The sequence below is a fragment of the Corallococcus sp. AB018 genome (genome assembly GCF_003986945.1).
GTDB lineage: Bacteria > Myxococcota > Myxococcia > Myxococcales > Myxococcaceae > Corallococcus > Corallococcus exiguus.
Genome location: NZ_RAWR01000004.1, coordinates 1 through 55,687, shown reverse-complemented (window position 1 = coordinate 55,687; position 55,687 = coordinate 1). Strand labels below are relative to the sequence as shown.

Below are 55,687 nucleotides of genomic sequence, written 5' to 3'. Positions count from 1 at the left end.
CACCGCGACGTCGAGGGCTGGGCGGAGGGGCGCTGGAAGTTCCACGAGGAGTACTGGGAGAACAAGCTGGCCACGTGCGACCTGGTCCGCACCGCGGGCTTCAAGCACTGGACCCTCCTCCTGCCCGCCACCTTCATGGACCACGCGATGTTGGATCCCTCCGGCTTCGTCGACGGGCGCCGGTTGCTCACGGTGGTCAGGGCCGACAAGCCCATCGGGCTCATCGCCCCCGAGGACATCGGGAAGGCGGCCGCGGCGGCGATCAACAATCCCGTGAAGTTCCATGGCGTGACGCTGGAGCTCGCGGGTGACGTGCTCACGCTCCCTCAAATCACCGAGGTCCTCTCGCGCGTCGACGGCAAGGAGTACGTGGTCCAGTCCTCCACGATCGAAGAGGCCGTCGCGGCCGGCCTGCATCCCGGCGTGGCTCAAGGCATGACGTACATGAACGTCGCCCCGGTGCTGGCTCGGCCTGAAATCGCGCGCTCCTACGGCCTTTCACCCATGAGCTTCGAGGCCTGGGCGCGGCTGCGTCGTGAAATGACATGACGCGTCCATGTGTCACGCTCGTGCTCAAGCCAGACACTGTCGCATGTGTGTCTTTAATTACCCATCTTCCGCGCGCCCGTTTCTCGTGGTCTTGCAAGAGTGCCGTGACGTCAGATTTCCCTCCCTGACGCCGCGGTGCTGTTCCCCCCACTGAGAAATGGAGTTCGTGATGAAACACCTTCTCTTGAGCATGTTTGGGTTCGCGGGCGTCGTCGGCGCCGCGGGCGTCCCCTCCGTCGCCGCGGCCCAGGTTCCGTCCCCCTCCTGGGTGGCCCAGCTCGGCGCCAACCTGGATGAGCAGGCCAACGCCGTGGCCGTGTCAGGCTCGAGCGTCTACGTGGTGGGTCAGACGACCAGCCAGCTCGGCTCCGACCCGAAGGCCGGCGGTCAGGACGCGTTCATTGCCCGGTACGACACCGCCGGCAACCTCCAGTGGGTCCACCAGCTCGGCACCACCGGGTCGGACCGCGCCACCGCCGTGGCCACCGACGCGGACGGCAACGCGTATGTGGCTGGAACCACCTTCGGTGGCTTCGACTTCTACACCAACGCGGGCGGCATCGACTTCTTCATCGCCAAGTATGACTCAGCCGGCAACCGCCTGTGGTTGCGCCAGAACGGCACGCAGATGGATGACTTCGCCACGGGCATCGCCATTGGCGCGGACGACACCCTCTACTTCACCGGTTACACCGGCGGCAGCTTCGCCAACGGCGGCAACCCCAACAACTACGACATCATCGCCGGGCTCTATGACACGGCGGGCAACCCGTACTGGCTCCAGCAGTTCGGCAGCTCCGCGAGCGACATGGCGCGCGGCATCGCCGTCACGCCCACCCACGAGGTCTACATCGTCGGGAACACCTACGGCAGCCTCGACGGCACCACCTCGCCGGTGAACAGCGACATCTTCCTGCTCAAGCTCAACATCCTGGGCGCCCAGCAGTGGGTCCGGCAGATTGACGCGGGCGACCTGGATGACGGCAAGAGCGTCGCCGTGGGCCCCGATGGCGGCGTCTACATTGTTGGTGAAACGTTTGGCAGCCTGGACGGCAACACCAACAACGGCACCATCGACGTGCTGCTCGCCCGCTACGACAGCGCTGGCAACCGCGACTGGAGCCGCATGCTCGGAGGCGGGCAGCCCGACTACGCGTTCGGCGTCGCCGTCTCCTCGAACAACGTCGTGCAGGTGGTCGGCTACACGGGCGGGCTCGTCGGCATCCCGTATGCGGGCGCCTCCGATGCCTTCCTCACCCGCTACGACGCGCTCGGCACGAAGCTGGGCACCCAGACCCTGGGCACCTCGCGCCAGGACGTCGCCCGCGGCGTGGCCGTGGACGCTTCCGGCAACGCCTACGTCGCGGGACAGACGGGCGGAAGCCTTGGCGGCAACACCAGCGCCGGTAGCAACGACGCCTTCCTCGCCCGCTTCTGAGCAAGGCCTCTGACGAAAGCCCGGCAGGGCCCAACGCGTTCTGGGCCCTGCCGCGGTTCGCGCGTGGCTAGCGCCGGTGCTTCGCGATGAGCGCGTTCGCCGCTTCCGGATGGCCCTGGCACTCCAGCAGCGCGCGGAGCATCAGCGGGACGACGATGGTGGCGTCCGACTCGATGACGTACATCGGCGTCGTCTCCGTCAGCTTGTCCCAGGTGATCTTCTCGTTGGGCGTCGCGCCCGAGTACGAGCCGTAGGACGTCGTCGAGTCGCTGATCTGGCAGAAGTAGGCCCACGGCTTCACGGGCTTCTGCATGTCGTACTTCGTCGACGGCACGACGCAGATGGGGAAGTCACCGGCGATGCCGCCGCCAATCTGGAAGAAGCCCACGCCCTTGCCCGCGGACAGCTCCTCGTAGCGGTCGTAGAAGTCGGCCATGTACTCGATGCCGGACTTGGCGATGCTCGGGTTGCAGTCGCCCGTCTTCACGTAGGACGCGAAGATGTTCCCGAACGTCGAGTCCTCGTAGCCCGGGACGACGATGGGCAGCTTGCGCTTCGCCGCCTCCATCAGCCAGCAGGCCTCCGGGTCTCCCTCGTATGCCGCGGGCTCCAGCACCTGGATGAGCTCGTAGAAGTACTCGTGCCAGAAGCGGCGCTCGCCCTTCGCGGAGGCGTTCTTCCACATGGGGACGACAATCTTCTCCACCGCCCGGAACGCCTCGTCCTCGGGGATGCTCGTGTCGGTGACCCGGCGCATCCGCTGCTCGAGGATTTTCGTGTCGTCCTGCTTGGTGAAGTAGCGGTACTCGGGGAAGTCCTTGTACGCCGTGTGCGCGACGAGCCGGAAGAGCGACTCCTCCAGGTTGGCGCCCGTCACCGACAGGCCGTGAATCAGGCCCGAGCGGATGGCGGGCGCGAGCGTGATGCCGAGCTGCGCGGACGACATCGCGCCCGCGACGCTCCAGAACATCCGGCCACCGCTCGACACATGCTCCCAGTAGGACAGGAGCGCGTCGCGCGTCGCGCGGGCGTTGAAGTTCTTGTAGTTCGTGAGGATGAACTCGAGGACGGGCAGTTCGGACGTGGACATGGGGGCCTCCAGAAACAACGGGGTCATGACCCGGGAGGCGCCAGCCGACGGAATGCCACCCGAGGACACCCTACGGTCGCGACAGAACGTCGCACCGCCATCGGAGCGTCAAGTGGCTGCCGGCTGGGTACCACGGAAGGGGGCTTGCGGCTATCGCTTCCCCACCGGCGCGGCCAGGCGGTTCGCCATGTACCGCGCGGGCGACGTCCCGAGCGCCTTGCGGAACATGGTCACGAAGCTGCTCGCGTTCTCGTAGCCCAGGTCCAGCGCCACGTTCTGCACGGTCGCGTCCCGGGAGAGCTTCTGGATGGCCAGGATGATGTGGAGCTGCTGGCGCCAGCGGCCGAAGCTCAAGCCCGTCTCCTCGACGAGGACGCGGTTCAAGGTGCGCTCGCTGACGCCGATCCGCTTCGCCCACGTCTTCGTCGTCACGCCAATCGCCGGCTCGGCGGCCATCGCGTCCACCAGACGCCGGAGCCGGGGGTCGCTCGGCATCGGCAGGCGGTGCTTCTCGATGGAGACCGTCGCCAGTTCGTCGAGGAGCACGGCCACCAGGCGCGCGTCCGGCCCCTTGAGGTCGTAGAGCGCGGGACGCGTCGCCAGGCGCAGCAAGAGCTCACGGAAGAGCGGCGTCACCGACACCGCGCAGCAATCCTTCGGAAGGTTCGGCGCCGAGCGCGGATTGAGGAAGACACTGTAGCCTTCGAGCGGCGCGCGACCCCGGATCCGGTGCGTCACGCCCCCGGGGATCCACAGCGCGGATTGCGGCGGGACGATCCAGAGGGCGTTCGACGCTTCGCAGATCATCTCTCCGCGCACCAGGTACATGAGCTGTGATTCGCGGTGCGCGTGGGGTTCGCTCTCGATCCCCCCGCTCGCCATGCGGATCCCGATCGCGTTCGCCGGCCGCTCGACCGCGGTCTTCAACCGTCCACGCGCATCGAGCGTGAACCGGCTCCCGAGCGCCTCGAGCGAAGCCACCGCGCCAGGAGGCCCGTTCGCCACCTGGACGTCTCCGCTGAACGTCCAGCTCGTCGGATCCACGGGCCGTGTCGCCTTCGATTTCCGCCGCTTCGCCGCCATGACCGTTTTGATAAACAAATTGTCCTGACTGCGCAATGCGGCCAGGGGCGCGACTCCCTATCGTCTCCCGCATGCCGTCGCCATCCACCGCGCCTTCGGGCGTCGTCGAGTCCATGTTCCATCGCCTCGTCTCGCGCCGCGCCAGGGTTCGCGAAGTCGAGTCCGTGGGAGATGCGTTCCGCCTCGTCACGATTGAGGGAGAAGACCTTGAAGGCCGCCGCTGGACACCCGGCGACATAATCCAGATCGGCTTCGCCGGCCTGGCCGGGCGAGCGTACACACCGCTCTCCTTCGAGCCTCGAACCGGCACCGCCACGTTTCTCGGGTTCGTTCACGGCCAGGGCATCGCGTCGAACTGGCTCGCGTCGGCGACCATGGGAGAGCCGCTCTTCCTCGTGGGCCCGCGTTCGGCGCTGGACCTCGCCTCCGTCGGGCGGCCGTTGTTCTTCTTCGGCGACGAAACCTCGTTCAGCACCGCGGCCGCGCTTCGAGCGACACCCGAGGGAATCCGGGAGGTGGCGTTCTCGTTCGAGGTGGAATCCACCGAAGCCTCGCGCATCGCACTCGAACGGATTGGCGTCACCACCGGTGTGACGCTGACCGCGCGCGAGCCGGAGGCTGTTCACCTCGATCGCATCGAGAACGAACTCATGCTTGCGCTGCTCGCCGAAGCGCGGACGCGGTGTGTCTTCACCGGGAAGGCTCCGTCAATCCAGCGCCTCTACAAGGCGGTGCGGCGAGCAGGCATCTCCGCGAAGCAGGTCACCAACGTCGCCTATTGGGCGCCAGGCCGAAAGGGATTCTCCGGTGTTCAGCGCTAACGACAATGCCAGGGGTCCCCTGGCCGTCCTGCCCGACGAACGGGTGCGCGCCGTGCTGCGGCGGCTCCACGGCGAGGCCGACCGCCAGATGCCGGGCGTCCTCCTCCACCTCCTGCCACAGCTGCCGCGAATGATCCTCGGTCGCTCCATCGACAAGCCGGGCACCGAGCACGCCTTCGCGGACAAGTACCTTGCGATCGAGCGCGCCCAGGGCGCCTTCTGCTACCTGACGGCGCGGGCGCTCCGCGCCAGGACCGTCGTCGAGTTCGGCACGTCCTTTGGCGTCTCGACGCTGTGGCTGGCGGCGGCGGTGCGCGACAACGGCGGCGGCCGTGTCATTGGCACCGAACTCCTGCCGGAGAAGGCGCGGCGCGCGCAGGCGAACCTGGAGGAGGCGGGGCTCGCGTCCTTCGCGGAGATTCGCGTGGGTGACGCGACGGAGACGCTGCGAGCGGACCTCGGCGAGGTGGACTTCATGCTCAATGATGGGTTCCCCGTGCGGGCGCTCGACGTGCTCAAGCTCGTCGCCCCGGCCCTGCGTCCGGGCGCCGTGGTGGTGACCGACAACGTCGGTGTCTTCAAGGCCGACTACCGCGACTACGTCACCTGGGTGCGCGACCCACGCCACGGCTTCGCGTCCATGACCATCCCCTTCCGCTCGGGCACCGAGTACTCGGTCCGGCAGTAGGCGCGGCCGGGCCTGTGCGGATCCAGCCACACCTGTGGCTGCTCACCCGCGGGCAAGTGCACTGCTGCGCGCACGCCGGATTGAATTCGACGAGGCCCTCCGCCGCTACGGCAAGACCTGACTTCGCAGCGTGTCATTTGCACTCACCCACCAAAGTACATCCACACTCAACACCCTGAACGCAAAACAAAGCCAGACTTCGGAGTCTTGGATTGCGGGACACGCTGGGAGTACCATCCCGGACGCCTCTCAACCCAAGGAGCATCAGATGCTGCGGACGCTTGTTTCCGGAGTTGCCCTGAGTTTTGCCTTCGTGGTGGGAATGGCTGTTTCCTCCTCTCAGCTCGCCCCGAGCGAGGTCGTGCCGAACGAGGCCGTGCTCGTTTCGACCAGCCCCAGCAGCGCGGTTCCGGACGAGACCACGGACGAGTCCTCGCGTTTGCTCGGGTGCTGCACGGGTGATGGCTTGTTCTGCATCAACACGGCGGCATGTCAGGCCCGTGGGGCGGGCACCTGCGGCGCGCCCTGTAACTAGCCCTCGCCTCGGTTGATGTCGCTGGACCGGACTGGAAGCAGGCGCTGGACGCGAGATACGTCCAGCGCCTGTTCTGCGTCGCGTGGCGGAGTGGCGTGCCCGTCACCGCATGAAGCCTCACAGACATTGGTGTCTGGGATTGCTCGCGGTGCGGTCCCAGGAGCTCTCGTCGTAGTACCCGTGGTCGCGCTGCGCCCAGGTGCCCGCGCGCCTGACTCCAGAGATTGGTGTCGCTCGGCAGGTGCCCAATCCGAAAGCATCGGCATAAAGGTTCCGGCGGCTTTCGAGCAGGTCGAAGCCGCCGGAGACCGCGCCACCCATGCCTGGGCATGGGAGGACTGTCACTCCTTGCCGAAGGCCTTGGCGAAGAGCTTCTCGATGCCCGACTTCTCGGGCTCGATGGCGATCGCGGGCGCGGGCACGCCCATCGCGGTGCCGAGGGCGGGGCGCAGGCCCGACGCGATCCCCGGCTTGATGTGGTGACGCAGGTCGACCGCCACGTCCGACTTCACGTGGGTGCCCACGCCCAGAGCGGTGTTCACGTCCGCGGACTGCTTGAGGAAGCCATTCTCCAGGCCGAACTTGCCGCCCGCCTGGGCCGACGCGCCCGCCACCGCGCCGGCGGTGACCGAGCCGTGCACCCGGCCCACGTGCCCGCCCGCCGTGGCGTACGCGCCCGCCGTGGCACCCGCGCCCACCTGCCCGGAGACCATCGCCGTGGCCGTCTTCGGGTCCAGGGTGGCCACGCCTTCCGCGAAGGCGGAGGCGCCGGCCTTCGCCTCACCCTTCACGTAGCCGCCCACGTGCCGGTTGAAGTCGTGGCTCGCGCTCGCCGTGACGCCCACGCCCGTCTCCGCCTTGGCCGTCAGCGCGGCGGTGTAGGCGTGCGAACCCGTGTCGGCCGACACGCCGGCCTGGGCCTGCGCCTTGAAGCTGTTGGCCTCGCCAGTGAGCTGCGCGCTCGACACGCCCAGCCGGCCCGCGTGCGTCTTCTGCATCCCGAAGGAGGCGTTGGGACCCTGGACCTCGGCCTGGGCCGAGTAGTGGTGCACGCCACCGCCGCTGTGGCTGGTGGTGGAGGCCTGCATCGAACCCATGTTGGCGCTCAGCTTGCCGCCGCCGAAGGTGTCCTTCTGGTAGGGCGTGGCCGGCTTGTCGATGAACATGGTCTGCTTCGCGGCCGCGGGCGCCGTGAGCTTGTTGTCACCGCCGCTCACCGCCACGTCCGAGGCGCCCGAGGTCATCTCCCAGGGGCTGTAGGTGGGCCCGCCCTCGGGAGCACCCGCGTGCTTCGGCGGCGTCGCCGTATTCGCCGTGTTCGCCGTGGCCGTCGTCGCCGTGGGCCTGGTGGCCGTCGCCGTGTTCGCCGTGGCCGTCGTCGCCGTGGGCTTGGTGGCCGTGGGCTTCGCGGCCGTCGTCGAGGCGGGGAGCGTCGACGCGCGCGCCGGGGGCTTCGGCTGAGACACCGTGGAGGTCGGGAGGCTGGAGGTGCGGGGCAGGGACGAACCGATGCGACGGGCCATGGCAGGAACCTCAGGAGTGCGTCGAAGGGGGAGCAGTACAGCGATGCCCTGCCCTACTGCACCCGGCATGCCGGGCCCATGTCGACCGGTGTGGCCTCATGCCCGCCTGTGGTTTCAACGAGTTGGCGGAAGGGGCTTCACGGGAGGAGCCCGCAGGCTGGTGACCGCGGTCACCAGGAGGATGGCGCCAGTCACCAGGGGCCCGCGCTTGCCGCCCGGGGACCCCGCTTCCCGCCGGCACCTCGTTCGAGCTCGCGAACGGAGTTCTCTACCGCACCCGCCCGCCGGCGACGTGACGCCAGCGGGCGGAGCTCCTGCTCAAGCGGCCTGCGAGTCCGAGCGGTGCGCCTTCATGAACCGGTGTCGTCCCAGGTAGCGCTCGAAGGCCTCCAGCACCGCGTCCTGCTCCTTCAGCTTGCTCAAGCAGATGGCGCGCCCGCCCTTGAAGCGGCCCTCGCCGGTGACCTTCAGGTCCAGGTACTTCTTGAACATGCGGTCGGCGGTGGAGGCGGAGGCGATCCGCTCGAACTCGACGGGCTCTTCCCACTCCGAGCAGCTCACCTGCGCGTAGTCCATCCGCACCTCGTAGCCGGCCTCCTTGCCCTCGAAGACGAGCGCCGGGAAGAACTTCTCCACGTGCTGCCGCTCCTCGTCCGTGGACGGCTCGTAACGGCAGGCGAGCGCCAGGTCATGGGCCTGGGAGAAGCGCGCCTCGTAGGCGCCCCACAGCCGCGCCTCGATGGCCTCCGCGTCCTCGAAGGCCTCCGCCCACGAGGACTCCACGGGCTCCAGGAGCACCTGCGCCATGTCCGCGGGCTTGAGGTGGACGCCCACGTTCTCCATGCGCGCGCCCAGCGGCGGGTGTGAGTCGAACGGATGGGGCGTCACGGCGCCCTGCAGGTCGTCGTGCACCGCCTCCGACTGGGCGTATTCGGAGAAGCCGTGCGCGACCCGCTGGGAGATGCCCACCGACTGGTGCTGCTCGTCCTGGGCGAAGAGCTTCGCCTCCACGCGGTCCCGGAAGCTCGAGTACGCGCCCACCTTCACCAGCGAGCGGGCGATGTCCTGCCCCGACGTGACACCCGCCGCCAGCCGGTCCGCCGCGAGCTCGCTGGCGCGACGGCTGCGGCCCAGGGACAGCTCGAACAGCCCGCGGTAGGCCGCCATGAAATAGAAGACAGGGCGCGTCACGCCGCCCTCGTACAGCGTCTCCAGGTAGTGGCCGAAGTGCGAGAGCATGGGCGCCAGCCGCTTGCCGTGCCCCGTGTCGCCGCCCAGCAGGTGCCCCATCTCGTGCGCCAGCACGGCCTCCGCTTCGGAGCGCTCCAGCAGGCGCAGCAGGGACAGGCTCACGAAGAGCGTGCGGCCGGAGAGGATGCGCCCGTCCACGCGCACGTCGTTCTCCGTGACGAAGAAGTTGGTGTCGATGCCCGCGAGGATGTGGTCGGGCGGCGTCGTCTGGAGCCGCTCGCACAGCCGGCGCACGCAGGCCCACAGCTCCGGGGCGCGCGCTTCGGGCACCTCTTCCGCCTCCACGTCGAAGTCCATGGGCGGGCGGCGGAAGATGGCCACCACCACCAGGAAGACGGCGGCCGCCGCCATGAGCGCCATGATGCCGATGAGCTTCGGGTAGTAGCGATCGGCCCAGAGCGCGGTCACCCAGTAGGAGAGCCACACCAGCAGCACACCCTGCCCCAGCACCTGAAGCGCGCTGGCGACCCGCAGCACGAGCCAGCCCACCACGAAGCTGCCGTACTGGAAGGGACGCGAGATGAACGCCGCCAGGCCGCACAGGAGCGCGACCCCCGTGGAGGCAAGCCCGAGCGCCAGCAGGATCCAGGAGGCCAGGTACGCCCACCCGAACTGCTTCGCATCCGAGCACGCTTCGCCCAGGCTGTTGCGGTAGCGCGCCAGTTCCTCGCTGTCGCTCGTGCAGGCCGCCGACGCGGGGACCTCGCGGTAGAAGGCGAGCGCCTCCTGGCGGTCCTCCGCGCTCAACTCCGTGTCGCGTCCAATCTGCTTCTCGATGACTTCGAACACCTGCGCGTCGAAGCGGTCCGAGGCATGGCCGGAGAACCAGAGCCCGAACAGCGGCAGGGCGAAGAGCAGCAGCGCGGGCAATACGAGGCTGCGGACGAAACCAGGGGATTTACGAGAGGAGGCCATGGGAATTGTCGAACCAGCATAGCGCGGCGCACGCCCTGCCCCATCCCCTGCTCCATCTCTATCGCGACATGGCCGACCTCGAAGCCATGGAGCGCCTCATGGCGCGGGCGCATGCACGGGCTGGGCGCCAGGCGCGCCATCGTGCACGCATTCGAAGACACCCCGGCGTCCGCTACCAGTCCCCCGAATTCACCGTGGTGGACCGCGACCTCGGCCACATTCTGGAGTCCCCCTGATTGATCCCCCCTGCGAAATAGCCCCCACTGAGAGTTCGTTCTCCCGATAGGAGAGCAACCGACCCTCAAGCGGGAGCAGAACCCATGAGCAGCCTGGCCTTCCCTTCTCGTCGTACGTGGCGCATGCGGGCACTCTCGCTCGCGGTGATGGGGGCCGCAGCCAGCCTTGGCGCGTGCGCCACGCCGTCCGCGCTCGCGGTGTCTCCGTCCGGGGTGCCGGCGTTCAGCGAAGACATGCTGTCGCCTGAGTTCTGGATCCGCCGCGCACCGTCCCCCGATGCGGTGCTGCTCGATGCCAGCCAGGTGGCGGCGAAGCGCGAACTCGCGTTCGGTCCGAAGGGCGGCTTGTTCGACCTGAGGGGCATCCCGGCCACGCTGACACGGGCACAGGTCGCGGGCTGGGTCAGGGATGCGCAGCAGACGCCCATCAAAGCGGCCATCGATGAACAGGGCCTCCCGGTGACGGAGGCGATGCTCGACGAACTTCGCCAGAACGCCGCGGCCGAGCACATCCCCGAAACCTCCACTGCACGCTACGGCATCAGCGTGCGGCGCACGCCCTTGCGGTCACTGCCGTCCGGTCGACTGTTCTTCGCCTCGCAGGACCTGCGCGACTACGAGAGCCTGCAGGCCGGCATCCTGTTCCCGGGCGAGCCGGTCGTCATCGCGCACCAGAGCGCGAACCAGCAATGGCTGTTCGTCCAGACGACGCAGGGGCCCGCGTGGGTCAAGCGCGGCGACATCGCGGAAGGCACGGCGGACGCGGTGTTCTCCTACGTGGCGAAGGCACCCGGGCGCGTCGTCACGGGCGACCAGGTGCGCACGGTCTTCACTCCGGAAGCGCCGGGAGTATCCGAACTCGAGCTCGACATGGGGGTCGCGCTGCCACGAGCCGACGTGTCGCCCGGCGAGCCCGTCAACGGCGCCAGCAGCTATGCCTCGTGGCCGGTGCAGTTGCCGGTGCGCGAGCAGGACGGCTCACTGGCCTTCCGGAGCGCCCTGCTGCGCCGGACCGCCGACACCGCGCCCGGCTATCTGCCGCTGACCCGCGCCAACATCCTCCGCCAGTCCTTCAAGTTCCTCGGCGAGCGCTACGGCTGGGGGCACCAGTTCAACGCGCGCGACTGCAGCGGCCTGACCAGCGAGGTGTACCGCAGCATGGGGCTGTTCCTCCCGCCCAACTCCGGGATGCAAGGGAAGAGCGCGGCGCTGAACCACCGCCTCTTCACGGCGCACGACTCACACGCCGAACGGGTGCGCGCGCTGGAACAGGCGGAGGTGGGCGACCTCGTCGTCGTCCCCGGCCATGTGCTGATGATCATCGGCCACGTGAACGGCGAGCCCTACGTCATCCAGGATGTCCCGTATGCCGTGTTCAAGGACCCGGCCACGCAGCAGGTCCGCAAGACGAAGCTCAACCAGGTGTCGGTCACCCCGCTGCTGCCGCTGTACGCCGACGACACGACCCTGTACGTGGACGCGATGACGAGCCTCGTGCACGTCACGCGGCCCTAGAGCGCCGAACAGGTCAGGTCACGCTGCGAGTTGGTAACGCGCGGCGACCTCGAGGTTTTGGACGACCGAGAGTCGCCTGAGGTCAAAGAGGTTGCTGCGCGTGCCTCTGTAACGGGCCTTCGGGCCCTGGCGGTTGGCGAGATGAGCCAGGCGATGCTCGACGCCGACACGCTCGCGGAGTCGTGCGAGGCCCGCGCGCGACTGCAGACGTGAGCGAAGGCGCTGATGGAGCCGCGCATCGTGACGCTGCGCCCCTTGCCGGATGCGCCGTGCCGCCATGAAGTCGCGCCATCGTCCACGAACCAGAGTAGGTTCCCCCTCCCTGTTCGTTGGAGTTCCGTCGATGCCACAAGCCACACCGCGCTCGTCACTTCAGGGAGCGCGTCCCAGCGTCTTCCTGCTCGCCGGAGCGTTCGTCACCGGCATGTTCCTCTTCGCCCATGGCGGCTGCGGAGGTGACGAGTGCCAGGACGCCGCCGGCTGCCGTGAAGACAAGGGACCGCCGGCTTCGAACACGGAGTGGGTCTGCGAGGACAAGCGCTGTGAGCAGCATTCCGTCCAGGTGCCGCCCCCGGATTCCGGCACGGACGCGGGGATGCCCGACTCGGGGATGCCCGACTCGGGGATGCCCGACGCGGGGACGCCCGACGCGGGTCCCACCACGGTGAGCGTGCAGGTGCTGGCGTTCAATGACTTCCACGGACAGCTCGAGGCCCCCGCGGGCCAGATTCTGACGGGCGTGGCCCCCGACGGTGGACCGGTGCGGGTGAACGCGGGCGGCGTGACGTACTTCGCCCGGCACATCGCGGCCCTGCGGGCCACCAATCCGAACACGGTGGTGGTAGCGGCGGGAGACCTTATCGGCGCCTCCCCGCTGCTGTCGGGGCTCTTCCACGACGAGCCCACCGTCGAGGCGATGAACCTGATTGGCCTGGACCTGGTCGCGGTGGGCAACCACGAGTTCGACGAGGGCAGCACGGAGCTGTTGCGCATGCAGTCGGGCGGCTGCCACCCGGTGGATGGCTGCCTGGACGGGGATGGCTTCCCGGGCGCGCAGTTCAAGTTCCTGGCGGCCAACGTGGCCACGGGCGTGGACCGCACGCTGTTCCCCCGCTACGACGTGCGCGAGTTCGAGGGCGTGAAGGTGGCCTTCATCGGCATGACGTTGGAGGACACGCCGGAAAGCGTCATACCCACGGGCGTGGCGGGGCTCACCTTCAAGGACGAAGTGCAGACGGTGAACGCGCTGGTGCCGGAGCTGCGGCGGCAGGGCGTCGAAGCCATCATCGTGGTGGTGCACCAGGGCGGAATTCCGACCTCGGGCTCGCTGGTGAACGAATGCAAGGGCGCGGGTGCGGACGGCCTCATCTCAGGTGCCATCGTGGGCCTGGCCAAGGGCCTCAACGACGCGGTGGATGTCATCGTCAGCGGCCACACGCACCAGGCCTACAACTGCGTCATCGATGGCAAGGTCGTCACGAGCGCCTCGTCGATGGGGCAGCTCGTCACGGACATCGACCTGACGTTGAGCAAGGCGACGGGCGACGTCGTGGAGGCGCGAGCGAACAACGTCATCGTCACTCGCGACGTGCAGGAGGTCGGCGCGGTGAAGGAGCTGGTGACGAAGTACCAGGAGCTCGTCACGCCGAGGGCCAACCGGGTCATCGGATGGGTGTCGCAGACGCTCAGGACACAGACGGACTCCGCGGGCCAGTCCACCCTGGGCTTCGTCATCGCGGACTCGCATCTGGAGGCGACGAAGCCCGCGAACCTGGGTGGGGCGCAGGTGGCCTTCATGAACCCGGGCGGCATGCGCGCGAACATCGCCCAGGGCGAGGTCACCTACGGCGAGGCCTTCACCACGCAGCCGTTCGGCAACAGCCTGGTCACCCTGACGCTGACGGGCGCGCAAATCGAGCAACTGCTGGAGCGGCAGTGGCGGCCGTCGGGAGCCACCCTCATGCTGCTTCCGTCGGCGGGCTTCACCTATGCGTTCAGCGCGTCGGCGCCCATCGGAAGCCGCGTCGACCCGGCGTCCATCCGGATCAACGGCGTGCCCGTGAGCCTGACGGCGGAGTACCGCGTCACCGCGAACAACTACCTCGCGAGTGGGGGTGATGGCTTCCCGGTGTTCGCCGAGGGGACGAACCGGCTGGGTGGCGCCGTGGACAGCGACGCGCTGGAGGCATACCTGAAGGCGCACAGCAGTATGGCGAGCCCCTTGCCCGCCCCCGCGCTCAATCGCATCACCCTGCTGCCCTAGGGCTCATCGAGCGGCTACGCCTGGATGCGCCACTCCGGCCTCGTGCTCGCGTATCGCGCTGGAGTCGTTCCGACGATGCGCCGGAAGTGGCGGTTCAGCTGACTCTGGTCGTAGAAGCCGACGCGCGTCGCGACCTCCGACGCCCGGAGGCCGCTTTCGAGCAACACCTTCGCCCATGCGATGCGCAGGTGCGTGAGGTACGCGTGCGGCGGCATCCCGACCTGGGCGCGGAACGCGCGGCAGAGATGGAACTTGTCGTAGCCGGCATGGTCCGCGAGGTCATCCAGCGTGATGGCGTCCCCCACGCGCTCGCGGAGGTACTCCATCGCCCGTCGCACCGGCCGCGTGTGGTCCGGCGTGGCGCCCCTCAAGACCGTGAACGCCTCCACGGCTTCGACCACCGCGACCTCCAGCGTAAGGCGATCCGCGCCCGCGGCGACCGCGTCGTGGAGACGCTGGAAGGCAAGGCCCCGCTCGTCGCCGGGCTTGAAGTGGGGATGCGCGACGACCTTCCCCTCATGGCGGATGCGCTCGATGTCGCGCTCGGGCAGCACGACGGCCTGGTAGGTCATCGTCCCGTCGTGCGCGACGTCTCGGTGCACGTCGCCTGGCTGCTTCAGGTGGATCTCACCGGGCCCGCCAGTCCAGACCCGGCCACGCCCCCACCACTCGCTGCGCCCGCGCTCGATGCGCATGGACGCGTGGAATTCCTTCATGCCGACGCGAAGCAGGTCGGTCGTCATGCGCACGGCCCGCAGGCCAGGGACCGAGACCGGGATCGCGTCGAGAGTGAACATCCCCTCAGTGTAAGGAGCTCCGGCGGCCCTGGCTTGGCGTTTCTTGGCACGAAATCTCCGCCAAGAAGCGCCAAGCGCGCGTGCCACCTGCCCCCGTATCTCCCCGAGCATGAACGACAAACAAGTCGCCCTCGTCACCGGGGCAAACAAGGGCATCGGCCTGCGGATCGCCAAGGACCTCGCCGCGCACGGCTTCACGGTGCTCGTCGGCTCACGTGACCTCGCCCGTGGCGAGGCGGCGGCGAAGACCATCGCCGGTGACGTCCGTGCGCTCGCGCTCGACGTCACGGACGCGAAGTCGATCTCCGCCGCGGAGGAGCGCATCCGACAGGAGCTGGGTCGCCTGGACGTGCTCGTGAACAACGCGGGCATCGCCCGTTCGGGCAGGCAGGCGCCCAAGCCGGGCCAGCCGCTGGCGGAGCGCGCGAAGGCGGGCCGTGCGACCGTCGCGCCGCTCGACGAGTTCCGCGCGGTGTTCGAGACGAACGTGTTCGGAGTGATCGCCGTCACGCAAGCGATGCTCCCGCTCCTTCGGGAAGCGCCGGCGGGGCGCATCGTCAACGTCTCGAGCGGGGTCGGCTCGCTCACGAACAACTCGGACCCGGCGAACCCGTACCGCGCGATGTACGGGGTCTACTCGTCGTCGAAGTCGGCCCTCAACGCCATCACGCTCGCCTTCGCCCTGGACCTGGAGTCGACCCGCATCAAGGTGAACGCGGTGTGCCCGGGCTTCACCGCCACGGACCTCAACAACTTCCAGGGTACCCGCACCGTCGAGCAGGCCGCGCGCGCGCCCGTGCGCATGGCGCTCCTCGGACCGGACGGCCCCACGGGCACCTACTCGGACGACCAGGGCGTCATCCCGTGGTGAAACGGGCTCCCCGCCCCGATACCGCTACAGGGGACGCAGGGAGGCCCGGTCGATATCGACGGAGTCCTCGTCATGGCCGGAAGAGGATTCACTGGCCCGGAAGCGATTGCCTTCGGGCGTGACGAGGAACCAGGAGGTGGCGACCGCCGGGTCGTCCGCGGGAGGAGAGACAAGGAGCTCCTCGCCAAGCAGTGCGGCGACCCGGGTGGCCACCTCCACCGACGTGAGCCCCGAGGACTCTCGAGTGCGGGAGACATCGACGTAGAGGGTCACATCCGTGCGGAAGCCTTTGGACCGGAGCGCGGTCTCGACGAGCACCGCCGCATCCGAGGGGCCGTCCACGTCTAAGCGCGCCACACCTTCGGGAGGGAGACCGAGCGCGCGGCCGATGCTGTCGAAGAGGCGTGCTTCCTCCACGGCGCCCCGCGCGATGAATCCGACAACCTGTCTTTCCGGCTGCATGGCTCTCCCTCTCAACCCGCTTTGTGCGCCTTGAGCGCGGCGTTCCTGTCGCCCTGGGACGTGCCCATCTTGTCCAGGATCTCCTTGGCGCGCGGGGTGTCGTCAAACTTGTTGTAGACCCCCAATGCCTTGAAGGCCGAGCGGTTCAGCTCATGGAACCCGGTGCCACGGATGGGATACAGCGTACCATTGTCGTGGGCCCCATAGGTCCGCCCGCCAAGCGTCCAGGTCACGGTCCCCGAATCGCTGCCCTTCTTGGCCTTGCCGTCGTTGATGTCCTTCACATCCCGGCTGACATCGACCCGCGACTCGATGACGGTGTTCTTGTCCTTGGCGACGGAGGACTGGTCGACCTTGCGGATGTAGTGCCGGTCCGCGGGCCGGGACGTGGGCTTCGCGGGCTTCTCCGCCCAGGCGGGCGGCGCGATGAGCAGGACACCGAGCGCCATCAGCACGGTGGCCAGGGTCAACGGGATGAAAGGCTTCCGGACAGCGGGACGAAGCATCGGAGGCTCTCCTGCGGAGGGGGATGCGGCCGTCCGGTAAGCCTCTCACAGTTACTTCGGAGTTGGCTTGCGCTTCGCGCGCGAGGCCTTCGGCTTGCTCTTGCCTTCGAGGTTGAGCACCACCGCGGCGCGGATGAGCGCCTTGAAGGCTGCTTCGTTGATCTTGTCGCCTTCGTGGATGTCGATGGCGCGCCGGACGTTCCCGTCGAGGCTGGAGTTGAAGAGCCCTGAAGCGTCATTCAACGCGGCCCCCTTGATGAACGTCAGCTTGACGGCGGCCTTGTACGACTCGCCCGTGCAGATGATGCCGTCGTGGGACCAGACAGGGGTCCCCATCCACTTCCACTCCTCGACGACCTCGGGGTCCGCTGCGTGGATGAGCGCGCGCACCTTCGCGAGCGTCTTCCCACGCCAGTCCCCCAGGTCCTGGATCCGCTGGTCAATCAACTTGGACGCGGACTCCGTCGCGACGGCCTTCTTCATGCCCGCCCCGCCTGCAAGCTGCGCCAGGAGCCGTACGAGAGCACCCAGAGCACGCCGGTGACCGCAGCGAAGGCCCACGCCTCCGGGCCATCTCCCACCGCGAAGTGGGCGATGAGCGCCGAGACCAGATTGATGGCGAAGCCGGCGTAGGCCCACTCCTTGAGGCGCGCCGGCACCGGTGCGAGCAGCACCAGGATTCCGAGAAACTTGGCCCACGCCAGCTCCACCCGGAAGTAGCTGGGGAAGCCGAGCCGGGTGAACCCCTCCGCCGCATCCCGCAGGTTCAACTGCGCGTAGGCGGTGAAGCCCATCTCCAGGCAGAAGAGCGCGGTGGCGATCCAGAAGGTGATGGTCACGGCTTTGGGGGACGTCCTGGCGGCGACGAGCGCCGGCTTCGGCAGGGTCGATTCCATGGGGTGTTCCTTCACTCCTTCGAGTTGCTGGCCTTCCAGGTGGGACTCTGGACCCCGAACTGCTCCGCGTACTCGGAGTTCAAGCGCTGCCAGTCGTACTGCATCGCATCGGGCCCCACGATGCGCCCCATGGGGTCGCCTGAGAGGAGCTGCTCGAGCACGTCGAAGCAGATGTGCCAGCCCGCGGCGCCCCACGAGATGAAGCCCCGGTCGATGTTGTGCCAGAGCGTGAGCCGGGTGCCGCCAACGCCCGTCGCCTCCAGCTCCCAGCGGAGGTCCTGCTGCCCCCAGCTGTACTCGAGCAGCTTCGGCTCCTCCGCCCGCCTCACGGTGGTCTCGGCGACCATGGGCGTCGGCGCACCGACCGTGGAGAGCTTCACCGGCCCCACGCTGGCCATGTTCCGGTCCGCGTCGAACGGCGCCCATTCAGCCAGGTGCGCGGGGTCGGTCAGCGCCTTCCACACCTTCGCCGGGGGATGACGCAGGTCCCGGACGAGAACGAGCGTCCACTTGTCGCCTGCCTTCTGGACACTGGCTCCGGCCGCGGGGCCGGGCGTGTACTTCGCACGGTGGCTCATCGTTTCTTTCCCTTCTTGGGTTCGGGTTCCTGGTCCATCCGGTCGAGATGGCGTTCGAGCGCGTCCACGTGGAGCGTCCAGAAGCGCCGGAATGGCGTGAGCCACTCATCGACCTCCATGAGCGGCTCCGGCCGGATGCGATAGACGCGCCGTTGAGCGTCGACGCGCGACTCCACGAAGCCGGCGTCGCGCAGCACGCGGAGGTGTTTGGACACCGACGTCTGAGGCATCCGCAGCTGGTGCTCGATTTCGCCGACGGAGTGCTCCGACGCCGCCAGCAGGCTGAGGATGGCCCGGCGGTTCGGCTCCGCGATGATCGCGAACGTTGAATCCATGGGTCGTATATACCCATCAAGCCATATACCTGTCAATTCATATGACACCTCCTGGGAAGCAGGCGTGCGGTCGTGTCCCCACCGCTCACCGCGCCTCGCCACCGCTCACCAACTGGCTCGCGGTGATGCGCGTCAACGGCCTGGACTTCAACGAGGCGCTCGCGGTCGCGAAGACCTGGTAGCGGATCACCCAGAGACCGCCCTGCGCACCGCGGGGCGTTGAGAGTGGCGCCTGACGTACGCCACCAGTTCCGGATACCCGTCGAGCAGCATCAGCGTGTTCGCGAGGTGGAGGATGGAAGCCATCACCACGTCGGCGGCGGTGAAGGCCTCACCCACGAGGAATTCACGGCCTCCGAGTCCCTCTTGGATGAGGTCGAGAGCGGCCGTGAGCCGGGTCCTGAGCTTCGCGGCCTCCCCTTCCGGGACTTCGCGCGCCACCGGCGACTGCGCGTCCCGGTAGAACTCCATCACCAGGGGGTCGAGGCTCAACTCAGCGAAGACCATCCAGCCGTAATAAGGACCGCGCTCCGCGCTCCCCACCGGCGGCGCCAGGTGCTTCTCCGGGAACCGGTCGGCCAGGTGCAGACAGATGGACAGGGACTCGAGCAGCGTGACGTCCCCATCCACCAGGGCGGGGAGGTCTCCCAGCGGATGCACCGCCAGGTATTCAGGGGTGGTGTTCTCCTGCCGGGCCAGGTCGAGCCTGACCAGCTCATAGGGCACGCCGAGTTCCTCCAGCAGCCAGCGGGGACGGACTGCTCGGGTCCTGAGGGCGAAGTAGAGCTTCATGGGTGGCACTCCTGTGGGTTGCGTGAGGCCACACCATGCGTCCGCCGGAGTGCCCGGACAATGCGGCCCCAGACGAACTCATTGTCAGGTTAATCTTGACGGCCATGATTCCACCGGCCGACATGCTCCTCTTCGCGACAGTCGTCCGCGAGGAGAGCTTCACCCGCGCGGCGCTCAAGCTCGGCATCACCAAGCAGACCGTCAGCGAGCGCATCCGCCACCTGGAGGAGCGGCTGGGCGTACGGCTCCTGGAGCGGACCACGCGGCGACTGCGCGTGACGGGAGCAGGCGTGACGTACTCCGAGCGCTGCGCCGCCATCGCCGCGCTCATCGAAGAAGCGAACAGCGAGGTGCAGCAGGGCAAGGCGGATCCCACCGGCCTGATCCGGGTCTCCTCGCCGGTGCTCTACGGCCGGCGCTACCTCACGCCGGTCATCTCGAAGTTCCTCGGCCGCTATCCCCAGGCGCGGGTGGAGCTGGTGCTGGCGGACCGCCGTGTCCACCTCATCGAAGAGGGGTTCGACGTCGCCATCCACATCGGCCCGCTCAATGATTCGTCGCTCGTGGCGCGAAAGCTGGGAGAGGGCGCGGTCCGCTTCGTGGCGAGCCCCCGCTTCCTGTCGAAGCACGGCATCCCGGCCGCCAGGGAGCTTGGGGCCGCGCGCTGCATTGGATTCAGTGCGTTCGAGACGTGGGAGGCCGAGGGCGTGAAGTCCCGGATCGATCCGGTCCTGATGGTGAACGACAGCGAGCTCGCGTGCGACGCGGCCATCGCCGGGGTCGGCATCGCGCGGGTGCCGGACATCCTCTGCCAGGAGGCCATCCGGGACGGCCGGCTGAAGGTCCTCTTCGGCCCCCGGCCCGCGTCGATGCGGCCCATCCACGTCGTCTATCCCAGCCGGCTGAACCTTCCCCCCAAGGTCCGGCTCTTCGTGGATGCCCTTGCCACCCTGGCCGAGCCGGCGCCGTTGAAGCCCCGTGGCCGGAAGCGGACGTAGGGCTCACCGGGGCGCGGAATTGAAGATCTCCCCCAGCTGCGCGGCCTGCTCCTCCGCGAAGTCCGCGTAGGTGTTGCCCAGCAGGGCCACGACGAGCTGGGAGTCCGGGAAGAGCATCAGCATCGCGCGGCCGCCTTCAATAGCGCCCCGGTGGTGGAGGATGCGCCGTCCCTGCGCGGAGACACCGATGCGCCAGCCGAGGCCCACGCCCGTCTCCTTGCCGGACTTGAGCTTCTGCGAGGTGAAGAGGAGGGCCAGCGTCTCCTTTCGCAGGAAGCCGGGCTGGAGGTGCGCGGAGCCGAAGACGACGAGGTCCTCGGCGGTGGAGAGGAAGCCGCCGCCGGGCCACTTGTAGCTGTTGTCCACGCGGGCGGCATGCTGGTGGCTGCCCTCCGGGCCGTTCGCATAGAAGCGCGTGCGGTGGGGAATCAGCTGGTGGGGATGATCCGCCCCGGTGTGGCGCATGCCCAGCGGCTCGAAGACGGCGCGCTGCATGTAGCGGAGGAACTCCTCGTGCGCGGCGCCCTCCACCACGGCGCCCACCAGGTTGAAGCCATAGCTGGAATACGCATAGGCCGTTCCGGGCTCGGACAGCAGCGCGTCGTCCTGGAAGAGGCCCAGGGACTGGGTGAGGCTGCTGAAGTGCCTTGCCTCCTGGAAGATGGCTTCATCCCGGTCCAGGTAGTGACGGATGCCCGCCAGGTGCCCGGTGAGCTGGCGCGTGGTGATGGGCCATGGCTTCACGGGAAAGGCAGGCACGTACTTCTGGATGGGGGCATCCAGGTTCAAGCTCCCCTCCTCCACCAGACGGGCCACCGCGGCGGCGGTGAGCACCTTGGACACGCTGCCTACGCGGAAACGGGTCAGTGGGGTGACGGGGATGCCCTGCTCCAGGTCCGCGTAGCCAAAGCCTTCGGACCAGATGACCTGTCCGCGATGCGCGACGGCCACGGAGAGGCCCGGCAGCTGGAAGTCCTTGAGCAACTTCTGGGCGAAGGCCCGGGCCTGCTGGACCTGTGCTTCATGGCGCGAGGAGGCAGGCGGGAGCGGATACGACGCGTTCGGCGCGGCGCTCGCGGGTGCCACCGCGAACAGCGTGCCCAGGACGAGGGCGGACAACCTCAGGATGCTCTGGCGCGGGACCAGGGCGGATGACGCGGGCATGGAGTGCCTCCGTGGGGAGTGAGCGGACGGCACCGTGCCCGCGCGAATGGCTCGCGGGGAAAGTGTTCAGCCGGCGGGGACTGCCTCGCGGCGAACCGGTCCGCCCGTGCGGCGAACGGGCAGCGCGACTTTCAGCGCAGGTGCTGGAACTTCTCGCGGTGGCTGCGAGCGACTCGCAGCTCCGCGCCGGAGGTGAGCACCACGACCAGGTCCCTGCGACCTTCGCTGCGCAGCTCGCGGATGCTGCGCGCGTTCACGATGGCCGACCGGTGGATGCGCATGAAGCGCTCCGGCTCCAGGCGCTCCTCCAGGCTCTGCATCGTCTCGCGGTGGAGGTAGGCCTTCCCGCCCGCGTGGATCTGCACGTAGTAGTCAGCGGCCTCGATGTATTCGATTTCGTCCACGTCGAGGAACACCACCCGGCCCGCGTCGCGGATGGCCAGCCGGCGCATCCACGGCTCGGGCGGCGTGGGCGGCGGAGCGGGCGTGCTGTCTCGCTCGCCGTAGGTGGAGAGCACGGACATCAACCGCTGGCTGAGGTCGGACATCCGCGCCATGCGGATCTGCGCCTTGGCGCGGCCAATGGCGTCGTGGAAGCGGTCGTCGCGGAAGGGCTTGAGGAGATAGTCGAGCGCGTGGATGTCGAAGGCGCGCAGCGCGTACTGGTCATACGCGGTGACGAAGATGACGGCGGGCACTTCGCCAGCAGCCAGCCGCGCGAGCACCTCGAAGCCGTTGAGCTCCGGCATCTGCACGTCCAGCAGGACCAGGTCTGGCCGGTGCTCGCGGATGAGGCGCACCGCCTCCGGCCCGTTGCCGGCCTCGCCCACCACGCGGACCTCTGGATCCGCGGCCAGCAGCAGGCGCAGTCCCTCGCGAGCCAGGGGCTCGTCATCCACGACGAGCGTGCGGATGGCGGCGGCCGCGTTCATGCCCCGAGCGCCTCCGGCACGGCGGCCTGGAAGGGCAGCTCCAGGCGGGCGCGCACGCCGCCCCCGGCGCGGTTCTCCAGCGTGAAGACGTGGCGGTCGCCGTAGAGCTGTCGCAGGCGGTCGCGCACGTTGGCCACGCCAATGCGTCCGTCCTGGCGGTCCCAGCCGGGTGCGAGCCCGGGGCCGTCGTCGAGCACCTCCAGCACCAGCCGGGCTCCTTCGCGCGCGGCGCGCAGCTCCACGCGTCCCGGACCGGAGCGGGTGGCGATGCCGTGCTTGATGGCGTTCTCCACCAGGGGCTGGAGGATGAGGCTGGGCACGAGCGCGCCCAGCGTTGCCGGGTCGATGGCGCGCACCACCTGGAGCCGGTCCTGGAAGCGGGTCTGCTCGATGTCGAGGTAGCGCTCCAGGAAGTCCACGTCCTCGTGGAAGGGGACCTGCTGGCGGCCCGTGGTGTGGAGGGCCATGCGCAGGAGCTCACTGACGCCGGTGAGCATGCGGATGGAGCCAGCGGTGTCCTGCTTGCGCACCAGCACGGAGATGGCGTTGAGCGTGTTGAAGAGGAAGTGCGGGTGGAGCTGTGCGCGCAGGGCGTCCAGCTGCGCGTGCACGAGGCGCGTCTCCAGCCAGGCCTGGGCCAGCTCTCCCTCGCGGAAGCGGCGGTGGTAGTCCACGGCGTAACCGATGGCGAGGATGCCGCCGTAGATGAGCAGGGACAGGACGCTGTACTTGGCCATCATCAAGGGCAGCATCCGCGCCCAGGTGCTCTCCAGCAGCCACGTCTCTCCCGTGGACCGAGCGGCGAAGTAGATGATGCTCACGTAGGGGACCATGACCGCGACGAGCGCGGCCAGGAGGACCGCGAGGCTCCGGGGCCAGACGCCGCGCTCCAGTCGGAAGCGCTGTCCGAGCGCGAGGATGAAGGGCGTGGCGAATGCCCAGTACTGCCATTGCGGCACCTGCACCAGCAGCGCCCGGCTGAGCGGGTAGCCCGGCTCCCGGGCCTGGGCATAGACCCAGGTGTGGAGCGCGGTGACGACGCCCGGCACCGCGCAGACGAGCATCAGCAGCGGCACGCGACGCAGCAGTGGCAGCAGCACGGACGGCGCGGCGGGAGAGGTGGATTCCACGGCCGGTGGAGTCTACGCCCGAAGCGGGTCCACTTCCGGACGGGTGCAGCCAAAGGGCTCCGGGTTGCAGCGAACGGGACGACGGCGCCTCGCCAGGGGCCATGTATTCTCGCGGGAGCTCGCTCCGCCATGGCCTCTCCCCGTCCCTCCTCCCTCGCCCGGCTCGCGGCCGTGGCGGTCATGCTCTCCAGCGGTGTGGCGCTCGCGGACAACCCGCCGCTCACCAGCTCGAACTACGCCATCGACGTGTACCAGGGCCCGGTGCTGGCGCCGGTGCGGGTGTCCGGCCTTGCCGGCGCGTATGCCCCCATCGCCGAGGGCGTCGAGGGCATCAGCGTCAACACGGCGGCTCCGGCCGTGCGCTCGCTCTATTCGTCCAAGCACGTCGACTACGACCTGTCGCTGGCCTTCACGTTTCCCAGCTCGCTGCGCGCCAGCGACTTCGACAACAACGGCTCGGTGGGCTTCGCCAATGACGACTTCATCTTCACCCAGATTGGCGGACTGATTCAGTGGGGCCCCTGGGGACTGGGCGGCGCCGCGTCACTGCAGACCTATGCCTTGGGACAGGACGCGAATGGACGGCTCCTCAACCTGAGCATGACCCGCTTCCAGTTCCAGCTCGCTCGCGGCTTCCTGGATGGCGAACTGACGGTGGGCCTGGGGCTGCGCGCGGTCACCCTGGAGATCAACACCGCCGAGGACGCGAACAACAAGCTCGCCAGCATGTTCGGCGGCAACGTGGAGGCCGGTGCCCTCTGGACGCCCATGGGGCTGCCGATGCGTGCCGCGCTGACCCTCCGGGCTCCCGTCCAGGGAGGGCTCACCCCTGGCGGCCCGACCACCGCCGACGAGGCTGGCAACGTGAAGGTCGCCGGCCTCTACCTGCCCGCCTCCGTCCGGCTCCCCTGGGAGATTGAAGCGGGCGTCGCCTGGCAGTTCGGTGACCGCCCGCTCCAGATGCCGTGGGGCCCGGACCGCGCGGAACGCTACAGGGCCCTGCCACGCTCGAAGCTGCTGCTGACCGGATCCGTGCTCATCAGCGGCTCCGTGCCGAATGCCATCGGCTTCGACTCCTTCCTGTCGCAGCAGTTGGAGCGCTCCGGGCGGCACCTCTCGATTTCACCCCGCGTCGGCGCCGAGCTGGAGCCCCTCGAGAACCGGCTGCAGCTGCGCGCGGGCAGCTACCTGGAGCCCAGCCGCTTCGACACTGTCGGGCCTCGTCTTCATGGCACCGCCAGCGCGGAGTTGCGGCTGTTCCAATGGTCCGTCTTCGGCTTGTTCTCGCCCGACACCTCGTGGCGCGTCAGCGGCTTCGCCGACGTGTCCCGCCGCTACTTCGGCTGGGGCTTCGGCGCGGGCACCTGGCACTAGCCCTCCGGCGTGTCGAGCGGCACCGCCGGTCCAATCCAGAGGATGTCCCGGAAGGACAGGAGCCGCTCGCGGTACGAGCCGATGGGAGCGCGCGGGTGGATGAGGATTCCCTCGTCGGAGACCTCGAGCAGGGCCCCGAGCGCGTACCACGTCCCATATTGCGTCTGGCGCAGCATCACCCCCTTGCCGAGATACGGCGTGAGGTTGGCGCGGCTGATGGCGGGACCGTGCGTGAACACCGGGTCGGCCCTGTAATGATCCAGGGGCCGCGTGGGGGCCTCGTATTGCTTCAGGAATCCCCACGTCCCGTGCCGGGCGTCTCTCGCCGCCAGCGTCTCGCCTTCGGGCACGGGGACGCGCCGCTCCTCGAACGCGGCCTCCGCCTGGGGCTCGACGAGCGAAAGTGCCCCGGAATCCCAGCGCGCATGCGGGGTCCCCTCGGCCCAGCGCCAGGGCCAGGCATGGCGTCCCCCCACCGAGAACATCAGCCGGGGCTCGAGCTTCTCCCGCGAACCCGGAGGACACTCCACGGTGCCGTCCGGCTGCGCTCGCGTGAAGTCCCAGCCGCGCTCGGTCGGAATGAACCGTGCGACCTCGTCCGGCCAGGGGTTCCAGTCGCTCGGGGGCGGCACGCGGCCCGGCTCCAACTCCAACGAGGAGCGGGAGCGCTGCTCTCCGGTGTTCACGTCCCAGAAGGCGATGGCATGGGGCCCCGCTCCCACGAGCATGCCGTCCGCGCCCCAGGCCAGTCCGTCGATGCCGTTGGCGCCCTCGAGCCGCCGGAGCATCTTGGGCGAGGACCCCACCTTCCATAGCTCGACCTTGAGTCCTTCACGCTTCCACAGCTCGGCCATGCCTCCCTCGCGCAGCAGGCATGCGCCCATGGAGCCATCCGGCGACCAGGCCCAGCGGCCCAGGTCGCCGCTCTTGAGGGCCAACCCGAACGAACGGCGCTTCAGGTCCATCTGGCACAGGAACTTGCCGTTCTCGAAGATGAGGACCTGCGGGAACTCGTAGCCGTTGAGGAGCACGGCCAGACGCCGGCCGTCGCGGGACCAGACGTATTCCGCGACCGAGAGAATGCGCGCACCGAAGTCCTTGCTCAGGTCGGACACCGTGCGGCCAGTGTGTCCGTTGGCGAGCCGGGACGGCTCCTCACCGTAGGCCAGGCGGGCGCCGTCCGGCGAGAACGCCACCGGCAGCTTCAGTTCATCGAAGCGGTACTGGAGGTCGCCGCTCCCCACGTCGATGACGGAGGCGGACGGATGGGCGTCCTGGCCCGAGTCGGGGTGCGGCTCGGACACGTACTCGTATTTGCAATAGCCATGGATGCGGGAGCCATCCGGGCTCCACCGCACCCAGGCATGCGGCTGCGATTTCGAAGGCCGTCCGTCCAACCGGGCCGGGCACCAGCGAAGCCCTTCACCGTCCTCGTTGACCCTGGCCCCTTCCCGGAACGGGATGATGCAGCCCAGCGCGCCGTCCGGGCCAGGGGTGGAGATGAACAGCTGGGTTTCATCCGGAGACCAGCACCATGCGGGCAGGTGCCCCTTGTTCTCCACGGTCTTGGGATTGATGACAGCCGCCCCCGGCGGCGAGCCCCAGCGCCGGGTGACGTCGGCGGTGAACGAAGGCGGGGTTCCGGCGAAGGCCCTCAGCACGCCCACGACGACATCGTCCAGGTTGACGCCGAGCCACTCCCCTGACGGCGACCACTGGAGGCAGGAGGGATCCCCCGTGGAGCCGACCTGCGTCGTCTCGAACCCGACGGCGTCGACCACGCGCCCCGTCGCCAGCTCCCAGATGCGTACGTCTCCGCCGGGCAATTTGTCGAGGCGGCCGCTCGCGATGGCGAGGTGGCGTCCATCCGGACTGAGCGCGAAGCTGTGTTGCACGCCGATGTATCGCGGGGTCTCCACGAGCCGTGCCCCCGCGGCCAGGACCTTCTCGGAGAAGAGCCGGTGGACCTCCGTGAGGCCGCGCTCGCGCTCCAACCGGAGCAGCCGTTCACGCAGCGGCGGAAGGTCCCGGCCAGGCTCGAAGTTTCCGAAGTCAGCCTGTTCCACCAACGCTTCGAGCTCCGCGTCGGAGCATTGGACCAGCTGGGTGAGGTTCGCGAAGGACTCTGGCATCGGTCTGGATCACTCCTTCCCGCGAGGATACCGCTCATTCAGCCGTCTACGACCCCCGCCGTGAAGCACATCTCAATGCGCTCCCCCAACGGCTTCCGGCGCTGCTGCTCCAGCTTGCACTGGATGTAGGCGCGAACCTGGCCCTCGGGCGTCGAGGCGCGACGGACCCGCGCGTATGAGCTCGGAGAGGGCCTCCGCTCGATTGAGCGCCTACGGCAGCGTCACCGGGATGGGCCGGGGGCTGTTCGCCGCCTCGCCATTGCCGAGCTGGCCCGCGACATTGGCGCCCCAGGCCCAGACCGTCCCGGCGCGCGTGACAGCCAGGGAGTAGGCGCTGCCCGCCGCGATGGCGCGGGCATCGCGAAGCGAGGCGATCTCTCCGCGCGACTGGTTCCCGGTTCCCTCGCCCAGCCCCAACTGCCCGGAGGCATTGCTCCCAAAGGTGACGAGGGGGCCTCCGTTCGTCACGGCCAGCGAGTGGCCGTCACCCGCGGCGATGCGCTGGGCTCCCGCCAGGCCGGGAACCCGCACCGGGGACCACTGGCTGAGAGTCGTCCCGTCGCCGAACTGGCCCTGGCCGTTGTACCCCCACGCCCAGAGGGTGCCGTCCTCGCGCAGGGCCAGGGAGTGGTATTTCCCCGCGGCCACGGCGACGACTCCCGTCAGGCCCGGCACCTGCGCCGGCATGGCGTGTGAGGTGTTCGTTCCATCCCCCAGGGCCCCGAAGTCGTTGTCCCCCCATGCCCAGACGGTGCCGTCCTCACGCAGCGCCAGCGCGTGGATTGCGCCCGTGGCGATGGCGACGACTCCCGTCAGTCCCGCCACCTGCCCCGGCGTGGAGCGTCCGGCGGTCGTCCCGTCGCCGAGCTGGCCCTGGCTGTTGTACCCCCACGACCAGACGGTGCCGTCCTCACGCAGGGCCAGCGCATACCAGCGACCCGCGGACACGGCCGTGACGCCGCTCAGCCCGGTGATGGGTTCGGGGGCAAAACCGTATGACGAGGACTCGACCCCCAGTTGCCCGAAGCTACTGGCCCCCCACGACATGACGGTGCCATCGGAGAGCACCGCCAGTGAGAGGCCCCAGCCCGCGGCAATGCCCCTGGCGCCGGAGAGGTTCGGCACCTGGGCGGGCGTCGTGCTGCCGCCGTGCGCGGCGCCAATCCCCAGGCTGCCTTCGCGGTTGTCGCCCCAGGCCCAGACCGTGCCATCCGCGCGCAGGGCCAGGGAATGGGCTTCACCCGCGGCCACGCTATTCGCCTCCGTCAGCCCCGGCACCTGCACGGGTCCGCCGCGATTCACGGTCTCCGGCTGGATGCCGAGCTGCATGTACCGGTTGTCGCCCCAGGCCCGCAGGCTCCCGTCGGAGAGCACGGCCAGGACATGCTCGTCACCCGCCGCCACGGCCGCGACGCCCGCGAGGCCCGACACCTGCCTGGGAGCATGGCGGGTGTACGTCCCATCCCCGAGCTGGCCGGAGTCGTTGGTTCCCCAGCCCCGGACGGTGCCATCCCCCATCAGGGCCACCGCGTAGAAGGTGCCCGCGGAGAGGGTGGTCACGTCGGTCATTCCCGGCACCTTGCCCGGAATGTGTCCGTTCCTCCGGGAATCACCGCCCAGGGCCCCATCCACGTTGGTGCCCCACGACGACACGGTGCCGTCCGAGTGCACGGCGAACGAGAGCCCATAACTCGCGGCGACGGAGACCACGTCCGTCAGCTTGAGCACCGCCACCGGGAGGAGGCTGCCGACCTCCCAGTTGAACTCTCCATTGCCAAGCTGACCCGAGGAGTTGTTACCCCATGCCCGGACCGTCCCATCCGCGAGCACGGCCAGCGAGTGATCCCTGGAAGCGGCGATGCCAGTGACCCGTGCCAGCCCCGGCACCTGCACGGGGGTGAGACGTCCCTCCGTCGTTCCATCGCCGAGCTGGCCGTCGCTGTTATCCCCCCACGTCCAGACCGTACCGTCCTTGCACAGGGCCAGCGAGGAGTAGCCAGTCGCGGCGACGGCAAGGACCTCCGTCAGCCCCACCACCCGCACCGGCGTGGAGCGGTAGGTCTCCGTTCCATCCCCAAGTTGTCCAGCACTGTTGCCCCCCCACGCCCAGACGGTGCCGTCCGCGCGCAAGGCCAGCGCATGGTCGCCTCCCGCCGCCACGGCCCGGACGTTGGTCAGTCCGGGCACCGGGCGGGCGGCTCCGTCGAAGCGGAGATACGAGAGGCCCCACTCCACGACCGTGCCGTCAGGGCGGAGCACCAGCGAATGGTAGCGGCCCGCGGCGACGGCCGGCGCCGCGGGACACGCGACGACGGAGAGCGCGAAGCTCCGCGTGATGGCGGGCGCCACATGATTGGTGATGGTCACCGTCACCCTGGCGCGCGTTCCAGCGGGCAGACATTCCGGGCCCTTCCAGCGCACGTCGCTGGTCGTCGCGGTGCTTTGCGGCTGCTCCAGGACACCCGTGCTGGCCTCCCAGCTGAAGCCCAGGGCACGCTGGGCGTCATCCTTCGCGGCGACGTGGAACGTCACCGCCTCGTTGGCCATCAGGTTGACGGCGGACTGCGTGCTCTCGACGAGCGTGGGGGATTTCGGCTGGGACTGCGGCTCCGGGTCGGAACCACAGCCGGTGCCCAGGAGCGTCAGTACAGCCAGCAATGCCAGTTGGAAACGAAAGCCAATCAGTCGGTTCATGGGGCCCCCCTGGAGATGACAGGAAACGCGAGTCATCTAGCATGGGCTGTTCACTGCTGGCATCTGGTGGGCCGCCGCCGTCTTGCGTGTACGCTGGGAGTGCGTGCCCGACCGCTCCCGCATCGCTGGCGTCTGCCTTGGCATGGGCCTGTCGCTGGCCGCGTGCAGGGCCCCCTCCACCCCACCGGAAGGCCCTTCCATGCCCTGGGTGAGCATCCCCTCCACCGACGCGCGCGTGCGGTACGTGGGCCGGACATACCGCTCAGCGACAGGGGTCGTCTTCTCGCATCCGGGCGTCACGGTGCGCGCGCGCTTCTGGGGCGACGCGGTGCGGATGCGGCTCGATGACGCGGGCGCGGGCGGCGACGTGGGGACCAACCACTTCGACGTCGTGGTGGACGGGGCACCTCCCAGGCTGCTCGCGGTGAATCCCGGTCAGGCCACGTACCTGCTCGCCAGCGACCTTCCCGTGGGCCTGCACACGGTGGAGCTCTTCAAGCGCACCGAGTCCCTGGTGGGCGCCAGCACGCTCCTGTCGCTGGAGGTCCATGGTGAGCTCCGGGAGCCGCCCCAGCGGCACACGGGGCTCAAGCTGGAGTTCGTCGGGGACTCCATCACCTGCGGCTACGGCACCGACGCCACCTTCACTCCCCAGACAGCCTCCTCCAGGGTGCCCTCCTTCACGTCGAAGCACCAGAATCCCAGACGGAGTCATGGCTGGCTCACGGCCCAACGCCTGGGCGCGGAGGCCGTGTTCGTCTGCTATTCGGGCCACGGCGTGTACCGCAACCTGGACCTGTCCACGTCCGGCTTGATTCCGGCCATCTACGAGCGCGCCGTCCCGGACCACCCCGCCGCCTGGGACTTCTCCAACGACTCGCCGGATGTGATTGTCCTCAACGCCGGCACCAACGACACGTTCGCGGGCGCGGGCACCGCCGCGTTCCTTCCGGACGAAGCGGCGTTCAAGTCCGCCTACCGGACCTTCCTCGAACGGCTCCGCACGCTGCATCCCCGCGCGCACATCGTCTGCACGCTGGGCAGCATGACGGATGGCTTCAAGCGGAAGGAACAGCAGGGCGTGGTGACGTCCGTGCACGTGGGCGATTGGATTTCCGACCTGGTGGCGGAACGCCAGCGCCTGGGCGATGCCCGGATCCACCGCCACGTGATGGCCATGCAGAACCCCTTCGCTGACGGCGTCGGCGAGGACTGGCATCCCTCCGCCGCCACGCACCAGAAGATGGCGGAGTCGCTGAGCCGGTTCATCCAGGACATCCTGCGTCCCTGAACCAGGGCCTGTAGAACACATCCCTCATCACGTTCTGACGGGCAAAGGCACGAGGGTGCCTTCCCTGGCATGCCGGCCTGTGATTGCAGGACGCGCGGTGCGTGTCGAAGGTTGCGTGGGCCGCGAGAAGGCCTTCGAGCACCACCGAGGTCGCCCCTCCCTCTTCAGCGGGACAGGCCGGCTCCTCCTTCCCGAGGGCACGTATGAGTCCACTCCTCATCCTCTTCGCGGCAATGGCCCAGGCGCCCACGCCTCCTCCCGACCCGGCGGATGCCTCCTCACCGGCTTCCGTTGGAGCCGAAGCAGACGAGGACGAGGACGAAGGGCCCTGGACGGGCTCGGCCGGGCTCGGTGCCTCCATGTTCACCGGCAACGCCCGCTCCTTCACCATCACGGGCGACGCCATGGCGGAGTACGAGTCTCCGGTGTGGGCGCTCACCCTGGAGGCGGATGGCGCCTACGGCAACGCGGCCGCGGAGGACGAAGAGGAGCGGGAGGTCACGGCCCTGACGCTCGGCGGGTGGGCGCGCGGCGACTACCGCTTCACGCGCCTGGTCAGCGCCTACACCTTCCTGGGCCTGGAGACAGACCATCCCGCCAGCCTGGAGCTGCGCACCGAGGTGGAGCTGGGCATCGGCCTCACGCTCCTGGAGCGGAAGAAGAAGTCGAAGGAGCTCTTCCTGCGCACGTACCTGGGCGGGAGCTACGCCAAGGACCGCCGGTTCCAGTACACCCCCACGCGCGAGGACCTGCCGAACGTGACCCTGTGGTCACCCGCGGTGGGCGTGGCGTTCCGCTACGACATCAACGAGCACGTGTACCTGCGCGAGGACGCCGTGCTGCTCCCGGACATCTTCGGCGACACACGCGTCCTGCTGGACTCCACCACCAAGCTGTCCGTGCACCTGACGGACCGCTTCGCGCTCACCACGTACTTCGAACTGCAACACGACAGCGTACCCGCGGCGGGCAAGGTCAAGACGGATACCTCGCTCTCGGTGGGTGGCGAGCTGGAGATCTGAGAGATTGGAAAGGAGCAGCACTCCCATGGCCAAAGCGGCTCATTTCGACGACGTCCAGGTCCCAGGCGAGACCAAGAACAAACAGCGCACGCCACCGAAGAAGAAGGGCATGGAGCGGGTGCTCGACGCCATCGAGCGGGTGGGCAACAAGGTCCCCCACCCCGCCATCATCTTCGTCGCGCTGATTGCCATCGTGATGGTGCTCTCCCACATCTTCTACAGGATGGGAGCCAGCGTCACCTACGAGACCATCAACCCGGACACCCACCAGGTGGAGCAGACGACCTCCGCCGCGAAGAGCCTGCTGACGGGCGAGGGCCTGCGCTTCATGTTCGCGGGCGTCGTCCAGCACTTCATGGACTTCAACGCGGTGGGCGTCATCATCGTCGCCATGCTGGGCGTGGGCGTCGCGGACGCGGCGGGCCTGGTGGGCGCGCTCATCCGCAAGCTGGTGGCGGTCGCTCCGGCCCGGCTCCTCACGTACATCCTGGTGTTCGTGGGCATCCTGTCGAGCATCGCCGCGGATGCCGGCTACCTGGTGCTGATTCCCCTGGCGGCGGCGGCCTACCTCACCGTGGGCAGGCATCCCCTCGCGGGCCTGGCGGCCTCCTTCGCCGGTGTCGCGGCGGTCTTCACGGTCAACATCCTGATCAAACCGCTGGACGGCATCCTGACGGAGATCACCAACGACGCCATCCACATCATGGCGCCGGACCGCTCCATCGACCTGACGGCGAACTTCTGGTTCTCCGCCGCGTCGGTGGTGATGCTGACCGTCGTGGTGTCGCTCATCAGCGACAAGCTCATCGAGCCCCGGCTGGGTCCATACCAGGGAGAGAAGCCGGCCACGACGGGCGCGAAGCTGTCCCCGGAGGAGTCACGCGGGCTGAAGTTCGCGTTCTGGGGGCTCGTGGGCGTGGTGGTGTTCTTCGGGCTGCTGGCGTTGCCGCCGGGGGCTCCGCTGCGCAATCCGGAGACGGGCGCGCTCATCGGGGACTCGCCGTTCATGAACGGCCTCATCGTCGCCATCACCGTGCTGTTCCTGGTGACGGGGGCCGCCTACGGCGTCGGCGCCAGGACGATGAAGAACAGCGTGGACGTCATCAAGGCCATGGAGAAGGCGGTCGCCGGGCTGGGCGGCCTCATCTTCCTGCTGTTCATCATCAGCCAGTTCATCGCCCTCTTCACCTACACGAACATGGCGACCATCGCGGCCGTGAAGGTGGGTGATGCCCTGGAGCACGCGGGCCTGGGCGCGCTGCCGCTGCTCGTCGGGTTCGTGCTGGTGGTCGCCGTGCTGGACCTCATCATGACGGGCGCCATTCCGAAGTGGGCCATCTTCGCGCCCGTGTTCGTGCCGCTCTTGATGCGGCTGAACGTGGACCCGGAGGCCGTACTCGCCGCGTACCGCGTGGGCGACGGTCCGTTCAATGCCATCTCACCGCTGAACGCCTACTTCGCGCTCATCGTCACCTTCGCCCAGAAGTACCAGAAGGACGCGGGCGTGGGCACGGTGGTGGCCTTGATGCTGCCGTACGTCATCGTGGTCTTCGCCGTGTGGATCGCCCTGTTGGTGGCGTGGCAGGTGCTGGGACTGCCCTGGGGGCTTGGGTAGAAGAGGAAAGAGCGCCTCGCGGTGCAGGAGGCGCTCTACCATCACCAGGGCGCCTTGCCCCTCAGCGCCGCGAGTCGCGCCGGCTCTGGGTCCGGCGGCCCCGGCCAGAAGCGTGGGACTGACGCTTGAGGGCGGGAAAGCGCTCCTGCTTCAGGGCCCCTCCCCGCTTCTGGCCGGACGCCCGCTTCCCGGAAGCGGGGGCCTTCGCGGTGCGGCCGGCGGCGCGCGTCCGGCGCGCGGGCTTGCGTCCTCCCGTGGCCGCGCGCGTCGTCCGCCGGGGGGCCGGACGGCTCGCGGCGCGGGTCCGGGCCTGGGCCTTGCGCTCGAGCAGGGCGAGCCGCTTCTCGAAGCGCTCCAGGGTGAGGGCGAAGTACTCGGCCTTCTGGAGGGTGTTGCGGTTGCCCTCGGCGCGGCGGGAGCGGGAGGGCACCTCCTTGCGGAGCGCCTCCCTGCGCTGCCGCCGCGCCGCGTCCTGGTACTTCTCCATCAGGCGGCGCGCTCTCAGGATGCGGCCGCGCAGCTCCCGTGGCGAAAGCTCCGCCAGGTTGCGTGGGGCGCTGGACAGGACGAGCTGGGCTTCGCGCTCGGTGAGCAATGACATCCGCTTCGACGGCAGTGTGCGCATGGGCTTCCCCCCTCATGGGATTGAGTGGCGGAACATCCACACCTCCCATCCGCCGGAAAACCGCTCCCGGAGGCAGGGGCGAGTAGCCTTCTGGATGTTGCACCCCCCTGGCGCCGTGGCCAGTTCCTCCATCAGGAGGCTTCCATGTTGACCTCGTTTCATTCACGCGCGCAGGCCGAGTTCCACCCCGCTCCTTCCATCGAACCCCCGGAGGAGACGAAGCTCGCCGTAGCAGCCACCGTCCCCACCGACGCCGGTTGCGTCGGCACGTTCGTGGGAGCGGACGAAGAGGTGAAGGCCCCCGGCCTCGACCGCGCGTTCCTGAAGGCGGCGGGCTTCGAGGGCAAGGCCGGCCAGACGCTGCTCATTCCCCGCTCGGGAGGCCCGCCCCTGGTCGCCGTCGGCGTGGGGGCGCGGGCACAGCTGGATGCAGGCAAGCTCCGGGATGCCGCCGCCGCGTTCGCGCGGACCGTGGGCCAACAGAAGCGCGTCGCGCTCCAGGTCCCGGACACCGGGAGCGTCCCGGCGGACCTCGCCGCGCAGGCCCTGACCGAAGGCGTCCTGCTCGCGCGCTACCGCTACCGGCCCTACAAGCGGAACTCGGAGCAGGAGCCGCCGCTCGAATCGCTGACGCTCGTCTCGGGTTCGAAGAACACCGAGGACGTTGAACAGGGAATGATGCGCGGAGGCATCCACTCCCGCGCCACGGCGTTCGCGCGTGACCTCGCCAATTCCCCCGCCACCCTGCTGACCGCCGCACGGCTGGCGGAGGTGGCCGAGTCGCTGGCCAAACGCTGCGGCCTGGAGGTCGAGATCTTCGACGGCGAGGCATTGGCCAGGCTGGGCTGCGGAGGCCTGCTGGGCGTCAACGCCGGCAGCGCGGAGCCGCCGCGGATGATCAAGCTGACGTACACGCCCAGGGGCAGCAAGGGCGAAGCCATCCAGCCCCTGGGCCGCGTCTCACTGGTGGGCAAGGGCATCATGTTCGACTCGGGCGGACTGGGCCTGAAGCCGAACGACCTGGTGCACGCGACCATGAAGGGCGACATGTCTGGCGCGGGCGCCATCCTCGCGGCGATGACGGCGCTGAAGCCGTTGGGCTGCAGGACGGCGGTGACGGCGTACCTGATGTGCACGGACAACATGCCCTCCGGCACCGCCATGAAGCTGGGGGACGTGCTGACGGTGCGCGGCGGCAAGACGGTGGAGGTCATCAACACCGACGCGGAGGGCCGACTGGTGATGTCGGATGGGCTCGTCCTGGCCACCGAGCAGTCGCCGAGGCCCGACGCCATCGTGGACGTCGCCACGCTCACCGGGGCGTGTCAGCGCGCGCTGGGCCTCCTCAGCGCGGGGGTCATGGGCAACGAGCAGCCCCTCGTGGAGCAGGTGAAGGAGTCGGGGGAGCGCACCGGCGACACCGTGTGGCAGCTCCCGCTGGACCGGCGCCTGCGGCAGGAGCTGGAGTCGGAGGTGGCGGACATGAAGAACGTCGGCGGAGACAACGCCGGAGCCATCACCGCGGCCCTCTTCCTGGAGGAGTTCGTGGACGGGCTGCCCTGGGCGCACATCGACATGGCGGGGACGGCGCGGGCCGAGCGCGACAACGCGTGGCGCAGCAAGGGCGCCACGGGCTACGGCACCCGCCTGCTCATCGACTTCCTCGTGGGCTTCAAGCCCACCCGCGAAACCCGCCACTGAAGCCGGCGCTTCAGTCCGGAAGCCAGTCCGCGCGCCCCCGCTCGACGCGCGTCCGGTGCTCGCCCTGGAAGGAGGCCCGGACGCGCTCCGCCTGGGCGAGCAGGCGGTGGAAGCGGTCCTTCTCCGTGGAGCCCTGGACGTCCGCGAGCACGCGTGCGAGCAGCGCGTGTGCCGCAGCGCGGTCCTGCGCGTCGCGCGCGACCAGGCCCACGGTGAGGGCGATTTGAAGCACCTCCTCCAGCACCTCCGGGTCGCCCCCCGCGTAATGGAGGGGGCCATCCACGGCGAGGAAGAGGTAGTCGCGCAGCCGCAGGGCCACGAGTGACACGCGCGCCCTGCCATCCGGGTCGACGACGTTCCAGTCCCCTTGCGGCAGGCCCGCCAGCCGGCGCATCACCGAGCGGATCTGCTGCAGCGCCTGCCGGGCCGTGTACGGGTCGTTCGCGGACGAGGACAGGGCCCGGTTCGCGACGTCGACGAGGATGCGGAGCCCCAGGGAGGGGTCGCAGTCGGGCTCGCGCGCCGACGTGATGCTCAACGTGGCGGCGAGGCCGTGGAGTACGTGGGCATCCACGGCGCCCCCTCCGTCCGCCACCACCCAGCCGGCGACCTCGTCCTGGTCGATGTACTCGCCCACGGTGATGCAGATGCGGACCCGCACACCCCACTTCCGGGCGAGCCGCGTGAGGTCCTGGAGGTCGACGTCCGCGAGGTAACCCGACGAGGCAGCCAGCAGCGAGGTGGCATCCGCCGGCAACCGCAGGGCCACCGACGGATCCAGCGGCAGGCGCTTCAGACGGGCCTGGATGCGGCGCTCCGTCGCGGACACGATCAGGTGCTGGACGAGCCCGAGGACGCGCTCCACCCGCAGGAAGCGGAAGGTGCGGGCCAGGACGATGATGAGCACGAAGAGCGCCACCAGCACCAGGATGATGGCTCCCGACAGGACGGGCCGGGGCCTGACGCCAGCGTCCTCGATGACGCCCAGCTCCCGGACCGCCGTGAGGATGTAGCTGGTGGAGAGGGCGAAGAAGGGAATGGCGCGGCGGAGCGGCGCGCTCTTCAGGTAGATGGGGACCAGCCGTGGCGAGTACTGGTTCGCGGCGGACTGGATGACCGGCGCGTTCAGGGACAGGGCGATGGTGAGGACGGTGATCTGCAACCCGAGCAACGCCCCCAGAGCGCCCCGGGTGTCGTCGACGTCCCCGGGCCAGGCATGCCCGAACAGGGCCGGTGCGGTGTCCGTCTGCACGCGGGCGAGCGCGATTCCGAGCACGCCCCCGACGACGACCAGGGCGGCCAGGACCAGCCAGTAGGGCTCTCGGAGGAACCTGCGCAGGCGACGGATGAACATGCGGACCTCGCGCTGAAGGCGAAAAGGGACCGCCTAGTGCGTGCCCTCTTCGTCCCGGGCCTCCACCGCCTGGCCCCGGGTCAACCGCTCCGGCGAGAGCAGCTCGGCCAGCTGCTCTCGCGTCAGCAGGCCGGCGGACACCACCAGGTCCGCGATGCTGGCGTTCGTGGCCAGGGCCTCCCTCGCCAGCCGTGCCGCGGGCGCGTAACCGATGTGCGGCATGAGGGCGGTGATGACGCCCACGAAGGATTCCACCTGGCGCGCGAGCCGCTCCTTGTTGGCGGTGATGCCCCGCACGCAGTTCACACGCAGCGTCGCCATGGCGGCGGTCATGTACTTGAGGTTCTCGAACAGCACGTGGGCCATGACCGGCCCGAAGGCGTTGAGCTGGAGCTGCCCCGCCTCGGCGGCCATGGTCAGCGTCACGTCTCCCCCGGCGACCACGAACGCCACTTCGTTCACGACCTCCGGAATGACCGGGTTCACCTTGCCCGGCATGATGCTGGAGCCCGCCTGCATGGGCGGGAGGTTGATTTCGTTGAAGCCCGCCTGCGGGCCGGAGCCGAGCAGCCGCAGGTCGTTGCAGATCTTCGACAGCTTCATCGCGGTGCGCTTGAGGGTGCCGGACACCTCCATGAAGACGCCCACGTCGGTGGTCGCTTCAATCAGGTCCGGCGCGGTGACGATGGGGCGCCCGGTGATGTCCGCCAGGTGCGCTCGCGCGGCCTCCGCGAAGCGCGGGTCCGCGGCGATGCCCGTCCCAATCGCCGTCGCCCCCAGGTTGATCTCCCCCAGGCGGCGGGTGACCTCCGTCAGGCTCGCGTGTTCCTCGGCCAGCGTGACGGCGAAGCCTTCGAACTCCTGCTGGAGCGTCATGGGCACGGCGTCCTGGAGCTGCGTCCGGCCAATCTTCACGATGCCCGCGAACTCCTGCCCCTTGTCGCGGAACGCCTGCTCCAGCAGATGCAGCTGGGCCAGCAGGCGTTCGACGGACAGCATCAACCCGACCTTGAGCGCCGTCGGGTAGGTGTCGTTCGTGCTCTGGCTCCGGTTCACGTGGTCATTCGGGTCCAGGTGCGCGTAGTGGCCCTTGGGGTGGCCGGCCAGCTCCAGGCCGCGGTTGGCGATGACCTCGTTGAAGTTCATGTTCGTGGAGGTGCCGGCCCCGCCCTGCATGACGTCCACGACGAACTGCTCGTGCAGCCTGCCGGCCTTGATGTCCTCGCAGGCACGGTCGATGAGCGAGGCCCGCGTCGCATCCAGCACGCCAATCTCCGCGTTCGCGCGCGCCGCGGCCTGCTTCACGCAGGCGTAGCCGAAGAGCAGGTCGGGATAGACGGAGATGGGGCGCCCGCTGATGGCGAAGTTGTCCAGCGCGCGGCTGACGTTGATGCCCCAGTAGGCCTCCGCCGGGAGCCGGCGGGAGCCCAGGTCGTCGGTCTCGGTCCGGGGCGGTGCGCCGTCCTGGTTCAGCGTGTGGATGCTCTTCTGGAACGTCTCTTCCGCGCGTGGGTCGGCCATCCCCGGCAACGTAGGAACGCGGGAGGCCCGGTGGGACATGCCCTCAAGGGAAGAGGGCTGTCCACCGGGCGTCCCTCGGTGCCTTACGTCACGGCACGGGCGCGCACTTCGCCGGGCCGAGCGTGGCCTGGAAGTACGGCGTGTAGAGGTCCGGCGTGAGCGTGAAGTTGCAGGTGTTCACCGCGTCCGGAGACAGGTTCTGGTGCTCCTGCATGTAGCGCGCGACGTAGTCACGCACCCCGTCCGCGGAGGACCACAGCATGCGGCCTTCCTTGAACATGCTGTACCCGCCGCCGCCACCGCCGCGGTAGTTGTTGACGGCGATGCGGAAGACCTGGTCGTCCTTCACGTCCTGGCCCTGGAAGCGCAGGTGCGTGAGCCGCGAGCCCGCGGGCTTCGTCAAGTCATAGCCGTACTCGATGTGCGAGTAGAGGTCCCAGTTGTAGTCCGCGACGACGGGCGTGGTGGCCTTCGCGTCCGCGGGCTTCGCGGGCAGGTTGGCCGCGTCCAGCTGCTTGAAGTACAGCGTGTTCATCTCCAGCGCGCGCCGGAGGATGGAGCCGTTGATCTCCATCACGTACAGCGTGTTGTCGTAGATGTAGACGCTGTAGGCGTCACGCAGGGTGACGTCCCCCGCCGGCAGCGCGACGTCGTTGGAGAACAGCGCGGTCGCGGACAGGTCCACGGGGAAGCCGGCCTCCGCAGCGGCCTCCTCCTGCACGATGTTGAGCAGGTCCGACAGGGCGCTGTCCACGTAGCGGCCGGGGAAGCCGCCCGTGAAGGCCGCGGTGGTGCTGCCAATCTTCTGGTTCACGTAGGCCACCGTGGTGTCGTGGGCGGCCTGGGTGAGCTGCGTCACCGTGGCATCCACCGCCACCGTTTCGTCCACCGCGTGGAGCTGCGAGTCGTGCGCGTCCACGCCCCAGCGCTCGCCGTTCCAGGTGACGTTGAGCTGCACGTCCGCCAGGTGGCTGCCCCAGCGGTTGGGCTGCGTGAGGAGGACCTCGCGGCCATCCTGCTGCTTCAGCAGCATCTTCGGGATGGGCTGGTGGGTGTGGCCGGTGAGGAGCACGTCCACGTCCGCCACCTGCTGGGCGATCTGCACGGCCTGGTTCTCAGCGGTGAGGTTGCCGCGGTCGGTCCACTTCGTGGCGTCCGCGTAGTCCGCGAGCCACGACTCCGGGCTGGTCGCGCTGCCCGTCGGCTGCTTGTCCGGGCCACCGTGGATGGCCACCACCACCACGTCCGCGCCGGCCTGCTTCATCTTCGGCACATACGTCTTCGCGGTCTCCAGCGGTTCATCGAAGCGCAGCCCGGCGATGTTGTCCTTGCGCTCCCACGTGGCCACGCCCGGCGTCACCAGGCCGAGGATGCCGACCTTCACGCCGCACACCGTGGTCATCACGTACGGGGTGAAGGCCTCGGAGCCGTCCGAGCTCTTGCGCACGTTGGCGCCGAGGAGGGGGAAGTTCGCCTCGCCCTTGAACTTGTTGAGGACGTCCTGGCCGTAGTTGAACTCGTGGTTGCCCATGGCCATGGCGGCGTAGCCCAGCTCGTTCATGGCGGCGGCCATGGGGTGCTTGGGCGCGTTGTCCACCTGGGCGTAGTAGGTGCCGAGCGGCGAGCCCTGGATGGTGTCACCCGTGTCGACGAGCAGCGTGCAGTCCGGGTTCTTCGCGCGCTCCTGCTTGATGAGCGTGGCCACCTTGGCCAGGCCGCGCTTCGCGTCAGCCTTCCCGGAGAAGTAGTCCCACGGGAAGATGTTGGTGTGCAGGTCACTGGTCTGCAACAGCGTCAGCGTGCGCGGCGACCGGTCCACCGGAGCCGGGTCGACGGGGGGATCATCGTTGGAATCACAGGCCGTCATCAGCGAGCTGGCGCCCACGAGACAGAACGTGCCGGTGCGCAGCGCGCGCATCAGGAAGGAGGAGCGGTTCAAGAGGCCTCGACCTTGTGTCATGCCGGAAGGGAATCTTCCGGAGGGGCGCGCACCCTACAAGACCCCTCTGACGTTCTGGGAATGGATGGCTCAATCCCCGGACGCCGGCTCCAGATTGTCCACCACGCGGCGCAGGAGCGACATGAACGTGGCGCGCTCGCGGTCGCTGAAGCCCGCGGTCGCCTGATCCGCGACCTCCTCCAGCTGCTCCTTCGCCTGGGGCAGGCGCTCCCGGGCCTTGGCCGAGAGCGATATCCGGGTCGCGCGCTTGTCGTCCGGGTGCGGCTGACGCTGGATGAGCCCGTCGCGCTCCATGCGTGTGAGGAGCGCGGCCATGGTGGGTTGCTCGACGTGGGCGTACTCCGCGAGTTGCTTCTGGAGGAGCGGCCCGTGCTCCTCCAGCGCGATGACCACCGGCAGGTAGGCCATCCCGAACTCGAGCGGCCGCAACCGCTGCTCGAAGTGGCGCATCAGCAACCGGGACGCATGGTTGATCCAGAAGGTCGGTACGGCTCCGGGGTCCCAGCGGGGGGCGGTCTTCGCGCTCATTGGAGGTTGCCCGAGGAGTCCTCCGACTCCTCCTCGGCCGTCGGATAGGCGGAGACGGCCAGGGCGATTCCCTGGTCCGCGAACCACCGGACGTCGTCGGGTGGGAAGTGGACGGAGCTGGTGAAGTGCCGCGAGGTGCCGACGAACAGCCCGAAGTCCACGACGCAAGGGACGGCCTGCTGGCGCAGCTCCGCGAGCAGGGGGGCCAGCACCTCCAGTTGCCTGCGGGCGGCGGCGACGGGGCCGTGCAGCGTGCCCTCCCCGTCCTCCACCAGGGTGAGGTTGAAGCCCGAGGTCGAGTGCCTTCCCTGGCGCTGCAGCTGCTCCCCCTGGAGCCAGACGGCATCCGGGCGGCAGTCAGGGAAGCGGTCCAGGACGGACGCCACATCGAACTCCGGGGCCTGGGCCCGTAGGACCGCCACCGTCATGACGCCGCTCCATTCCCCTGCTTCGACACGTCCATGGGCCCATCCTCGACTGGAGCGGATCTTTTCGCGAGCCCGTCAGGCACGGTGTGTTGGATCGTCCAGGGGGTCGCGGACGCTCCGGCGTCCCGACCGCGGCTGCTGACCCGAGGTCTCGAATCCATCGCTCACGTCCCCCGGGCTGAAATCCGCCCGGGTCAGATTCCGAGAAGGTCATGCAGCCGAAACTGAACCGGCTCCTGCGGGCGCTTGCCCGCGAGGGGCTCGACGTTGCTTACGACGGTCGTGTCTACACGGTCCGCCTCCAGGCGGATCCCCATGCTCCCCCCGCCGAAGTCCTCCTTCCGCCGGACCTGCCGGTGGAGGGCAAGGCGCTCCAGCAGCTCGCGGCGCTCGCCGCGCTCCATCATCCTGACGGCGGCCGCGTGAAGCAGGTGCGTGCGACGCCGGACTTCCATCCGGGCGACTCCGGGGTGGCCATCGGGTCGGTGGTCCACACGGAGGGCCTGGTGGTCCCCGGCGCGGTGGGCACGGACATCAACTGCGGCATGCGCCTGCATGTCGCGGACATCCCCGTGGACGCCTTCCTCGCCCGCCGCGACGCCTTCGTCGAGCGGATGAAGGGGCACTACTTCTTCGGCACGCGGGACGTCGCCCAGGGCTCGCGCGCCCTGGAGGCGCTGCTGCGGGACGGCCTGCCCGGCTGGCTCCTGGAGACGGAAGGCCAGCCCCTGGGCATGGCGGCCCGGATGGAGCTGGGCCAGCTTCACCGTGAGTCCGACCGCGTCTATCTGGGCGGGGCGCTGGAGGGGGACCCGGCCTGGGCGCCCACCGGGCTGCGGCGGGAGGGCGTGGTGCGCGACCCTGGCCTCGCCACCATTGGCGGAGGCAACCACTTCGTGGAGGTGCAGCGGGTGGAGGCCGTGGTGGACCGCGCGCGGGCGTGGGCCTGGGGCGTGCGGGAGGGGCAGCTCGCGTTCATGGTGCACTCCGGTTCGCGGGACATGGGCAAGCACGTGGGGCGCACCTGGCAGGAGCGGGCGCGCGCCGCGTGGCCCACGGGGGCCCCGCACCCGGGGAGCGGCATCTTCCCGCTCGCGGATCCAGTGAAGGTGCGCGAGTACCTGAAGGCGGAGGCCACGGCGGCCAACTACGCCTTCCTCAACCGGCTGCTGCTCGCGGAGCTGGTGCGGCAGACGCTGCGGGAGCTGTTCGGGGACGTGGAGGCGCCGCTCGTCTACGACGTGCCCCACAACATCACCCTGCCCTGGGAAGGTGGCTGGCTGGCGCGCAAGGGGGCCTGCCCTGCCGAGGAGGACCAGCCGGTCATCATCCCCGGCTCCATGGGCGCCACGTCCTACCTGATGAGGGGCCTGGGCAACGCGAAGGCCCTGGCGTCGGCCTCGCATGGGGCGGGGCGGGCGCACTCGCGCTTCTCCATGTCACGGGGAGGCGCGAAGCACCGGGAGGAGGACCTGGGGCTGACGGGGGTGGACTGCATCGCGCTCAGGGCCGAGCGCCGCATCGAGGAGGCCCCCGCCGCCTACAAGCCCATTGGCCCGGTGGTGGCCTCCCAGGTGGACGCCGACATCGTCCGGGAGGTGGCCCGGCTGCGGCCCTTGATGACGTTCAAGGCCTGAGCTCAAGGCCGGGGGTGACGCAGGGCGTCCGGACGATTTGCTCCGGACGCCCTTGCGATTGGCTCGCGCGCCCATGGCTGTCCCGTTAGCTTGCGCGCCCATGTACTTCGAAACCTTTTCGCAGATGAAGAAGCAGCTGGGGCAGTTGAGCAAGTGGTTGGAGACGGCCGAGGCCCACGCCAAGGCGAAGTCCTTCGACCCGAACCTCTACCTGAACTTCCGGCTGGCGCCGGACCAGCTCCCGTTCGTGCGCCAGGTGCAGATCGCCTGTGACGCCGTGAAGCTCGCGGCCTCGCGATTGTCAGGCAAGGCCGCGCCGTCCAACCCGGACACGGAGCAGACGCTGGAGGAGCTCAGCGCGCGCGTCCGCTCCACCATCGCGTACCTGGACACGTTCACGGGGAAGGACTTCGAGGGCGCCGCCAGTCGCGTCGTCACCCACCCCCGCTGGGAGGGCCAGGTGATGAGCGGCGCGGACTACTTCCTGGAGAACGCGGTCCCCAACTTCTTCTTCCACGTCACCCACGCGTACGCGCTCCTGCGTCACAACGGCGTCAACCTGGGCAAGATGGACTACCTGGGGTCGCAGAGCCTTCGCGCGCCTTGAAGTCCCCGGCCTGTCGCTCCGCGAGCGACAGCGCCCACAGCGGGAAGATGCGCAGGTAGGCGTCGTAGTGGATGGCGCAGGTGCGGCTGAAGACGCCGGCCAGGGGCTCTCGGGGCCACTGGCCGTCCGCCGCCTGCCTCTCGCGCAGCCATGCCACGCCCCGGCGCGTGGCCTCCGCGTTCGCTTCGCCCGCGGCCACCAGTGACAGCACGGCCCAGGACGTCGTCACCGCGTGGCCCGTGTGGCCCTCCACCCAGCGGCGCTCGCGGCAGGCCTGGATGGTTTCGCTCCAGGAGCCGTCCTCGCGCTGGTGGGCCTTCAGGAACGTGACGGCCTTGCGCAGGGCGGGGTCTCCGGTCCCCGCGCCCGAGGCCACCAGGCCGGTGACGCCGAACCACGTGCCATAGCTGAAGCACACGCCCCAGGAGCCCTCCCAACCGCCGTCCGGACGCTGCTGGCGTCGCAGGAAGTCCGCGCCCCGCGCGATGGACTGGCCCACCGGTGCGTGCGGCCATGCGCCGCGCCATGCCGCCAGCGCCTGGATGCAGGCGGACGTGCACTCCACGTAGCTGGGGTCCACCATGATGCCGGCGAAGACGTCCGAGGGATTGAACCGCTCCAGCCAGCGCGGTCCCCGCTGCCGCTCGTAGGTGGCCCAGCCGCCGTCCCGGTTCTGCAAGGACAGGATGAACGCCACGGCCTGCTCCAGGCGCTCACGCGGCACGCGATTGAGCCCGAGCGGCTCCAACAACAGACACGCCTTCAGTGCCTCCGCCGTGCAATCGCTGATGGGCCAGCCGTGCGCGCGGGTGCTGAAGGGCCACCCTCCCCTGCTCGGATGCCGGTGGTGGCGCTCGGCGTCTGGCGAATCCTCCAGCACCTGCTGCGCCTCCAGGAAGCGACCCGCGCGCTCCAGCGTGTCCCGCGCCCAGACGGACTCTCCGGAGGCCACCAGCGCCTGCACCGCGAAGGCGGTGTCCCAGAGCTGGGAGGAATTGTAGCCGTTGACCGTGATGCCTTTCCGCGTCCGCTGGAGGTAGTCCGGCAGGCGCTCCAGGTGGGCCCGCACCTCCGGACCGTCCGGCCGCGCCACGTGACACACCACCATGTCGAGCACCTTGTTGATGGGCCCGATGCAGACGAAGTGCGTCGCCGCGTCCTCGCCGTGAATCAACGCCAGGGACTCCTCCAGCGCGCGTTCCCGCAGCCGCTTCGGATGGAACCGCTCATACAAACCCAGCACGCGGTGCACGGCGCGCAATCCCAGACCGTGGGGGCTGTAGGCGTCCGTGCGGGCCACGCGTCCACGCGCTGCCTTCCAATCCACATCCGCGTAGGGCTGGGCGTACAGCTCGCGCCGCAGCTCGGCCAACAGCTGTGTCTCCGCGGCGCGGACCCGGCGGCCATAGAGCCAGCCCATGGGCAGGTACACCATGCGGCAGTGGCACCAGAGCCGGGAGGGATGGAATGGCAGCCCTCGCGGCAACAGCCAGAGCTCCGGAGGCACGGGCGCGAGGCCCTCGTATTCGTAGAGCCCCAGCAGGGCGAGGACGAACTTCCCCCAGGATGCGCTGCCCAGCGGGCCTCCATGGGGAAGGAACCACGCCCTCGCGCGGACGAGCCCCGGGTCGTCCGCGCCGACGCCCAGCAGCCGCTGCGCGACGTAGTTGAGCACCGACGTGAAGACGAGGCTGGGCGACTCCACGTCCAGCCCCCAGCCTCCATCCGGGTTCTGGTGCGCACGCATGTGGGCGACCATCCCGTCGCGGACGGACGCCTCCGGCGTGCGCCCCATCACGTACAGCCCGGCCACGTACACCGGGCCCAGGAACAGCGGACCGCTGTAGTCCCCCATCCAGGAGCCGTCCGCCGCCTGCGTCCCGGCCAGCATGTCGCGCGCCCGCCGCATCAACTCCAGGCCTCCACGCCGCTCCGGGACGCCCGCGAGCAGCTGGCGTAGAGCGCCCGCAGCGCTTCATCCGAGTCCACCCGCTCCTGCGTGAGCCGCATCAGCGTCGCCACCGTCTCCCGGGGAATCTTCACGGGCTCGGGTTCGAACACCGCCGGGTTGCCCTCCACCGCGTCGAGCGTCGCGGCCGCGAAGAAGAGCGGGTAGAGACAGAACAGCCGCGGACCGGGCTCCTCCACGGGCAGCGCCAGCGAGTACTCCAGCGCGACGTCCAGCTCCCTGCGCGCCACCGCCACCAGCTCATCCATCAGCGCCACGGCGTTCGCACGGAGCGAAGGCAGGGCCAGCGTGGAGGGCGTGAGGCCATGCGCGGCCATGCGGTCCCTGGGCAGCCAGCAACTTCCGCGGTCCAGGTCCTCGCGCACGTCCTTGAGGATGTTGGTGAGCTGCAGGGCCCGGCCAAAGGCAGGCGCCCGCGTCATGAGCCGCTGCTCACGCCAGGCAACCCGGGGTGAGCTGGCGACGAAGAGGCCGGTCAGCATCTCGCCGACGACACCCGCCACGTAATAGCAATACATGAACGTCGCCTGGAGGTCGGGCAGCCCCATGACCTGCCCGCTCCCCCCATGCATCCGCTGCATCTGATTCATGCCGCCGGTCATCGTGCGCACGCATCGCGCGATGGGCGGGTGGACCCAGGAAGGAAGCGAGGCCAGGGTTTCGAGCACGGTCGAAGTCTCTGAAACCAGCTCGGCCTCCGCTGGTGGCACCTCATCCCGCAGGGCCCGCCGCGCCCTTAGCGCGAAGGAGCGGGCACGGGCCTCCCAGCCCGGCTCCAGCGACACCAGGGCCCCCAGTTCGTCGAGCAATGCACCGTGAAGTGCCCCGGGGGACTCGTCCTCCAGCGTGTCCGCGATGCGGCACAGCAGGTAGGCCACCGTCACCGCCAGGTCCAGGGGCTCCGGCAACAACGGGATGTTGAGCGCGAAGGTCCGGGAAACCCGGGGCAATTGTGTGCGACAGAATGATGCAACCTGCACTTTCATGCCTGCCTCCTCCGCGTGCGGCGCCGCGCTTCAATGGATAAGTCGTCAATGCCAGACATGGTGTCTGCGAACCGAGCGGGGGCGACGTGGGGGACACCGAGGTGGTGATAGCCGGGGGCGGGCCCGCGGGCTGCGCGGTGGCGGCGGCGCTTTCCGACCTGGGGTGGTCCGTCCTGCTGCTGGACGCGGGCGTGGACCGGCACAAGCAGCTCGCGGGCGAATTGCTCCACCCGCCCGGAGTGAGAGACTTGCGCGCGCTGGGCTTCGGGGACGTCGTGAATGGCTGGAAGGCCCAGCCCGTGCAGGGCTTCGCGGTGCGCTTCCATGCCCCCGCCCGCACGCTCGTCCTGCCCTACGGTCGCGGCGTGACGGGACTGTCGCTCGAACACGCCGCCCTCACCCTGCCCTTGCTGGAGTCCGTGTCGCGGCGGCGCGGCGTCACCGTGCGCATCCGGGCCCGCGTGACGGCCGTGGAGCACAACTGCGAGCGCGGCGTGCGCCTGCGCTATTCGCACGCGGGCGCCGAGCACACCGTGCACGCCCGGCTGCTGGTGGCCGCGGACGGACGCGCGTCGCCCGTGCGGCGGATGCTGGGCATCGCCGAGCACCACCAGCGCCTGTCCACCATGCTGGGCGTGACCGTGGACAGCGACTGCCTCACCCACCCTGAATACGGGCACCAGTTCGTGGGCGGCGCCGTGCACGCGCTGGCCTACACCATCCAGCCCGGCGTGGCGCGCGTGATGGTGGACCTGCCCCTGGGCAGCACGGCCCAGACGCTGAAGGAACAACCGGAGTTGCTGCTCGCCCTGCCCTCGCGGCTGAGGGAGGCCGTCTTGCAGGCGCTGGAGCAGCGGCCCGCGGTGCGCATGGCCTCCAACGACGACTGGCTGGCGGAGACCGTCTGGATGGGGAGCGCCGTGCTCGTGGGCGACGCCGCCGCGTGCTGCCACCCGCTCACGGCCAGCGGCATGGCGTCGTGCTTCCACGATGCCCGCGCCCTCCAGGAGTCTCTGGACCGCTACCCGGACCACGTCGCCCGCGCGCTGGAGCACTACGCGCACGCGCGGCGGCCCGCGCAGCGCACCCGCGTCGCACTCGCCTCCGCGCTCTACAGCGCCTTCGCCAGGCAGGACGAGGGCATGCACGCGCTGCGCATGGGCCTGTTGCACTACTGGGAGCACAGCCCCGGCGGCGCGCGCGCCTCCATGGCCCTGCTGTCTTCCGAGGAGCCCCGCATGCGGGTGATGGTCCGCGAGTACCTGCGCGTCGTCGCTCATGCCTTCGCCGCGATGCTCTCGCCGAACGGAGAGGGAGGCAGCCTGCGGTCCGCCGCGCCGCTGTTGCGCTCGGCCGGGCCACCCTTGCGTGGCACCATGGCGAGCGCGGTGGAACAGATGGGGAGCTGGCTGCATCGTCGCGTCCGCCGTCCCGTCTACACGCTGGCCCGGGCGGGCTGGGCTTCACCCAGGCGCGCCTTCGCATCCAACCGGTAGCCCCGGCCGCGCCAGTCCACCTCGCGAGACAGCCGCGCGGACAGCGCCACGCCGGCCCCCAGGAGCGGGAGGAGCGCCGGCACCCAGTAGTGCCGGGGGGCGACCTCCGGTCCGTGACAGGCCCGCTGGAGCCGCAGCTGGCTCCACACGGAGAAGCCGATGGGCACCGCCGACAGGAGCGCCGGGCCCCAGGCCCTTCGCGCCACCGCCGTCGCCAGCGCGCCCCACGACAGCCAGCTCACCGCGCCGCGCACCCAGAGGGGCCTCGCGAAGGTCCCGGGGATGCCCGACTCCGAAAAGAGGAGCCACCGCCGGAAGATGCGCAGGAAGGCGCCCAGCCCCAGGTGTCCCGTGACGACGCGCAGGGGGGCATGGACGACGCGGTTCTTCCACCCGGCCTCGTGCAGCCGGCGCCCCAGGTACATGTCATCCACGAACTGCCCGGCGGCGCAGCCCACGCCCCCGATGGACTCCAGCGCCTGGCGCCGGAACACCATCAACTGCCCCATGATGAACGGCAGCGCGCCATCCGGCGCCGCGGTGCACGCGACCGACGCGCCGTACCACGCGTTCACCAGAAGCCCGTAGCCCACGTCGCCCGCCAGGGGCGCGTCCGCCGCCGCGTAGATGGGCGCGAACGTGGCGCCCGTTCCGCCATCCTCCAGCAGCGCGCCCACCAACGCCGTGAGCACCCCGGGCGAGGGCCGCGTGTCCGAATCGCTGAAGGCCAGCAGCTCGCACCGGGAGCGGGCCACGCCCACCTGCATCGCGTTGAGCTTGCCCGTCATCCCCGCCGGTGGCTCGCCCGCGACAATCAGCTCCACCCGCTTCGCGCGCGTCGGGCGGGCAGCCACCTCCTCGCGGGTGGGGAGGAACGCCGGGTCGTCCTCGCTGTCGAAGACGAAGAGCACCTCCCACTCACCGGGATAGTCCAGGTCCAGCAGCGCGCGCACGTTCTCGCGCGCGTCCACGTCCAGGCCCCGGATGGGCCGGATGACCGTCACCGCGGGCGGTTCGAAGCGCTTCACGGGCGGAGCCGCGCGCCGCCGCAGACCGGCCATCAACTCCCGGTGTCCGTGCACGAGCACGCCCAGCGCCGCCGCCGTCCATGCGAGGTTCCGCGCGTTCATGGCCGCACCTCCGTCCCTTGCGCTCGTGGAGGTGAGCGCCTCCAGTGGCCGGGCCCCCACCAGTTGAAGTCCCCCATCAGGCGCATCATCGCGGGGACGATGAGCACCCGGACCAGCGTCGCATCCAGCGCGACCGCGATGGCCATGCCCAACCCCATGGCCTTCACCACCACCACCGACGCCAGCGTGAAGGCCGCGAACACGGCCACCATGATGGCCGCCGCGCTGGTGATGAGGCCGCCGGTCCGCTCCAGGCCTTCGGCCACCGCGTGGGTGTTGTCGCCCGTGCGCAGATACTCCTCGCGGATGCGGCTGAGCAGCAGCACCTCGTAGTCCATGGACAGGCCGAACAGCGCGCAGAACAAGAGGATGGGCAGCGACGGTTCGATGGGCCCGGGTTCGAAGCGCAGCAGCCGGTGCAGGTGTCCCTCCTGGAAGATCCACACCAGGGCGCCGAACGAACCGGCCAGCGACAGCAGGTTCATCAGGAGCGCCTTCAAGGGCAGCACCACGGAGCGAAGGAGCACGAAGAGGACGATGCACGTCATCCCCATCACGAACCCCACCGCCGCGGGCGTGTGGTGCTTCACGAAGGCCGCCGCGTCCACGTCCGTCGCCGTCTGTCCGCCCACCAGCCACCGGCCGTCGCCCACCGTGCGGTCCTCGCGCAGCGCGCGGACCAGGTTGCGCGCCTCCAGGCTGCTGGGCGCCGAGGACGTCAGCACCTGCATCACCGCCACGTTGCCGGTGGCGTACGCGGCCCGCGCGGCCTGGAGCTCCGGTGGGAGCATTTGGGGTGGCGCGGCGGCCATGCGCAGGACGGTTGCCCGGTCCATGCCGGGGCCCAGGTCCACCGCGCTCTCCACGCCGACCACGCCGGGCATGGAAGCCACCCGGCGGCTGGCGTCATAGAGAGCGCCCGCGCGCTCCGGTGTGAGGGGATTGCCACCTGGGAACTCCACCGCCACCAGGACGCGGGTGGCGGCCTCGCGGGGGAACAGGCGGGCCAGGGTCTCCGCGCCCTGGCGTGCTTCCGTGTCCTCGGGCAGCGCGGTGATGTCCGTGGCCGCCAGTTGCAGCCGCCGGAACGGCAGCCCCATGGCCAGCAGCAGCGTCAGCGTGGGCAACAGCACCCACCAGGGATGCCGCATCACCCAGGTGGCCAGCGCGTGCCAGGCGCCGCCGCGGCCCTCCTTCCGCGCGAAGGGCAACCGCCCCCGGTCCACCCGGGGCCCCAGCCAGGCGAGGAGCGCGGGCAGCACGGTGAGCGCGAAGAGGACCGCGAAGGCCACCACCAGGGCACCGCCCAGTCCCATGGCGCTCAGGTACGAGCCTCGGAAGAAGAGCAGGCCTCCCAGCCCCACCGTGACGGCCAGCCCCGAGAACGCGACCGCCCGCCCCGCGGTGTCCAGCGTGCGCGTCAGTGCGTGCTCCGTGCTGAGGCCCAGCGCGAGCTCGGAGCGGAAGCGGCTCACGATGAAGAGCGAGTAGTCAATGGCCACGCCCAGCCCGATGAGCGACACCACGTTGAGCGTGTACTGGGCCATGTTCGTGGCGTGCGACAGCAGCATCACGCCCGCCACGCCGCAGAGCACCGCCAGGCCGCCCACCACCAACGGCAGCATCGCCGCCACCACCGTCCGGAACACCCAGAGCAGGACCACCAGCGCCAGCGGGAATGACAGCAACTCCGCGCGCAGCAGGTCGTGTTCCAGCAATTCATTGAGCGCGGCCAGGAAGGCCACCTTGCCGGTGAGCGTCGTCCGGAGGTTCGGGTCCTCCAATGCCGCGCGCACGGCGGGGAACGCGGCGGTGGCCTCGCGCTCGCCGCCCTTGAGCCGCACCAGCGCCAGCAGGTCGTGGCCCGTCCTCGCCACGAAGCGGGCGCGGAAGGCCTCGGGTGCACCGATGGGCGACACCACCGACGCGACCTCGGGCAGCCGCTCCACGCGCGACAGCACGGACGTCACCGCCTGGGCGAAGCGCGGCTCGTCCGTGGTCCATTCGTCGTGATGGAAGATGACCGCCAGGGTCTGATCATTCGACCCCGCGGCGGCACCGCGCGCGAGTGCTTCGGCCTTCGCGGATTCAATGCCCTCGATGGTGCCGGTGGTGAGGTGCCCGCCCCGGAGCAGTGCCCACACCGCCGCGGCGAGGAGCACCAGCGTGCCCACCAGCACCCGGCCCCGGTGCCGGAACACGCCCACCGCCAGCCGGGCGAACAGGGATGGCTCTCCTCCCGCTGGTGAGTCGTCCCCGCGTCCCGCCATACCTGCCCCCCGTTCGCTCGCCCCGCCCGTCACCAGGGAACTGGTGACGGAGGGAGCGCTTGGACAGGGGCTTCACCCTTTGGGGCAATCCAGACGTAGACCGGCCTACTGGAAGGTCACCTTGCCGTCCCGCTGGTAGCAGACATGCGGCACACCATCCGTGGGACGGATCGCCACGCTCGGACGGGAGCCGTCCTGCACCGTCCCCAGCTGTGTGTACGTCCAGAAGCCCTGCGCGTCCGTCGTTCCGAGCGCCAGCGATGTCCCATTGCGCAGGGCGATGACCGGCTTGCCTCCGCCGTAGGTCAGGTCCGCCGAGGAGTATTTGTAATCCACCGTCGAGACCCTCCGGGTGCTGGCCGAGGCAGGCGTCCCGACCGTGATGTCCTCGATGGCGTTCCATTCGCCTTCGGCGATGCTGTTGGAGAGCGCCAGGAGGTGCGAGTCCGGTCCCCAGGCCGTCGCGAGCCAGGGCCCCAAGGAGCTGGTCTTCAACGGGAAGGACTCCACGGCCGAGCCCCGCAGGACCTGCAGCGACTGACTGACGTAGCCACTCAAGGGCTGGTGCGTGATGAAGTGCAGCGCTCCGGTCGCGTCGAAGAGGGCGTCACTCGTGAGCGCATGGGCGCCGACGGAGAGCGGCACGCTGGACCACGTGTTCGCCGCGGTCCGGGTTGCGAGCTTGACGCTCCCCCCGTTGCCGCTGCTGAAGACGATGACCGGCCGCTGCGCCTGCGCCGGGTTGAGCGCGATGCTGATGCGGGTCACGACCGAGGCGTCGACATCCTCGCGAACCCAGACGCCATTGACGCGCGTGGCATAGCCCACCCGCATCGGCGAGGTATTGATGTTGCCGCTTCCCTTGGAATAGGCGACGTGCGGCGTGCCAGTGACCGGGTCGACGGCCAGCTGGCTCTTCACGACGAAGACGCCCCCGTTGTTGAAGCCGGGACCGTCAATCAGCTCCGTCGCCCAGGACGTGCCGTCCCAGCTCGCGTACCACAGGCTGTTGTGGGTGTCGTTCGTGTAGATGACGTGGCCCTTGCCCGTGCTGTCGAACACGATGTCGCAGCTGCTGCCCGTGACATCCGGCCCCGTGTCGATGGCAGAGCTGGAGGCGAGCGGCGCGGCCACCACATTGAACTGGAACGCGCCCTCGGCGGTCTTGCCGGACTCCGTCTCGACGGTGACGGACAGGGACGCGGTCCCCGGCGTGGGCAGCGTCCAGGTGACCCGCTCATCGGAGGGCTCGACGACCCCCGCGTTGGCGCTCCAGCGCACGGACTTGATGGCTTCGCCCGAGGCGACGACCCGGAAGCGCTCCGCCGTGCTTTCGACGTAGGGGCCCGCGCCGTCCTCCCGCTCAATCAACAGCGCAACGCTTTCAGTCCCTCGGGATCGGATGACCTCCACGGGGCGGGGCTCACGGCCGCAACCGGCGAGCAACGTCAGCCCCCCCAACATCAGAATCCCTGGGGCCCACATCTTGCGCATCGACATTCGAGTTCCTCTCAGATGGATGTGGCGAGCACAGCTCGCCTCTCTCGGGGGAGGCCGCTCAAACGGATGCGCTTTCCTAAGGATTTATCAGAACCATTTTTCCAGGAAGTCCGTGTCAATCCGACACAGGCATACGCACGCCCGTGAGCTTCCGGTCCACCAACACGGAATGCAGCGCATGGATGCGTCCGCTGGAGTCCAGGTCCACGCGAAGCACCATGCGCAGGGCCAGCATCGGATCCGCCCCCGGATGGAAAACCGCCACCACGGCGGGCAGGCCATTGAGCATCCGCGCCTCCCACGCCACGGGAGGCCCCCGCATCTCCATCAACCGGCGCATGAAGAGGACGACGCGCTGGGGGCTCACGATGGGCACCAGGGCCGCGCGCACCTTTCCGCCACCATCCGACAGTGCGCGCACATCCGAGGCCAGCAGCGCCTCCGCGGCGGCCACGTCTCCCGTGACCAAGGCGCCCAGGAAGGCCTCCAGCGAAGCCCGCGTGCGAGCCTGCACGTCGCGCGTGGGCACACAACGTGACTGGTCATACTCGGCCATGGCCGCTCGCGCGCGGTGGTGCACCACCTTCACGTTCGCTTCGCTCATGCGCAGCGCCTCGGCCACTTCCAGCACCGAGTAATCAAAGACGTCGCGCAGCAGCAGTACCGCCCGCTGCTTGGGCGACAGGATTTCCAACGCCAGGAGGAAGGCGAAGGAGACGCTCTCCAGCAACTCATAGCGTCCCTCCGTCGAGCCGCCGCCCGGGAGCCTCGCCTCCACCGAGGGAGGGACCTCCTCATCGCCTGTCTCCAAGGGCGAAGGCAGCCAGGGACCGGCGTAACCCTCGCGACGGCGGCGGCGCAGGTGGTCTCGCGCCAGGTTCACCGCGACGCGGGTCAACCAGGGACGCAGGGTGTCCAGGCGCTCCGGAGGCGTCGCGAGCGCGCGCGCATAGACGTCCTGCACCAGGTCGTCCGCGTCCGCCGCCACGCCGGTCATCCGGTAGCAGAGCCCCCAGAGGAAGCGCTCGTGCTCGCGTGCGGCCTGTCCCAGTGCTCCTCGCGCCTGTGAATCCATCCCGTTCAAGCCCTCACATTCCAACAATCCAAGAGCATCACCGGAACGCCGCGATGCCGGGTACCCCAAGCTCCCGAATCTCCACGCCGAGCCCCTCCGGGACCGGACCGGACAAAACCTGTCCGACTGTCGGACAAGTTTTTGCGCGGCGCCGCCGGGAGGGGCTCCTGGCCTGTAGGCCCATCCGACTCAAGTTCCCGCCGCACGGCGCTGGGACGTCGCGGTGCGTCGCACCAGGGCTTGCTCCACGGCCTCGGCGCTCGCCAGGGATGCGTCCGCGAGCATGCCCTCCGCGCCCACCCAGTCGCCCACGCGGAACAGTCCGCCCACGTGCGGCACCTCCACGGGGGGACGCCCGGTCAGCCCGCCGTTCACGGCCCGGGGCAGCCCGGCGCTGACAGTGAGCGAGGGCCGGTAGCGCCGCGCCACCACCTTCGCGCGCCAGCCCGGCTGAAGCGCGTCCATCACGGATTCCAGCGCCGCCTCGCTCGCCTCCGCGTCCGCGCCGCCCAGGTACTTCGCCACGTGCACCATCGCGCCCCCTTCCGGCGCCAGCTTCGCGGACGCCGAATGCACCGACGCGTACCAGGGCCCATCCAGCCCCAGCGCGAACAACGCATCCGGCCTCGGCAGTGCCGACAGTCCCAGTTCCAGCGTCGCCGCCTGGATGGGCACAGCCTCTCGCGCCTCCCTCGCGAGCACCTCGTCTCCCGGTACGAGCGCCGCCACGTCCGCGGGGCTTCCCGCCATCACCACCGCGTCCGCGCGGTGCACCGTGCCGTCCGCGAGCCGCACACCTTCGACCCGCTTGCCGCCTTCTTGCAGGACGACGGCCTCCACTCGCGCGGACAGCTCCAGCCGGACACCTGCCTCGCGCCCCAGCCGCTCCACCGCGTCCACCAGGGTGCTCCAGCCTCCGTCCACGTACAGCACGTTCGCGGCGGTCGCGCACTGGAGCTGCTTCAGCCCCGCCTCCGCGCTGAGCGCTTCGAAGTCCGCGCAGTACGAGGACACGCGGAGCAGTGCCCCGACGAGCGCCCGGCTGTCCTTTCGCGTCAGGCGCGTCTCCAACCACTCCCGCATCGACATCGCCCCCAGTGGCTGCGTGTCGATACGGGCCAGCCCCGCCAGCAGCTTCGCCACCTCCAGCTTCGAGGCGAGCGACAGCACGTCCGTCGTCATCAGCGTCACGGCGCCCCGGGGCAGCGTGTGCAACCGGCCGCCGACCAGCGCATGGGAGCCCGTCTGATTCGGAATGCCTCCCGTGGGCTTCACACCCAGGCGCTCCAGCACCCGAAACGCCGCGCCCGCCCGGTACAGGGCATGCGGCCCCAGGTTGAAGCGGAAGCCCTCCACCTCTGTCGTCCGCGCCCGCCCTCCCAGGTGCTTGGAGCGCTCGTAGAC

Annotated in this window: 49 protein-coding genes and 1 pseudogene (1 of these 50 cut by a window edge); 18 read left to right on the top strand and 32 right to left on the bottom strand. The window is 69.5% G+C overall.

All coding sequences use genetic code 11. The annotated features are described in order from the left end of the window. Together D7Y11_RS01525 and D7Y11_RS01520 are read left to right on the top strand one after the other, a co-directional pair. Window positions 1–549, top strand: partial view of an NmrA family NAD(P)-binding protein gene (locus D7Y11_RS01525; protein ID WP_126932846.1) — the 3' portion only. 366 nt of this gene lie to the left of the window's left edge; 549 of the gene's 915 nt are visible here — the last part of the coding sequence; the start codon falls outside the window, past its left edge; it ends in the stop codon at window positions 547–549. Between the two features lie 169 nt (window positions 550–718). Then, window positions 719–1,987, top strand: coding sequence for an SBBP repeat-containing protein (locus tag D7Y11_RS01520; RefSeq protein ID WP_233607165.1), 1,269 nt, complete (start codon window positions 719–721; stop codon window positions 1,985–1,987). Between the two features lie 67 nt (window positions 1,988–2,054). On the opposite strand, the gene D7Y11_RS01515 is transcribed toward D7Y11_RS01520, so the two are convergent. Both D7Y11_RS01515 and D7Y11_RS01510 read right to left on the bottom strand, forming a co-directional pair. Next, window positions 2,055–3,077, bottom strand: a complete 1,023-nt coding sequence (locus D7Y11_RS01515) for a deoxyhypusine synthase family protein (RefSeq protein WP_126932845.1) — start codon at window positions 3,075–3,077, stop codon at window positions 2,055–2,057. A gap of 150 nt (window positions 3,078–3,227) precedes the next feature. After that, a complete protein-coding gene (locus tag D7Y11_RS01510) occupies window positions 3,228–4,121 on the bottom strand; it encodes a helix-turn-helix transcriptional regulator (RefSeq protein WP_233607164.1) in 894 nt (297 codons plus the stop codon). A gap of 152 nt (window positions 4,122–4,273) precedes the next feature. Between D7Y11_RS01510 and D7Y11_RS01505 the strand changes: the two genes are divergently transcribed. Both D7Y11_RS01505 and D7Y11_RS01500 read left to right on the top strand, forming a co-directional pair. After that, complete coding sequence (locus D7Y11_RS01505; protein ID WP_158641880.1) at window positions 4,274–4,981, top strand: siderophore-interacting protein; 708 nt, start codon at window positions 4,274–4,276, stop codon at window positions 4,979–4,981. Further along, window positions 4,968–5,669, top strand: coding sequence for an O-methyltransferase (locus D7Y11_RS01500; RefSeq protein ID WP_126932843.1), 702 nt, complete (start codon window positions 4,968–4,970; stop codon window positions 5,667–5,669). The genes D7Y11_RS01505 and D7Y11_RS01500 overlap by 14 nt, the downstream gene beginning before the upstream one ends. A 339-nt stretch (window positions 5,670–6,008) precedes the next feature. Here the strand turns inward: D7Y11_RS01500 and D7Y11_RS43140 are convergent, their stop codons facing one another. The 3 genes from D7Y11_RS43140 to D7Y11_RS01490 form a co-directional block, all read right to left on the bottom strand. Beyond that, a complete protein-coding gene (locus D7Y11_RS43140) occupies window positions 6,009–6,152 on the bottom strand; it encodes a hypothetical protein (protein WP_158624318.1) in 144 nt (47 codons plus the stop codon). 393 nt (window positions 6,153–6,545) lie between these two features. Continuing rightward, window positions 6,546–7,727: a hypothetical protein gene (locus D7Y11_RS01495; RefSeq protein ID WP_126932842.1), complete on the bottom strand. Its 1,182-nt coding sequence runs from the start codon at window positions 7,725–7,727 to the stop codon at window positions 6,546–6,548. 318 nt (window positions 7,728–8,045) lie between these two features. After that, window positions 8,046–9,893 (bottom strand): M48 family metallopeptidase, encoded by a 1,848-nt coding sequence (locus D7Y11_RS01490; RefSeq protein WP_126932841.1) that lies wholly within the window; start codon window positions 9,891–9,893, stop codon window positions 8,046–8,048. A 5-nt stretch (window positions 9,894–9,898) separates the two neighbouring features. Between D7Y11_RS01490 and D7Y11_RS01485 the strand changes: the two genes are divergently transcribed. Then, on the top strand, window positions 9,899–10,129 hold the full coding sequence (locus tag D7Y11_RS01485) for a hypothetical protein (RefSeq protein ID WP_126932840.1): 231 nt from the start codon (window positions 9,899–9,901) through the stop codon (window positions 10,127–10,129). Window positions 10,130–10,213: 84 nt separating this feature from the next. Continuing rightward, window positions 10,214–11,644, top strand: a complete 1,431-nt coding sequence (locus D7Y11_RS01480) for an SH3 domain-containing protein (protein WP_233607163.1) — start codon at window positions 10,214–10,216, stop codon at window positions 11,642–11,644. Between the two features lie 18 nt (window positions 11,645–11,662). On the opposite strand, the pseudogene D7Y11_RS44035 reads toward D7Y11_RS01480, so the two are convergent. Then, a pseudogene (locus D7Y11_RS44035) lies at window positions 11,663–11,866 on the bottom strand (IS5/IS1182 family transposase); the annotation flags it as partial. Between the two features lie 121 nt (window positions 11,867–11,987). Between D7Y11_RS44035 and D7Y11_RS01475 the strand changes: the two are divergent. Further along, window positions 11,988–13,907 (top strand): bifunctional UDP-sugar hydrolase/5'-nucleotidase, encoded by a 1,920-nt coding sequence (locus D7Y11_RS01475; protein ID WP_126932839.1) that lies wholly within the window; start codon window positions 11,988–11,990, stop codon window positions 13,905–13,907. A gap of 14 nt (window positions 13,908–13,921) precedes the next feature. Here the strand turns inward: D7Y11_RS01475 and D7Y11_RS01470 are convergent, their stop codons facing one another. Continuing rightward, window positions 13,922–14,650, bottom strand: a complete 729-nt coding sequence (locus tag D7Y11_RS01470) for an AraC family transcriptional regulator (RefSeq protein ID WP_233597415.1) — start codon at window positions 14,648–14,650, stop codon at window positions 13,922–13,924. Window positions 14,651–14,813: 163 nt separating this feature from the next. Here D7Y11_RS01470 and D7Y11_RS01465 point away from each other — a divergent pair, with 163 nt between their 5' ends. After that, the gene (locus D7Y11_RS01465) at window positions 14,814–15,575 is read left to right on the top strand and encodes an SDR family oxidoreductase (RefSeq protein ID WP_126932838.1); all 762 of its coding nucleotides are present in this window, start codon (window positions 14,814–14,816) and stop codon (window positions 15,573–15,575) included. 24 nt (window positions 15,576–15,599) lie between these two features. Here the strand turns inward: D7Y11_RS01465 and D7Y11_RS01460 are convergent, their stop codons facing one another. Genes D7Y11_RS01460 through D7Y11_RS01435 form a run of 6 tightly spaced genes read right to left on the bottom strand, consistent with a single transcriptional unit; the run spans window position 15,600 to window position 18,352 of the window. Beyond that, window positions 15,600–16,037, bottom strand: a complete 438-nt coding sequence (locus D7Y11_RS01460) for a hypothetical protein (protein WP_126932837.1) — start codon at window positions 16,035–16,037, stop codon at window positions 15,600–15,602. A gap of 11 nt (window positions 16,038–16,048) precedes the next feature. Next, a complete protein-coding gene (locus D7Y11_RS01455) occupies window positions 16,049–16,543 on the bottom strand; it encodes a hypothetical protein (protein ID WP_120580554.1) in 495 nt (164 codons plus the stop codon). A 51-nt stretch (window positions 16,544–16,594) separates the two neighbouring features. Beyond that, window positions 16,595–17,026 carry a DUF1801 domain-containing protein gene (locus tag D7Y11_RS01450; protein WP_121752476.1) on the bottom strand — a complete coding sequence of 144 codons (432 nt, stop codon included), beginning with the start codon at window positions 17,024–17,026 and terminating at the stop codon, window positions 16,595–16,597. Further along, a complete protein-coding gene (locus D7Y11_RS01445) occupies window positions 17,023–17,439 on the bottom strand; it encodes a DoxX family protein (RefSeq protein ID WP_121752503.1) in 417 nt (138 codons plus the stop codon). The genes D7Y11_RS01450 and D7Y11_RS01445 overlap by 4 nt, the downstream gene beginning before the upstream one ends. Window positions 17,440–17,450: 11 nt before the next feature. Continuing rightward, window positions 17,451–18,017, bottom strand: coding sequence for an SRPBCC family protein (locus D7Y11_RS01440; RefSeq protein ID WP_120580551.1), 567 nt, complete (start codon window positions 18,015–18,017; stop codon window positions 17,451–17,453). Then, window positions 18,014–18,352, bottom strand: a complete 339-nt coding sequence (locus tag D7Y11_RS01435; protein WP_120580550.1) for a helix-turn-helix transcriptional regulator — start codon at window positions 18,350–18,352, stop codon at window positions 18,014–18,016. Before D7Y11_RS01435 ends, D7Y11_RS01440 begins: the two co-directional genes overlap by 4 nt. A gap of 41 nt (window positions 18,353–18,393) precedes the next feature. Here D7Y11_RS01435 and D7Y11_RS43135 point away from each other — a divergent pair, with 41 nt between their 5' ends. After that, the gene (locus tag D7Y11_RS43135; protein WP_158629035.1) at window positions 18,394–18,534 is read left to right on the top strand and encodes a hypothetical protein; all 141 of its coding nucleotides are present in this window, start codon (window positions 18,394–18,396) and stop codon (window positions 18,532–18,534) included. Between the two features lie 4 nt (window positions 18,535–18,538). Here the strand turns inward: D7Y11_RS43135 and D7Y11_RS01430 are convergent, their stop codons facing one another. Then, a complete protein-coding gene (locus D7Y11_RS01430) occupies window positions 18,539–19,144 on the bottom strand; it encodes a glutathione S-transferase family protein (protein WP_120580549.1) in 606 nt (201 codons plus the stop codon). Between the two features lie 104 nt (window positions 19,145–19,248). Here D7Y11_RS01430 and D7Y11_RS01425 point away from each other — a divergent pair, with 104 nt between their 5' ends. Next, on the top strand, window positions 19,249–20,142 hold the full coding sequence (locus D7Y11_RS01425; RefSeq protein ID WP_169819559.1) for a LysR family transcriptional regulator: 894 nt from the start codon (window positions 19,249–19,251) through the stop codon (window positions 20,140–20,142). A gap of 3 nt (window positions 20,143–20,145) precedes the next feature. Here the strand turns inward: D7Y11_RS01425 and D7Y11_RS01420 are convergent, their stop codons facing one another. The 3 genes from D7Y11_RS01420 to D7Y11_RS01410 form a co-directional block, all read right to left on the bottom strand. After that, entirely contained in the window at window positions 20,146–21,306 is a 1,161-nt protein-coding gene (locus D7Y11_RS01420) for a serine hydrolase (RefSeq protein ID WP_126932836.1), read from the bottom strand. 131 nt (window positions 21,307–21,437) lie between these two features. Then, the gene (locus D7Y11_RS01415; RefSeq protein ID WP_120580546.1) at window positions 21,438–22,238 is read right to left on the bottom strand and encodes a LytTR family DNA-binding domain-containing protein; all 801 of its coding nucleotides are present in this window, start codon (window positions 22,236–22,238) and stop codon (window positions 21,438–21,440) included. Further along, complete coding sequence (locus tag D7Y11_RS01410; protein ID WP_126932835.1) at window positions 22,235–23,368, bottom strand: sensor histidine kinase; 1,134 nt, start codon at window positions 23,366–23,368, stop codon at window positions 22,235–22,237. The genes D7Y11_RS01415 and D7Y11_RS01410 overlap by 4 nt, the downstream gene beginning before the upstream one ends. A gap of 129 nt (window positions 23,369–23,497) precedes the next feature. Here D7Y11_RS01410 and D7Y11_RS01405 point away from each other — a divergent pair, with 129 nt between their 5' ends. Continuing rightward, on the top strand, window positions 23,498–24,742 hold the full coding sequence (locus tag D7Y11_RS01405) for a hypothetical protein (protein ID WP_126932834.1): 1,245 nt from the start codon (window positions 23,498–23,500) through the stop codon (window positions 24,740–24,742). On the opposite strand, the gene D7Y11_RS01400 is transcribed toward D7Y11_RS01405, so the two are convergent. Continuing rightward, window positions 24,739–26,874: a WD40 repeat domain-containing protein gene (locus D7Y11_RS01400; protein ID WP_121752471.1), complete on the bottom strand. Its 2,136-nt coding sequence runs from the start codon at window positions 26,872–26,874 to the stop codon at window positions 24,739–24,741. The genes D7Y11_RS01405 and D7Y11_RS01400 overlap by 4 nt on opposite strands. A gap of 210 nt (window positions 26,875–27,084) precedes the next feature. Continuing rightward, window positions 27,085–29,568 (bottom strand): RCC1 domain-containing protein, encoded by a 2,484-nt coding sequence (locus D7Y11_RS01390; protein WP_233607162.1) that lies wholly within the window; start codon window positions 29,566–29,568, stop codon window positions 27,085–27,087. A 103-nt stretch (window positions 29,569–29,671) separates the two neighbouring features. Between D7Y11_RS01390 and D7Y11_RS01385 the strand changes: the two genes are divergently transcribed. The 3 genes from D7Y11_RS01385 to D7Y11_RS01375 all read left to right on the top strand — a co-directional run bounded on the left by D7Y11_RS01385 (window position 29,672) and on the right by D7Y11_RS01375 (window position 33,496). Next, entirely contained in the window at window positions 29,672–30,859 is a 1,188-nt protein-coding gene (locus tag D7Y11_RS01385; RefSeq protein WP_233596974.1) for an SGNH/GDSL hydrolase family protein, read from the top strand. Window positions 30,860–31,062: 203 nt separating this feature from the next. Continuing rightward, window positions 31,063–31,881: a YdiY family protein gene (locus D7Y11_RS01380; RefSeq protein ID WP_120576734.1), complete on the top strand. Its 819-nt coding sequence runs from the start codon at window positions 31,063–31,065 to the stop codon at window positions 31,879–31,881. Between the two features lie 25 nt (window positions 31,882–31,906). Next, window positions 31,907–33,496, top strand: coding sequence for an AbgT family transporter (locus D7Y11_RS01375; protein ID WP_126932833.1), 1,590 nt, complete (start codon window positions 31,907–31,909; stop codon window positions 33,494–33,496). Window positions 33,497–33,557: 61 nt separating this feature from the next. On the opposite strand, the gene D7Y11_RS01370 is transcribed toward D7Y11_RS01375, so the two are convergent. Beyond that, entirely contained in the window at window positions 33,558–34,121 is a 564-nt protein-coding gene (locus D7Y11_RS01370) for a hypothetical protein (protein ID WP_120576736.1), read from the bottom strand. Window positions 34,122–34,265: 144 nt separating this feature from the next. Between D7Y11_RS01370 and D7Y11_RS01365 the strand changes: the two genes are divergently transcribed. Further along, window positions 34,266–35,822: a leucyl aminopeptidase gene (locus tag D7Y11_RS01365; protein ID WP_121754745.1), complete on the top strand. Its 1,557-nt coding sequence runs from the start codon at window positions 34,266–34,268 to the stop codon at window positions 35,820–35,822. A gap of 10 nt (window positions 35,823–35,832) precedes the next feature. On the opposite strand, the gene D7Y11_RS01360 is transcribed toward D7Y11_RS01365, so the two are convergent. From D7Y11_RS01360 to D7Y11_RS01340, 5 genes are all read right to left on the bottom strand, one after another. After that, window positions 35,833–37,176 carry a DUF2254 domain-containing protein gene (locus D7Y11_RS01360; RefSeq protein ID WP_126932832.1) on the bottom strand — a complete coding sequence of 448 codons (1,344 nt, stop codon included), beginning with the start codon at window positions 37,174–37,176 and terminating at the stop codon, window positions 35,833–35,835. Between the two features lie 33 nt (window positions 37,177–37,209). Beyond that, entirely contained in the window at window positions 37,210–38,697 is a 1,488-nt protein-coding gene (locus tag D7Y11_RS01355; RefSeq protein ID WP_172808270.1) for an aspartate ammonia-lyase, read from the bottom strand. Between the two features lie 88 nt (window positions 38,698–38,785). Further along, window positions 38,786–40,657: a bifunctional UDP-sugar hydrolase/5'-nucleotidase gene (locus D7Y11_RS01350; RefSeq protein ID WP_233596975.1), complete on the bottom strand. Its 1,872-nt coding sequence runs from the start codon at window positions 40,655–40,657 to the stop codon at window positions 38,786–38,788. Window positions 40,658–40,726: 69 nt separating this feature from the next. After that, a complete protein-coding gene (locus tag D7Y11_RS01345) occupies window positions 40,727–41,185 on the bottom strand; it encodes a MarR family winged helix-turn-helix transcriptional regulator (RefSeq protein ID WP_120576739.1) in 459 nt (152 codons plus the stop codon). Beyond that, a complete protein-coding gene (locus D7Y11_RS01340) occupies window positions 41,182–41,613 on the bottom strand; it encodes a hypothetical protein (protein ID WP_120576740.1) in 432 nt (143 codons plus the stop codon). Before D7Y11_RS01340 ends, D7Y11_RS01345 begins: the two co-directional genes overlap by 4 nt. A gap of 212 nt (window positions 41,614–41,825) precedes the next feature. Between D7Y11_RS01340 and D7Y11_RS01335 the strand changes: the two genes are divergently transcribed. Both D7Y11_RS01335 and D7Y11_RS01330 read left to right on the top strand, forming a co-directional pair. Next, a complete protein-coding gene (locus tag D7Y11_RS01335; protein ID WP_121780775.1) occupies window positions 41,826–43,250 on the top strand; it encodes an RtcB family protein in 1,425 nt (474 codons plus the stop codon). A gap of 100 nt (window positions 43,251–43,350) precedes the next feature. Beyond that, a complete protein-coding gene (locus D7Y11_RS01330) occupies window positions 43,351–43,857 on the top strand; it encodes a DUF1993 family protein (RefSeq protein WP_126932831.1) in 507 nt (168 codons plus the stop codon). Here the strand turns inward: D7Y11_RS01330 and D7Y11_RS01325 are convergent. Continuing rightward, window positions 43,805–45,766 (bottom strand): 2,3-oxidosqualene cyclase, encoded by a 1,962-nt coding sequence (locus D7Y11_RS01325; protein WP_126932830.1) that lies wholly within the window; start codon window positions 45,764–45,766, stop codon window positions 43,805–43,807. The genes D7Y11_RS01330 and D7Y11_RS01325 overlap by 53 nt on opposite strands. Then, on the bottom strand, window positions 45,766–46,812 hold the full coding sequence (locus D7Y11_RS01320; RefSeq protein ID WP_126932829.1) for a squalene/phytoene synthase family protein: 1,047 nt from the start codon (window positions 46,810–46,812) through the stop codon (window positions 45,766–45,768). Before D7Y11_RS01320 ends, D7Y11_RS01325 begins: the two co-directional genes overlap by 1 nt. An 86-nt stretch (window positions 46,813–46,898) precedes the next feature. Between D7Y11_RS01320 and D7Y11_RS01315 the strand changes: the two genes are divergently transcribed. After that, window positions 46,899–48,308 carry an NAD(P)/FAD-dependent oxidoreductase gene (locus tag D7Y11_RS01315; RefSeq protein ID WP_120576746.1) on the top strand — a complete coding sequence of 470 codons (1,410 nt, stop codon included), beginning with the start codon at window positions 46,899–46,901 and terminating at the stop codon, window positions 48,306–48,308. Here D7Y11_RS01315 and D7Y11_RS01310 read toward each other — a convergent pair. The 5 genes from D7Y11_RS01310 to D7Y11_RS01290 all read right to left on the bottom strand — a co-directional run. Further along, on the bottom strand, window positions 48,248–49,438 hold the full coding sequence (locus D7Y11_RS01310; protein WP_126932828.1) for a glycosyltransferase family 2 protein: 1,191 nt from the start codon (window positions 49,436–49,438) through the stop codon (window positions 48,248–48,250). The two genes, D7Y11_RS01315 and D7Y11_RS01310, sit on opposite strands and share 61 nt — an antisense overlap. Next, window positions 49,435–51,708, bottom strand: coding sequence for an MMPL family transporter (locus tag D7Y11_RS01305; RefSeq protein ID WP_120576748.1), 2,274 nt, complete (start codon window positions 51,706–51,708; stop codon window positions 49,435–49,437). The genes D7Y11_RS01310 and D7Y11_RS01305 overlap by 4 nt, the downstream gene beginning before the upstream one ends. Before the next feature lie 105 nt (window positions 51,709–51,813). After that, the gene (locus tag D7Y11_RS01300) at window positions 51,814–53,079 is read right to left on the bottom strand and encodes a hypothetical protein (RefSeq protein WP_126932827.1); all 1,266 of its coding nucleotides are present in this window, start codon (window positions 53,077–53,079) and stop codon (window positions 51,814–51,816) included. A gap of 244 nt (window positions 53,080–53,323) precedes the next feature. Continuing rightward, window positions 53,324–54,283 (bottom strand): sigma-70 family RNA polymerase sigma factor, encoded by a 960-nt coding sequence (locus D7Y11_RS01295; RefSeq protein WP_126932864.1) that lies wholly within the window; start codon window positions 54,281–54,283, stop codon window positions 53,324–53,326. Window positions 54,284–54,472: 189 nt separating this feature from the next. Further along, window positions 54,473–55,687: NAD(P)/FAD-dependent oxidoreductase (locus tag D7Y11_RS01290; protein ID WP_148139189.1), on the bottom strand; the 1,215-nt coding region annotated here is incomplete at its 5' end.

What these genes read in the sequence shown, in the direction of transcription:
- D7Y11_RS01520 (WP_233607165.1), top strand. Translation starts at nt 719, where the DNA reads ATGAAACACCTTCTCTTGAGCATGTTTGGGTTCGCGGGCGTCGTCGGC.
- D7Y11_RS01515 (WP_126932845.1), bottom strand. Translation starts at nt 3,077, where the DNA reads ATGTCCACGTCCGAACTGCCCGTCCTCGAGTTCATCCTCACGAACTAC.
- D7Y11_RS01505 (WP_158641880.1), top strand. Translation starts at nt 4,274, where the DNA reads ATGTTCCATCGCCTCGTCTCGCGCCGCGCCAGGGTTCGCGAAGTCGAG.
- D7Y11_RS01495 (WP_126932842.1), bottom strand. Translation starts at nt 7,727, where the DNA reads ATGGCCCGTCGCATCGGTTCGTCCCTGCCCCGCACCTCCAGCCTCCCG.
- D7Y11_RS01490 (WP_126932841.1), bottom strand. Translation starts at nt 9,893, where the DNA reads ATGGCCTCCTCTCGTAAATCCCCTGGTTTCGTCCGCAGCCTCGTATTG.
- D7Y11_RS01480 (WP_233607163.1), top strand. Translation starts at nt 10,214, where the DNA reads ATGAGCAGCCTGGCCTTCCCTTCTCGTCGTACGTGGCGCATGCGGGCA.
- D7Y11_RS01475 (WP_126932839.1), top strand. Translation starts at nt 11,988, where the DNA reads ATGCCACAAGCCACACCGCGCTCGTCACTTCAGGGAGCGCGTCCCAGC.
- D7Y11_RS01470 (WP_233597415.1), bottom strand. Translation starts at nt 14,650, where the DNA reads ATGACGACCGACCTGCTTCGCGTCGGCATGAAGGAATTCCACGCGTCC.
- D7Y11_RS01465 (WP_126932838.1), top strand. Translation starts at nt 14,814, where the DNA reads ATGAACGACAAACAAGTCGCCCTCGTCACCGGGGCAAACAAGGGCATC.
- D7Y11_RS01460 (WP_126932837.1), bottom strand. Translation starts at nt 16,037, where the DNA reads ATGCAGCCGGAAAGACAGGTTGTCGGATTCATCGCGCGGGGCGCCGTG.
- D7Y11_RS01455 (WP_120580554.1), bottom strand. Translation starts at nt 16,543, where the DNA reads ATGCTTCGTCCCGCTGTCCGGAAGCCTTTCATCCCGTTGACCCTGGCC.
- D7Y11_RS01450 (WP_121752476.1), bottom strand. Translation starts at nt 17,026, where the DNA reads ATGAAGAAGGCCGTCGCGACGGAGTCCGCGTCCAAGTTGATTGACCAG.
- D7Y11_RS01445 (WP_121752503.1), bottom strand. Translation starts at nt 17,439, where the DNA reads ATGGAATCGACCCTGCCGAAGCCGGCGCTCGTCGCCGCCAGGACGTCC.
- D7Y11_RS01440 (WP_120580551.1), bottom strand. Translation starts at nt 18,017, where the DNA reads ATGAGCCACCGTGCGAAGTACACGCCCGGCCCCGCGGCCGGAGCCAGT.
- D7Y11_RS01435 (WP_120580550.1), bottom strand. Translation starts at nt 18,352, where the DNA reads ATGGATTCAACGTTCGCGATCATCGCGGAGCCGAACCGCCGGGCCATC.
- D7Y11_RS43135 (WP_158629035.1), top strand. Translation starts at nt 18,394, where the DNA reads ATGACACCTCCTGGGAAGCAGGCGTGCGGTCGTGTCCCCACCGCTCAC.
- D7Y11_RS01430 (WP_120580549.1), bottom strand. Translation starts at nt 19,144, where the DNA reads ATGAAGCTCTACTTCGCCCTCAGGACCCGAGCAGTCCGTCCCCGCTGG.
- D7Y11_RS01425 (WP_169819559.1), top strand. Translation starts at nt 19,249, where the DNA reads ATGATTCCACCGGCCGACATGCTCCTCTTCGCGACAGTCGTCCGCGAG.
- D7Y11_RS01420 (WP_126932836.1), bottom strand. Translation starts at nt 21,306, where the DNA reads ATGCCCGCGTCATCCGCCCTGGTCCCGCGCCAGAGCATCCTGAGGTTG.
- D7Y11_RS01415 (WP_120580546.1), bottom strand. Translation starts at nt 22,238, where the DNA reads ATGAACGCGGCCGCCGCCATCCGCACGCTCGTCGTGGATGACGAGCCC.
- D7Y11_RS01405 (WP_126932834.1), top strand. Translation starts at nt 23,498, where the DNA reads ATGGCCTCTCCCCGTCCCTCCTCCCTCGCCCGGCTCGCGGCCGTGGCG.
- D7Y11_RS01400 (WP_121752471.1), bottom strand. Translation starts at nt 26,874, where the DNA reads ATGCCAGAGTCCTTCGCGAACCTCACCCAGCTGGTCCAATGCTCCGAC.
- D7Y11_RS01390 (WP_233607162.1), bottom strand. Translation starts at nt 29,568, where the DNA reads ATGAACCGACTGATTGGCTTTCGTTTCCAACTGGCATTGCTGGCTGTA.
- D7Y11_RS01380 (WP_120576734.1), top strand. Translation starts at nt 31,063, where the DNA reads ATGAGTCCACTCCTCATCCTCTTCGCGGCAATGGCCCAGGCGCCCACG.
- D7Y11_RS01375 (WP_126932833.1), top strand. Translation starts at nt 31,907, where the DNA reads ATGGCCAAAGCGGCTCATTTCGACGACGTCCAGGTCCCAGGCGAGACC.
- D7Y11_RS01370 (WP_120576736.1), bottom strand. Translation starts at nt 34,121, where the DNA reads ATGCGCACACTGCCGTCGAAGCGGATGTCATTGCTCACCGAGCGCGAA.
- D7Y11_RS01365 (WP_121754745.1), top strand. Translation starts at nt 34,266, where the DNA reads ATGTTGACCTCGTTTCATTCACGCGCGCAGGCCGAGTTCCACCCCGCT.
- D7Y11_RS01360 (WP_126932832.1), bottom strand. Translation starts at nt 37,176, where the DNA reads ATGTTCATCCGTCGCCTGCGCAGGTTCCTCCGAGAGCCCTACTGGCTG.
- D7Y11_RS01355 (WP_172808270.1), bottom strand. Translation starts at nt 38,697, where the DNA reads ATGGCCGACCCACGCGCGGAAGAGACGTTCCAGAAGAGCATCCACACG.
- D7Y11_RS01350 (WP_233596975.1), bottom strand. Translation starts at nt 40,657, where the DNA reads ATGACACAAGGTCGAGGCCTCTTGAACCGCTCCTCCTTCCTGATGCGC.
- D7Y11_RS01345 (WP_120576739.1), bottom strand. Translation starts at nt 41,185, where the DNA reads ATGAGCGCGAAGACCGCCCCCCGCTGGGACCCCGGAGCCGTACCGACC.
- D7Y11_RS01340 (WP_120576740.1), bottom strand. Translation starts at nt 41,613, where the DNA reads ATGACGGTGGCGGTCCTACGGGCCCAGGCCCCGGAGTTCGATGTGGCG.
- D7Y11_RS01335 (WP_121780775.1), top strand. Translation starts at nt 41,826, where the DNA reads ATGCAGCCGAAACTGAACCGGCTCCTGCGGGCGCTTGCCCGCGAGGGG.
- D7Y11_RS01330 (WP_126932831.1), top strand. Translation starts at nt 43,351, where the DNA reads ATGTACTTCGAAACCTTTTCGCAGATGAAGAAGCAGCTGGGGCAGTTG.
- D7Y11_RS01325 (WP_126932830.1), bottom strand. Translation starts at nt 45,766, where the DNA reads ATGCGGCGGGCGCGCGACATGCTGGCCGGGACGCAGGCGGCGGACGGC.
- D7Y11_RS01320 (WP_126932829.1), bottom strand. Translation starts at nt 46,812, where the DNA reads ATGAAAGTGCAGGTTGCATCATTCTGTCGCACACAATTGCCCCGGGTT.
- D7Y11_RS01310 (WP_126932828.1), bottom strand. Translation starts at nt 49,438, where the DNA reads ATGAACGCGCGGAACCTCGCATGGACGGCGGCGGCGCTGGGCGTGCTC.
- D7Y11_RS01305 (WP_120576748.1), bottom strand. Translation starts at nt 51,708, where the DNA reads ATGGCGGGACGCGGGGACGACTCACCAGCGGGAGGAGAGCCATCCCTG.
- D7Y11_RS01295 (WP_126932864.1), bottom strand. Translation starts at nt 54,283, where the DNA reads ATGGATTCACAGGCGCGAGGAGCACTGGGACAGGCCGCACGCGAGCAC.